At 68.2% G+C, this 57,671-nt stretch carries 49 protein-coding genes, 4 tRNA genes and 1 pseudogene (2 of these 54 cut by a window edge); 26 read left to right on the forward strand and 28 right to left on the reverse strand.

Going from position 1 to position 57,671, the window contains the following annotated elements; all coding sequences use genetic code 11:
• The 3 genes from KB201_RS05290 to KB201_RS05300 all read right to left on the reverse strand — a co-directional run.
• Nucleotides 1-862, reverse strand: partial view of an SGNH/GDSL hydrolase family protein gene (locus KB201_RS05290; protein ID WP_249145107.1) — the 5' portion only. It extends 2 nt beyond the left edge of the window; the window shows 862 of its 864 coding nt (coding positions 1-862); the start codon lies at nt 860-862; the stop codon is cut by the window's left edge — 1 of its three bases falls inside, at nt 1.
• Nucleotides 863-912: 50 nt separating this feature from the next.
• Nucleotides 913-2,547, reverse strand: a complete 1,635-nt coding sequence (locus KB201_RS05295) for a VWA domain-containing protein (RefSeq protein ID WP_211538550.1) — start codon at nt 2,545-2,547, stop codon at nt 913-915.
• Nucleotides 2,548-2,923: 376 nt separating this feature from the next.
• Nucleotides 2,924-2,999, reverse strand: a tRNA-Lys gene (locus tag KB201_RS05300).
• A gap of 182 nt (nt 3,000-3,181) precedes the next feature.
• On the opposite strand from KB201_RS05300, the gene KB201_RS05305 reads away from it, so the two are divergent.
• From KB201_RS05305 to KB201_RS05320, 4 genes are all read left to right on the forward strand, one after another.
• Nucleotides 3,182-3,254, forward strand: a tRNA-Glu gene (locus tag KB201_RS05305).
• A 47-nt stretch (nt 3,255-3,301) separates the two neighbouring features.
• Nucleotides 3,302-3,378: transfer RNA gene (locus KB201_RS05310), tRNA-Asp, on the forward strand.
• A 33-nt stretch (nt 3,379-3,411) separates the two neighbouring features.
• Nucleotides 3,412-3,488 (forward strand) — tRNA-Phe (locus KB201_RS05315).
• 179 nt (nt 3,489-3,667) lie between these two features.
• Nucleotides 3,668-3,910 carry a hypothetical protein gene (locus KB201_RS05320; protein WP_065630940.1) on the forward strand — a complete coding sequence of 81 codons (243 nt, stop codon included), beginning with the start codon at nt 3,668-3,670 and terminating at the stop codon, nt 3,908-3,910.
• A gap of 481 nt (nt 3,911-4,391) precedes the next feature.
• On the opposite strand, the gene KB201_RS05325 is transcribed toward KB201_RS05320, so the two are convergent.
• The gene (locus KB201_RS05325) at nt 4,392-5,873 is read right to left on the reverse strand and encodes a PE-PPE domain-containing protein (RefSeq protein ID WP_065631732.1); all 1,482 of its coding nucleotides are present in this window, start codon (nt 5,871-5,873) and stop codon (nt 4,392-4,394) included.
• Nucleotides 5,874-6,033: 160 nt separating this feature from the next.
• On the reverse strand, nt 6,034-7,725 hold the full coding sequence (locus KB201_RS05330) for a DUF222 domain-containing protein (RefSeq protein WP_307848040.1): 1,692 nt from the start codon (nt 7,723-7,725) through the stop codon (nt 6,034-6,036).
• A 567-nt stretch (nt 7,726-8,292) separates the two neighbouring features.
• On the opposite strand from KB201_RS05330, the gene KB201_RS05335 reads away from it, so the two are divergent.
• Both KB201_RS05335 and KB201_RS05340 read left to right on the forward strand, forming a co-directional pair.
• Nucleotides 8,293-9,339, forward strand: a complete 1,047-nt coding sequence (locus tag KB201_RS05335; RefSeq protein WP_211538575.1) for a hypothetical protein — start codon at nt 8,293-8,295, stop codon at nt 9,337-9,339.
• Nucleotides 9,336-9,938 carry a CoA pyrophosphatase gene (locus tag KB201_RS05340; RefSeq protein ID WP_065631735.1) on the forward strand — a complete coding sequence of 201 codons (603 nt, stop codon included), beginning with the start codon at nt 9,336-9,338 and terminating at the stop codon, nt 9,936-9,938. Before KB201_RS05335 ends, KB201_RS05340 begins: the two co-directional genes overlap by 4 nt.
• 4 nt (nt 9,939-9,942) lie before the next feature.
• On the opposite strand, the gene KB201_RS24780 is transcribed toward KB201_RS05340, so the two are convergent.
• The gene (locus KB201_RS24780) at nt 9,943-13,338 is read right to left on the reverse strand and encodes a BTAD domain-containing putative transcriptional regulator (RefSeq protein ID WP_249145110.1); all 3,396 of its coding nucleotides are present in this window, start codon (nt 13,336-13,338) and stop codon (nt 9,943-9,945) included.
• A 74-nt stretch (nt 13,339-13,412) separates the two neighbouring features.
• On the opposite strand from KB201_RS24780, the gene KB201_RS05350 reads away from it, so the two are divergent.
• From KB201_RS05350 to KB201_RS05375, 6 genes are all read left to right on the forward strand, one after another.
• Complete coding sequence (locus KB201_RS05350) at nt 13,413-14,108, forward strand: hypothetical protein (protein ID WP_165630437.1); 696 nt, start codon at nt 13,413-13,415, stop codon at nt 14,106-14,108.
• A 125-nt stretch (nt 14,109-14,233) separates the two neighbouring features.
• A complete protein-coding gene (locus KB201_RS05355; RefSeq protein WP_065631738.1) occupies nt 14,234-14,785 on the forward strand; it encodes a YceI family protein in 552 nt (183 codons plus the stop codon).
• Between the two features lie 277 nt (nt 14,786-15,062).
• Nucleotides 15,063-16,778, forward strand: a complete 1,716-nt coding sequence (locus tag KB201_RS05360; protein WP_211538552.1) for an adenylate/guanylate cyclase domain-containing protein — start codon at nt 15,063-15,065, stop codon at nt 16,776-16,778.
• Nucleotides 16,779-16,898: 120 nt separating this feature from the next.
• Nucleotides 16,899-17,789, forward strand: a complete 891-nt coding sequence (locus KB201_RS05365) for an oxidoreductase (RefSeq protein WP_211538553.1) — start codon at nt 16,899-16,901, stop codon at nt 17,787-17,789.
• Between the two features lie 93 nt (nt 17,790-17,882).
• The gene (locus KB201_RS05370) at nt 17,883-18,218 is read left to right on the forward strand and encodes a hypothetical protein (protein ID WP_211538554.1); all 336 of its coding nucleotides are present in this window, start codon (nt 17,883-17,885) and stop codon (nt 18,216-18,218) included.
• A complete protein-coding gene (locus KB201_RS05375) occupies nt 18,179-18,538 on the forward strand; it encodes a hypothetical protein (RefSeq protein ID WP_307848041.1) in 360 nt (119 codons plus the stop codon). Before KB201_RS05370 ends, KB201_RS05375 begins: the two co-directional genes overlap by 40 nt.
• Before the next feature lie 5 nt (nt 18,539-18,543).
• On the opposite strand, the gene KB201_RS05380 is transcribed toward KB201_RS05375, so the two are convergent.
• Entirely contained in the window at nt 18,544-19,062 is a 519-nt protein-coding gene (locus tag KB201_RS05380) for a hypothetical protein (RefSeq protein ID WP_211538555.1), read from the reverse strand.
• A 390-nt stretch (nt 19,063-19,452) separates the two neighbouring features.
• On the opposite strand from KB201_RS05380, the gene KB201_RS05385 reads away from it, so the two are divergent.
• Together KB201_RS05385 and KB201_RS05390 are read left to right on the forward strand one after the other, a co-directional pair.
• Nucleotides 19,453-19,737 (forward strand): GIY-YIG nuclease family protein, encoded by a 285-nt coding sequence (locus tag KB201_RS05385; protein WP_065631742.1) that lies wholly within the window; start codon nt 19,453-19,455, stop codon nt 19,735-19,737.
• Nucleotides 19,738-19,778: 41 nt separating this feature from the next.
• Nucleotides 19,779-20,408 carry an alpha-ketoglutarate-dependent dioxygenase AlkB gene (locus KB201_RS05390; RefSeq protein WP_078113522.1) on the forward strand — a complete coding sequence of 210 codons (630 nt, stop codon included), beginning with the start codon at nt 19,779-19,781 and terminating at the stop codon, nt 20,406-20,408.
• A gap of 293 nt (nt 20,409-20,701) precedes the next feature.
• On the opposite strand, the gene KB201_RS05395 is transcribed toward KB201_RS05390, so the two are convergent.
• From KB201_RS05395 to KB201_RS05405, 3 genes are read right to left on the reverse strand one after another with little or no spacing between them, the layout of a single operon-like run.
• Nucleotides 20,702-22,420 (reverse strand): GMC family oxidoreductase N-terminal domain-containing protein, encoded by a 1,719-nt coding sequence (locus tag KB201_RS05395; RefSeq protein WP_078113523.1) that lies wholly within the window; start codon nt 22,418-22,420, stop codon nt 20,702-20,704.
• A complete protein-coding gene (locus tag KB201_RS05400) occupies nt 22,417-24,003 on the reverse strand; it encodes an NAD(P)/FAD-dependent oxidoreductase (RefSeq protein ID WP_078113524.1) in 1,587 nt (528 codons plus the stop codon). The genes KB201_RS05395 and KB201_RS05400 overlap by 4 nt, the downstream gene beginning before the upstream one ends.
• A complete protein-coding gene (locus KB201_RS05405; protein ID WP_078113554.1) occupies nt 23,996-24,577 on the reverse strand; it encodes a TetR/AcrR family transcriptional regulator in 582 nt (193 codons plus the stop codon). Before KB201_RS05405 ends, KB201_RS05400 begins: the two co-directional genes overlap by 8 nt.
• A gap of 74 nt (nt 24,578-24,651) precedes the next feature.
• On the opposite strand from KB201_RS05405, the gene KB201_RS05410 reads away from it, so the two are divergent.
• A complete protein-coding gene (locus KB201_RS05410; RefSeq protein ID WP_211538556.1) occupies nt 24,652-25,635 on the forward strand; it encodes an LLM class F420-dependent oxidoreductase in 984 nt (327 codons plus the stop codon).
• 434 nt (nt 25,636-26,069) lie between these two features.
• Here KB201_RS05410 and KB201_RS05415 read toward each other — a convergent pair whose 3' ends face one another.
• A complete protein-coding gene (locus KB201_RS05415) occupies nt 26,070-27,236 on the reverse strand; it encodes a pyridoxal phosphate-dependent aminotransferase (RefSeq protein WP_078113526.1) in 1,167 nt (388 codons plus the stop codon).
• Nucleotides 27,237-27,333: 97 nt separating this feature from the next.
• Between KB201_RS05415 and KB201_RS05420 the strand changes: the two genes are divergently transcribed.
• The 3 genes from KB201_RS05420 to KB201_RS05430 are packed head-to-tail and all read left to right on the forward strand — an operon-like array spanning nt 27,334 to nt 29,722.
• Entirely contained in the window at nt 27,334-29,010 is a 1,677-nt protein-coding gene (locus KB201_RS05420) for a serine/threonine-protein kinase (protein WP_211538557.1), read from the forward strand.
• Between the two features lie 38 nt (nt 29,011-29,048).
• Nucleotides 29,049-29,321, forward strand: coding sequence for a type II toxin-antitoxin system Phd/YefM family antitoxin (locus tag KB201_RS05425; protein ID WP_065631750.1), 273 nt, complete (start codon nt 29,049-29,051; stop codon nt 29,319-29,321).
• On the forward strand, nt 29,318-29,722 hold the full coding sequence (locus KB201_RS05430; RefSeq protein WP_211538558.1) for a type II toxin-antitoxin system VapC family toxin: 405 nt from the start codon (nt 29,318-29,320) through the stop codon (nt 29,720-29,722). The genes KB201_RS05425 and KB201_RS05430 overlap by 4 nt, the downstream gene beginning before the upstream one ends.
• A gap of 1 nt (nt 29,723) precedes the next feature.
• Here KB201_RS05430 and KB201_RS05435 read toward each other — a convergent pair whose 3' ends face one another.
• From KB201_RS05435 to allB, 4 genes are all read right to left on the reverse strand, one after another.
• The gene (locus tag KB201_RS05435; RefSeq protein ID WP_321179980.1) at nt 29,724-31,391 is read right to left on the reverse strand and encodes a DNA repair helicase XPB; all 1,668 of its coding nucleotides are present in this window, start codon (nt 31,389-31,391) and stop codon (nt 29,724-29,726) included.
• Nucleotides 31,392-31,466: 75 nt separating this feature from the next.
• Nucleotides 31,467-32,396, reverse strand: coding sequence for an oxygenase MpaB family protein (locus KB201_RS05440; protein WP_078113529.1), 930 nt, complete (start codon nt 32,394-32,396; stop codon nt 31,467-31,469).
• 55 nt (nt 32,397-32,451) lie between these two features.
• Nucleotides 32,452-34,800 carry a helicase-associated domain-containing protein gene (locus KB201_RS05445; protein WP_078113530.1) on the reverse strand — a complete coding sequence of 783 codons (2,349 nt, stop codon included), beginning with the start codon at nt 34,798-34,800 and terminating at the stop codon, nt 32,452-32,454.
• 22 nt (nt 34,801-34,822) lie between these two features.
• Nucleotides 34,823-36,196, reverse strand: coding sequence for an allantoinase AllB (allB, locus tag KB201_RS05450; RefSeq protein WP_078113531.1), 1,374 nt, complete (start codon nt 36,194-36,196; stop codon nt 34,823-34,825).
• A gap of 246 nt (nt 36,197-36,442) precedes the next feature.
• Between allB and KB201_RS05455 the strand changes: the two genes are divergently transcribed.
• A complete protein-coding gene (locus KB201_RS05455) occupies nt 36,443-37,954 on the forward strand; it encodes an NCS1 family nucleobase:cation symporter-1 (RefSeq protein ID WP_068970590.1) in 1,512 nt (503 codons plus the stop codon).
• Nucleotides 37,955-37,972: 18 nt separating this feature from the next.
• The gene (locus KB201_RS05460) at nt 37,973-38,695 is read left to right on the forward strand and encodes an aspartate/glutamate racemase family protein (protein WP_068970589.1); all 723 of its coding nucleotides are present in this window, start codon (nt 37,973-37,975) and stop codon (nt 38,693-38,695) included.
• Here KB201_RS05460 and KB201_RS05465 read toward each other — a convergent pair.
• Entirely contained in the window at nt 38,692-39,300 is a 609-nt protein-coding gene (locus tag KB201_RS05465; protein ID WP_078113532.1) for a TIGR03086 family metal-binding protein, read from the reverse strand. The two genes, KB201_RS05460 and KB201_RS05465, sit on opposite strands and share 4 nt — an antisense overlap.
• Nucleotides 39,301-39,392: 92 nt before the next feature.
• Here KB201_RS05465 and KB201_RS05470 point away from each other — a divergent pair, with 92 nt between their 5' ends.
• Nucleotides 39,393-40,157 carry an alpha/beta fold hydrolase gene (locus tag KB201_RS05470; protein WP_078113555.1) on the forward strand — a complete coding sequence of 255 codons (765 nt, stop codon included), beginning with the start codon at nt 39,393-39,395 and terminating at the stop codon, nt 40,155-40,157.
• Between the two features lie 10 nt (nt 40,158-40,167).
• On the opposite strand, the gene KB201_RS05475 is transcribed toward KB201_RS05470, so the two are convergent.
• Together KB201_RS05475 and KB201_RS05480 are read right to left on the reverse strand one after the other, a co-directional pair.
• Nucleotides 40,168-40,578 carry an STAS domain-containing protein gene (locus KB201_RS05475; protein WP_078113533.1) on the reverse strand — a complete coding sequence of 137 codons (411 nt, stop codon included), beginning with the start codon at nt 40,576-40,578 and terminating at the stop codon, nt 40,168-40,170.
• Between the two features lie 87 nt (nt 40,579-40,665).
• Entirely contained in the window at nt 40,666-41,121 is a 456-nt protein-coding gene (locus KB201_RS05480) for a hypothetical protein (RefSeq protein WP_249145112.1), read from the reverse strand.
• Between the two features lie 93 nt (nt 41,122-41,214).
• Between KB201_RS05480 and KB201_RS05485 the strand changes: the two genes are divergently transcribed.
• The 4 genes and pseudogenes from KB201_RS05485 to KB201_RS05500 all read left to right on the forward strand — a co-directional run bounded on the left by KB201_RS05485 (nt 41,215) and on the right by KB201_RS05500 (nt 43,871).
• Nucleotides 41,215-41,607, forward strand: a complete 393-nt coding sequence (locus KB201_RS05485) for a helix-turn-helix domain-containing protein (protein ID WP_078113534.1) — start codon at nt 41,215-41,217, stop codon at nt 41,605-41,607.
• Nucleotides 41,608-41,745: 138 nt separating this feature from the next.
• On the forward strand, nt 41,746-42,063 hold the full coding sequence (locus tag KB201_RS05490; RefSeq protein ID WP_159370262.1) for an AraC family transcriptional regulator ligand-binding domain-containing protein: 318 nt from the start codon (nt 41,746-41,748) through the stop codon (nt 42,061-42,063).
• Nucleotides 42,064-42,086: 23 nt separating this feature from the next.
• Nucleotides 42,087-42,314 (forward strand): helix-turn-helix domain-containing protein, encoded by a 228-nt coding sequence (locus KB201_RS05495; RefSeq protein ID WP_159370263.1) that lies wholly within the window; start codon nt 42,087-42,089, stop codon nt 42,312-42,314.
• A gap of 151 nt (nt 42,315-42,465) precedes the next feature.
• Nucleotides 42,466-43,871, forward strand: a pseudogene (locus KB201_RS05500) (DUF222 domain-containing protein).
• Here the strand turns inward: KB201_RS05500 and KB201_RS05505 are convergent.
• From KB201_RS05505 to KB201_RS05540, 8 genes are all read right to left on the reverse strand, one after another.
• Nucleotides 43,872-44,858, reverse strand: coding sequence for an alpha/beta hydrolase (locus KB201_RS05505; protein ID WP_139363049.1), 987 nt, complete (start codon nt 44,856-44,858; stop codon nt 43,872-43,874).
• A 3-nt stretch (nt 44,859-44,861) separates the two neighbouring features.
• Nucleotides 44,862-45,512 (reverse strand): LGFP repeat-containing protein, encoded by a 651-nt coding sequence (locus KB201_RS05510; RefSeq protein ID WP_078113535.1) that lies wholly within the window; start codon nt 45,510-45,512, stop codon nt 44,862-44,864.
• A gap of 74 nt (nt 45,513-45,586) precedes the next feature.
• Nucleotides 45,587-46,525 (reverse strand): TAXI family TRAP transporter solute-binding subunit, encoded by a 939-nt coding sequence (locus KB201_RS05515; RefSeq protein WP_078113536.1) that lies wholly within the window; start codon nt 46,523-46,525, stop codon nt 45,587-45,589.
• A gap of 9 nt (nt 46,526-46,534) precedes the next feature.
• Nucleotides 46,535-47,926 (reverse strand): MFS transporter, encoded by a 1,392-nt coding sequence (locus tag KB201_RS05520; protein WP_058251640.1) that lies wholly within the window; start codon nt 47,924-47,926, stop codon nt 46,535-46,537.
• Between the two features lie 136 nt (nt 47,927-48,062).
• Nucleotides 48,063-49,478 carry a HAMP domain-containing sensor histidine kinase gene (locus KB201_RS05525; protein WP_078113537.1) on the reverse strand — a complete coding sequence of 472 codons (1,416 nt, stop codon included), beginning with the start codon at nt 49,476-49,478 and terminating at the stop codon, nt 48,063-48,065.
• Nucleotides 49,479-49,481: 3 nt separating this feature from the next.
• The gene (locus KB201_RS05530; protein WP_078113538.1) at nt 49,482-50,144 is read right to left on the reverse strand and encodes a response regulator transcription factor; all 663 of its coding nucleotides are present in this window, start codon (nt 50,142-50,144) and stop codon (nt 49,482-49,484) included.
• Between the two features lie 37 nt (nt 50,145-50,181).
• A complete protein-coding gene (locus KB201_RS05535; RefSeq protein WP_058251637.1) occupies nt 50,182-50,997 on the reverse strand; it encodes a bifunctional allantoicase/(S)-ureidoglycine aminohydrolase in 816 nt (271 codons plus the stop codon).
• Nucleotides 50,994-52,268, reverse strand: a complete 1,275-nt coding sequence (locus KB201_RS05540; protein ID WP_058251636.1) for an aldolase/citrate lyase family protein — start codon at nt 52,266-52,268, stop codon at nt 50,994-50,996. The genes KB201_RS05535 and KB201_RS05540 overlap by 4 nt, the downstream gene beginning before the upstream one ends.
• A 153-nt stretch (nt 52,269-52,421) precedes the next feature.
• Here KB201_RS05540 and KB201_RS05545 point away from each other — a divergent pair, with 153 nt between their 5' ends.
• Entirely contained in the window at nt 52,422-53,183 is a 762-nt protein-coding gene (locus KB201_RS05545; RefSeq protein WP_058251688.1) for an IclR family transcriptional regulator, read from the forward strand.
• 11 nt (nt 53,184-53,194) lie between these two features.
• Here KB201_RS05545 and KB201_RS05550 read toward each other — a convergent pair whose 3' ends face one another.
• Together KB201_RS05550 and KB201_RS05555 are read right to left on the reverse strand one after the other, a co-directional pair.
• Nucleotides 53,195-55,567: a protein kinase gene (locus KB201_RS05550; protein WP_058251635.1), complete on the reverse strand. Its 2,373-nt coding sequence runs from the start codon at nt 55,565-55,567 to the stop codon at nt 53,195-53,197.
• A gap of 126 nt (nt 55,568-55,693) precedes the next feature.
• Nucleotides 55,694-57,671: the 3' portion of a protein kinase gene (locus tag KB201_RS05555; protein ID WP_058251634.1), read on the reverse strand. It continues 137 nt past the right edge of the window; 1,978 of the gene's 2,115 nt are visible here — the last part of the coding sequence; its start codon lies beyond the right edge, outside the window; its stop codon occupies nt 55,694-55,696.

Consider the following 57,671-nt stretch of genomic DNA (forward strand, 5'->3'; position numbering starts at 1 on the left):
AGAGCGCCGCGACGACCAGGTCCGCGATGGCCTTGCTGCCGAGCGGGGTGGGGTGGCGGACCTGGGTTGCCGACCGTAAGATGTTTCCCTCGAACCATCGAGCTGAACCTGCGCATGCGTCATGTCCGGCGGCAGGTCCGGCGACGTCGACGAAGGTGACCGACTGCGCGTGGGCGGACTTCTCGAGTACTGCGTTGAAGCGCTCGAAGAACCGGAGGACGAACGCGGCGTCTGCGGTGCTGATGTTGGCTTGGTCGGGGCAACCGGTCTGCCCGTAGTAGCCACCGTGACCGACGAGTACGACCCGCGCGTGGGGAGCGCGTCGTCGGATCTGGGTCAGCGTGGCGTCGATCTTGGGCGCGAGCGACGCCAGGCCCGAGTCGATTCGTCTGCTCACCGACGTGTTGTCGCGGCAGCGCGCATCGTGGCCGAATGTCGTTGTGAAGCAGGACGACACCAGCGACCACCACTGCAGGTCGATGCCGCCGATCGACAGGGTGACCAGACGTGTCGAGCGAGATAGCGCGCGAGTTTGGACGGGCCGCGGGCCGTAGAGCGTCAGCTGCGGCGTCGTCGTGACATTGGCAGTGGTGGCGTTGACGCAGGCGACCGACCTCACGGCGAGTCCGAGTCGCGAGGCCACGTGTACCGGGTAACCGTCCGGTGTGCGCCCGCAACCGTCTGGGCGCAGGCTGGAACCGTTGGTGGGCGCGGCAGCGCGCGAGTCGCCCAACGCGACGTATGCGGGAGCACTCGGTGACGCCGTCGCCGGCACCGCCAGCGCGGTGCCGAGCAGACAGACGAGGGCTGCGAGAGTCGCGATGCGGACGCGGGACATCAGGGAGCTGTGGCCGTCGATCATGTTGGTGCTTCCGGTTCTTTTGTGGGGCTGGTCTGGGGTGGGGCAGTACGTCAGGCCCGGCACAAGGCCTTCAGGTTCTGCTGCGAGGTGAAAGCGGAAATAGTCACCGATCCGTCGCCGGCGAGCTTCGCCAGGTATGTGCCCTCGTACTGAACGGCTTCGTCCGGGTACCTCGTGGCCAGGTCGCCAAGTGCGGCAACAGCTTCCAGGCCGCCGGCAGGACCACGGGAGTTGATCAGATTCCTGGTTCGGTACAAGTCCGAGACTTGCTGCCACGCGTCGCAGACATCCTGCTTCGTCGGGGTGGCGTTCCCATCCGACGCGCTTCTGGGCTCCTCGACCGTGACCTGCGCGCCGTCGGGCCGCTTGCACCGGATGACCGGCTCGCCCGCCTCGGTTTCCGCGGCACCGAGGATGTTGCATCCCCATACGTCGATCTGAGCCCCGCGATCACCGCGTTGGGTACGAGGATCGTCGACGTAACGTTCGACGAGCCGGAGCGCGGTCTGACAATCAACACCCCTGGCGACGACCCGAAGCTTCGGGAAATCGGCTGTGGGCCCGCAGTTGTCGGCCTCGTCCTGCGAAGCCGGTTTCGGCAGGCACATGCACAGGGTGAGAGTCTTGACTGTACCGCTGGCAACATCGCCGTCGTAGGAAACCTTGAGCGCGATACCGCGGGGTTCATCTGCGGCGAAATGTGCTGTGGACGTGGCCTTGTCGTCACGAACCGGCTCGCCGAACAGTTCGACGACGCGACTCATCGGAGTGCCGACCGTCACCCCGTCGACTGTCGTGACCGCCGATCCGAGCGGGCGGATCTCGACCAGGACGCCGTCGGCGAATACCCACTCGCAGTCCCGCCAGCGCACGACTACGCGGTCGCCGTCCACGGTTCCCGTGGACAGCTCCGGGAAGCCAGGTGTCGTCGCTCGGATCTCGTCGGCCCGAGACCCCAGGTTGACCCCGGCCAGGCCGGTGTTGGTCAGCTTCGCCGACGCCGAGTCGGCGTCACGGGCGGCGGTGATCCGTGCGGCGAGCTGCTGCGAGTTGTCTGCCGTGATGTACACACCGCCGCCCTCGCGGGCGATGCACTCCAGCTGGGTGTTTGTCGCACGAAAGCCGATGGTGCTGATCGTGACGTCGGGGTAGCGAGCGCGCAGCTGCTGGGCCGTGTCGCAGGGATCGGGCGGGCAGTTTGCCTCTCCATCGGAGACCAGAACGACGGACCCTCCGCTGCCCGCCAGCAGCTCGACACCTTGGGTGAGAGCCTTCGATAGCGGGGTCCATCCCTGGGCCTCGACACCGGCGATGGCTTCGGTTGCTGCCCCCTTGTCGATGGGTGCCAGATCCATGATCGTCGTGACGTCCTGGCAGCCGGCCGCCTGGCGCGTCGTTTTCGCGCTGAGCGTGTTCCCGTAGGCGACGAGTCCGAACGGTGTGCCGTCGGGGAGGCCCGTCGCAAAATCCGTCACGGCGGCGCGTGCAGCGTCGATGCGGGGGCCGGGAGCGTCGGCAGTCAGCATCGACTCTGATCCGTCGAGCACGACCACGACAGGGGAGGTGTCGGCGGACGCGGTCGTGCTCTCCGACGGGGAGCTCGGGCTGCCGTCGCCCGACGTGCTACATGCGGCCACAAGGAGACAGAGGATGGCCAGAGAGCCCAACCGGGCGGATAGCGTCACCTGAGAATCGTAGTCAGGCACCGTCGTCCCACGAGCCCCGTGAAGACAGAGTTCGTCCGATCAGGTGACACCGAGTCTCGCTGTGCTTCAGGCGAGTTCGGACATTTCCCGGCGAAGGGCCAGACTGAATCCGCGCCGACTCGGGCGCGAAGGCAGGCGGTCGTGCCTCCGGTTCAGAACGGCCGCGCGGGCAGAACTACTGGTCTGTCATCGGGTCGGTATTCGGTCTATCTGAACTGCGGCGCGTTTCAGATGAGCAAGCAAGCAGAACCTGTCCGTCTTGGGGAGCTCGTCTGGCACGCCGATAGGCACTTTGATGGAACCGCGAGGCGGTGCCTGGCTTAACTCGGCACTGGACCTCTTCGGATCGTCATGATGGTGCCCCCACCAGGGCTCGAACCTGGGACCTGCGGATTAAAAGTCCGTAGCTCTACCAACTGAGCTATAGGGGCAGGGCCCCGGCGAGCCGGGGCGTCGATGAGTTTACAACGTGTGCAAACGGTGCGAACGTGACCCTCGGTGTGCGTGTCGTCGAGCTGGTCGCGATGCTTCGTTTATGGGGCTGACCAGTCGATTTGTGGTTTGCGCGAGACCTGTCATAAGCTATGCGAGCTCCCAACGGAGAACACGACCGGCCCCCTTCGTCTAGCGGCCTAGGACGCCGCCCTTTCAAGGCGGTAGCGCGGGTTCGAATCCCGTAGGGGGTACGCCTGCGCGGCACTCGGCAACGAGGACCGCGCAGATAATTTAACAAGGCCCTGTGGCGCAGTTGGTTAGCGCGCCGCCCTGTCACGGCGGAGGTCGCGGGTTCGAGTCCCGTCAGGGTCGCCAAAGGTTTCGGTTCATCGTCAACCGGTACCTTCCGGCCAGGTAGCTCAGTTGGTACGAGCGTCCGCCTGAAAAGCGGAAGGTCGTCGGTTCGATCCCGACTCTGGCCACCACAACGATCCCCAGCAGTCTGAGACTGCTGGGGATTCTTTGTTCGAGCGAACGCTGGACGTGTGAGACGCGAAGGTTCGAGCCGTGATTGTGGTCCGAATCGCAACGGCCACAACGGATTCACCCGATCGTACGACGCACGCGAGGTGCGAAATCTCCGTGACGCGGGCATGATGGTCCGGTGAACGCGATACCGGGGGGTACGCCGCGTCTACCCTCACATGCCCAATTCCCGGAACAACCCAGCCACGGCTCGGCGCGGCATACTGCCGACGCCGAGAGTTCCAGCCCACCGACCTACCGGTACGAGTACAAAGACCCGTACGCACCCATGTCGACCGCCAAACAAGTGGTGCTCGGGTGCGCGATCTCGTTGGTGCTCATCGCCTTTGCGGTGGCGGCGTTCCTCATCGGGCAAGGGTGAGGTTCTCGATGTAGGTCGCCAGGTGGTTTCGACTCGGCGCCTCGCTCCGCTCGGTGCCGGCTCAACCAGCGGGGGGGTGGGCGGCTCGCCCAGCGGCTCGGTGCCGGCTCAACCAGCGGGGGGGGTGGGCGGCTCGCCCAGCGGCTCGGTGCCGGCTCAACCAGCGGGGGGTGGGCGGCTCGCCCAGCGGCTCGGTGCCGGCTCAACCAGCGGGGGGTGGGCGGCTCGTTGCCGGCTCAACCAGCTGGGAGTGGGCGGCTCGCCCAGCGGCTCGTTGCCGGCTCAACCAGCTGGGGTGGCGGCTCGTTGCCGGTTCAACCAGCGGCCGGCTGCTAGTTCGACCAGCGCGGGGTCGAGGGGGTGATTGCTCGGCCCCGCGCTGGACTTGTCGGCGGCTCCGCCGAGAGGCGAGGAGCCGGCGCGACCGCCAAGTGGCTCGGTAGGGACGTTGGATACGTTGTCGTCGGTCGGCTTTCAGCTGTCAGGCTGCCGCACCGGACTCGGCGTCGCTCGAATCAGACGAGGTGTCACTATCGGTGTCTGACACGTCTGAGGTGTACTCGGCCGGAGTCGATGTGTCGGCATCGGAGCTTGTGTCAGACGGCTCCGAGTCCTCCGACTCGGGCTCTGCGGAGTGCCGTCCGCTGCCGGTGAGGCGGTGCCGCCCGCCCTCAGACGGGGTCGATTCCGGAGTTGTGTCCGAGTCTGCGTTCTCGTTCTCGGGTGCGCGATGGCGTCCTCCGGACGGGGTCACCTCGGCGGGGGCGTCAGAGCTCTCGATCTCGGCTGGCGCGGGCGACTCGGTCAGCGGTTCGCCCAGGTCCGCCGGTTCCGCGAGACGCGCGGTGACCGCGTCCTCGTCGTCGGTCGACGAAGACTCCACCGGCACCGCGGCGTTCGACTCGGTCGGCGTCACCAGCGGGTAGAAAGCGTTGTTGACCGCGTCCCACCGCTCGAGATCGGCAGCGCTCGGTTCGATGCCCACCGCGTCGTTGAGGATCATCGCGACCAACGTGAGCGGGTGGTGTTTCGGCTGATAGACGACGTACGTCGTATTGCCGTCGCGGCTTTTCATCGTCGTCGGCGCTGTGGTGTAGTCGATGAGATTGCCGTAGTTCTCTTCGCCCAGGCCCGAATGGATCGCGATGAAGCCGGCCGCGTTGACGAGCAGGGAACTCACCGGCCTGAGCGTTCGCCACTGGAAGTTGGCAACCGGATCGCCGACCACGATGACGGAAACCACGGGGAGATCGTCGCCGGTGGCGCCGGGATCGCGGGCTCCGTTGCTCTCGGCGCCGAACAGTTCGAACACTGAACCGACGACGTTGTTGTCGGCCCACGCCTTCAGGCCCCACGGGCTCCGCGGATCGGAGATGAGCAGGATCGTCGAGTTGTCGACGTCGATCCCGTTCGGCTGACCGACCGCGATCTCCGCAGCATTGCCCAGGGCTTCGGCGCCTTGCGAGTAGCCGGTGTAGACGACGTACGGCTGCCCCTCGGTCTGCTGTGCGAACGCCCGCATGACTTTGAGGTTGTTGTCGACGGCGACATCCCGAGAGGCGTCGTAACTCGGGGCGAAGAGCGGCAGAACTGCGCCGGACCGGCCCGAGACAATGGGGCCTAGTGCTTCGGGGTACTCGATGACCAAGACCTGACGACCGGCACGGAGTCCCCTGATGCGCGGGAACAGGGTGCCGTCGTCGGTTCCGGGGGTCACTACCACGATTGTGTCCCCGTTGACATGAGGGAACGTCGTCGACAGCCAGTCCGGACCGAGCCCGTCGTCGGGTTCCGCGGGTCGGAACACGCCGTCGTCGTTCAGTCCCTCGATGGTGGCCAGGGTCTCGGCCGAAATCACCGGCGCGGCCGACGCGGTTGTGGGCAGTGCAGTCGGTACGACCATGCCGAGGCACAGCGCGCAACCCACCGTGGACGCGCGCAGCGTCCGTCGAAATCCGTTCATGTCTTCCCGCCCTTGCCCCCGCCGCCGACCTGATCACCGGCCATTGGCATGTTTGATTCGGTCTCCACGATCGTGAAACCACGTCAAATGTTCGCAGCCGCAAGGAAGAAGGACAAGTTACCGGCTAGTTTTCACCCGATCAGGGGAACGCTCGTGTTTGTCAGAACGGGGGTGGGTCCAACCGGTCGAGTTCTTCGCGGGCTCGCTTGTTTCGGGCGCGTTCTTGTCGCCGGCGGGCCAGTTTGGCGTCCAGTCGGCTGTGCGTGCGCTCCGGGTTGACGGCGGTGATCACCCGTGGGGTGGGTGGGGCTTGGGCGGCTTGTTCGAACCGGATACGCCGCAGGTTGGGGAAGGTGTCTTCCAGGGTTTCGGCGTCGCCGGGCAGGGTGACCCCTTCGGGGGTCTCGTATTCGGTGACCAGGCGTCCGTCGTCGTCGCGGTATTGCACATCGACCCAGTCCCCGTGGGTTTTGAACAGGTGACCGGGACGGCATTTCGCGTTGAGGTTCTCACTCGACGTCGCCCCACCCCGGGAAGGGTCGATGTGGTCGTACTCGGCGACATGGTCGAGATCGCACGCGAATGCCGAACGCGTGCAGCCGGGTTCGGTGCAGTAGCCGTCCCGGACTCGCACGAAGTCGGCGCACGACGTGGTGGGCCGGTACCCGTTGCCGGGGTGCGTCGCCGGGTAGACCACCGCGACACTCGCGGTGGTCTCGACGGGTCGATCGGGTTCGGCTGCGTCCGTTTTATTTCCGCCGCGGGTGCCGGTCGTGGCGGCGTCTGCTCGGGTGTCCTCGGCTGGTGCCGGGCGCTGGGCGGTCCGCCGCTGGTCGGCGTCGTTGTTGCTGGGGGCCACGTAGGTGGGTTGGGTGCGGGCGGGGGTGACCGGGCTGAGGGTGGCGTCGGGGCGGGCGGCGAGGTCACGGACGTGTTCGTCGCTGATGATGCCGTGTTCGTCGAGGAACCCGACCCCGGGTGCCCCGGCCAGGGTGGTGGCATCGGTGACGACATGGATCACGACTTCGGCGCGGACCGCGTCGAGGACGTTTTGTGGGTCCGGGATGTCGGCGGTGCAGGGCTGTTCATCGTCGCACTGGCAGTCGAAGCTGGTGCGGGTCAACAGCGCGAACATCGCATCGGATCGTCGTATCCCCTGGGTGCGGCCATCCCGCTTGCAGACCGAGTCGGCGAGGATGGCGACGGCTTTGGCCGAGATCCGCACGTTCTCCGCCGACATCACCGCGGTGAGTTCGGCGGTGCCGTCGGGCAGTTCGTGGGTCCATACCCCACGTTGATCCATGGCGTCTTTGCGGCGTTGCCGTACCGCGTCGGGGTCGTGGCGGAAGACCAGGCGGTCGACCATGTCGCGCAGGCGCGCTCGGTCCCACACACCTGTGCGGCGGCGCACGGTGTCGGCGATCTCGGCATCCAACGCGGGGGTGATGGGGTCATCGGTGGGGATCAGTTCGGTGCGGGAGATGACCAACCGGATCTGCCACTGCGCCAGGACCCCGTCACGCAGGGTGTCGGCAACCTCGGGGAGCCGGTCGCGTAGCGCGATCGCCTCATCGATCAGGGTTTCGGCGTGGCGGCGGGACACCCCGGCTTGGCGGGCGATGCGGGCCGCGCAGTCGGCATGGCCGTCCATCACGAACCCGGACGCGCTGGTGGTGATCAGGCGGTCGGTCATCGCCGCGATCGTCTGATAGCGGTGCCAGGCGAGGTAGGACTCGCCGCGACGGGTGGCGTCGAGGCCGGCCATCAACATGACCATGTCGGTCTCTGCTGCGTGGGCAGGATCGACCCCGGCGACGAACTCGCCCGGTAGATCGGTCCAAGCCTTCACCACGCCCCCCGACGCCTGTCCGACCCACCCCTTTCCGGGGTGTGTTCTGTTACCAACCAATCTAAACCCGACCACCGACAAAGACCGGAGGGTCGACTCGCTGGGCGGTCTGGTAGTCAGAAGTATTGGTGTGCAGACCGATTCGTGGGATTTGGCCTGGAGCGGCCCGGTTCGTCTGGTCGCCAAGTGGTTTCGACACGGCGACTCGCCTAGCGGCTCGTTGCCGGCTCAACCAGCGGGGGTGGGCGACTCGCCTAGCGGCTCGTTGCCGGCTCGACCGGCGGAGGGGGGCGCCGGCTCGACCAGCGGAGGGCAGGGGTGGTCGCCAGGTGGCTTCGACACGGCTACTCGCCTAGCGGCTCGTTGCCGGCTCAACCAGCGGAGGGGGCGCCGGCTCAACCAGCGGGGGTGGGCGACTCGCCTAGCGGCTCGTTGCCGGCTCAACCAGCGGAGGGGGCGCCGGCTCAACCAGCGGAGGGGTGCCGGCTCGACCAGCGGCAACGGCCCAATCGTGCCGCTTCCGTTCGTCGGACCGGCCATACTCATTTGATGAGAACTCGCACGACCAGGGTGGTCGTCCGCAGCGTGTACGGTACCGCCGCCGTCGAGTGGTTCTTGATCCTCGCGATCGCGACGATCATCGTCACGCGCCTGTATCTGCACCTCACCGGGTATCCGCAGGTCGGAAGCGGAACACTGCACATCGCGCACGCGCTGTGGGGTGGCGCGCTGATGATGCTGGCGCTCATCACCGGATGGCTGTTCCTCGGGGCGACGGCGCGGATCATCGCGATCGTGCTGGGCGGTATAGGTTTCGGGTTGTTTCTCGACGAGGTCGGCAAGTTCGTCACCCGCTCCAACGACTACTTCTACGGGCCGTCGGCGGAGATCATGTACGTGCTCGTCGTGATGATCCTGTTGATCAGCCGCGTCGTTCGGGATGTCAAGCGGCCCACCGGCGCCGAGGCGCTCGCCAATGCGGCGGTCATCGCGGCCGACGGTGTCGCGCACGGGCTTCCGGAACGTCGTCGACGGCAGGCCGAAGAGTTTCTCGTGGTGGCCGAGGGCAAGGGGCTCGACGCCGAGACGATCGGTCACATCCGAGCGCTCCTCGAATCGAGCGAGGGTACGCCGGACCGGTTGATGCGACTCCGCGACCGGGCGGTCGCCCTGATCCCGGACTTCTTCCGCAGTCCCCGATGGATTCCGGTCGTCGGGTGGGGGTTGGTCATCGCGTCCGCACTCACCGTCATCGTCGGCGTGCTGAGCTTCTACTTCTCCGGAGACCGCAGCGAAGAACTCGACATCTACATCGAACTCACCGGCAGCACGCCCGCCACCTGGATTCTGTTGATCAGCGGGATCGCGACACTCGCCCTGGCGCTTCCGGCGATGGTCGCGCGCCGGCGCGGTGTGGAGCCGGCCGGGCCGCTACGAGGGCTGCGTATCGCCGCCCTGGTGTTCATGCTGTCGAACGCTCTCGTCGACTTCGCGCTCGAGGGCTTCGGTGCCCTGTACAACCTCGCCCTGGGCTTGTTCGCCCTCAGCATCGTGAGTTTCCACCTCGCGCAGGCGTCCGTCGCGTCGGACGGCAGTCGTGATCAACTGAGGGTGTGACTCATCTCGATCGGACTGTGGCTGCCGCGCGTGTCGAGGGCTTCGACCGGCGGACCGCGGACGTCCCGGGCGCACGGGCCGCCTCGGTCGTCCTTGCGGTAGCGGAGAAGGACGGCCGTCAGGGGATCTGGCTGTGCAAGCGTCCCACGACGATGCGACGCCACGCCGCCCAGTTCGCACTCCCCGGTGGCCGGCTCGACCCCGGTGAGGACCATGTCACGGCCGGCCTACGCGAACTCGACGAAGAACTCGGCATCCAGCTGCCGCCGAGCTCGGTGCTCGGGGCGCTCGACGACTATCCGACGCGCTCGGGTTTCGTGATCACCCCGATCGTCTGCTGGGCCGAGGAATACCAGGAGCCGACGCCCAATCCCGACGAGGTGGCGCTGCTGTTCTTCGTCACCTTTGAGGAACTTCTCGTCGAACCGCGGTTCCTCACGATCCCGCAGTCGGATCTCCCGGTCATCCAGTTGCCCATCGTCGGCTCCCTCGTCCACGCCCCGACCGCCGCGGTGATCTACCAGTTCGCCGAGGTGGTCCTGCGGAACCGGCAGACACGGGTCGACGGCTTCGAGCAGCCGGTCTTCGCCTGGAAATAGCCGCTCAGCCGGTGACGAGTCGCTGCTCGGCCCGACGCACGTAGGGCCGGGCTCCCGTGTCGCGGGCCACCCGGACGGCATCCTGCAGGTCGGCGGTTCCATCCAGCCCGACGACCTCGCGCGCGGTTCCGCGGTACAGCGTCGCGGGTCCCAGACACACGAGTCCGGGCCATTGCACCACCAGGCCCGACGACCAGTCGGCGGTGAACGGCTCGATGCGGCGGCAGATCTCACCAGCGGCGTCGCGGTGACGGGAATCGCGTGAGACCGCGTAGAGCGTCTCGATGAGCAGTGGAACGCGCGCCACCACGCGCGAACCGGCCCACTGGTCGGCGTCCGCGGTCAGCTCCGTCGCGAGTTCGAGGGCACGGTCGAGGTCGCCGCTCTCGGCGGCGCCCAGTGCGATCACCAGGGTGAAATCCTCGTCCACCTCTTCCGCGAGCGCATCGAACGGCGGTAACGCCGAGGCGAGCTCGCCGCGGTGCCACGCGGCGATCGACGCGCTGGTCGCCATCGACGACTCGGCGAGAAGTCGTGCACGGTCGGACAGCCCGCCGACCGTCGCAGCGAACCTCGCGGTCAGTGCCGTGCTGGTGTCGTAGTCGCCACGTAACAGCGCGATCATCACCTGCCACCACAACTGCATCGTCTCCACATCGGTACCGCCGATACGTTCGGCGAGCCGGGTGAACTCGGTGGACAGGCGTCGCGCCAGACGCAGATCAGCCGCCTCCACCGCGCAGACACGTTGCAGATGCAGCGCGGTGGCGCGTTTGTGGAGGTCGCCGGCCGACAGTTCGTACAGCTCCCGGGCGATCTTGCGTCGATCCGCCAGACGGTCGGGAACCCACCGGACGAGGAACTCGGCGAGGTCGATCTCGAAATCCACGGCACCGCTGTCGTGGACGACACGTGCGGCACCGAGATGGTCGTCGGCGCCCGGCAAGCCGAGGACGGTCAACCGGGCTGCCTCCGATGCGTGAAGGCGCGCAACCACTTCGGGGTCCAAGGCCTCGCCGTGCGTCAGTGCCTCGCGGGCGAGAGCGGCATGGTCGGTCTGGACGACGCCGTAACCGGACCAGTATCCCGCGACCCCGTTCGGTGCCGACAGCAGTGCGGTCTCGGCGAGCGCGGGCCAATCCCGCGTCAGCCGACTCACCGTCGCCGCCGATTCGAAAGAGTCCGCAGCCGAATCGAACTCCCCGATGCGCAGCGCGGCGGTGCCGGCGATCCGGCGCAATTCGACGGTCGAGTCGGGGTCGAGTCCGGGCAGACCGAGCCCACGTCGTGCCAGGTCGAGCGCACGATGATCGGCCGTTGCCGAGAGTGCGCGGTGAGCCGCCCCGATGCATGTGCGAGCGGCGACGGCGGTCGAGTCCTCGTCGACGGCGCACTCGACGCGGTGCACGGCCAGTGACTCGAGATCGTCGGGACGCACCGCTTCGAACGCAGCGGCGAGCCGCGCGTGCGCCTCGATCCGTTGCTCGCGCGAGAGGTGGTCGGCGAGACCCTTCGTGACGCTCGCAAGCTCGCTCCTCAGGGGGCTGGTGGTGACGCTCGCAAGCTCGCTCCTCAGGGGGCTGGTGGTGACGCTCGCAAGCTCGCTCCTCAGGGGGCTGGTGGTGACGCTCGCAAGCTCGCTCCTCAGGGGGCTGGTGGTGACGCTCGCAAGCTCGCTCCTCAGGGGGCTGGTGGTGACGCTCGCAAGCTCGCTCCTCAGGGGGCTGGTGGTGACGCTCGCAAGCTCGCTCCTCAGGGGGCTGATGAGCCCGCTGCGGACTGCCTCGTCGGCCACGCCCTGACCGAGGGTGCGGGCCACCTCGGTGAACACATCGTCGGGGAGATCGCCGCCTGCGATCGTCACGGCCGTGACCAGCGCACGAGCGGCAGGGGAGAGATCGTCGAACCGCGTCGAGTACATCGATCGGGCGGGATGGTCCCGGTCCGGCGGCGCCCCGGTTCTGGCGATGGTGCACAGTTGTTGCGCCACAGCAGGATTGCCGAATGACTGCGCGACCAGCGCGTCAGCGTCGACCCGGCCCGTGTCACCGAGCTGCTCGAGACGCCGAACGATCAGCGCGCGCATGTCGTCGGAGCCGAGTTCGGTCAGACGCACCTCGGCGACCGGCCCGTGCCGGTTCAGTGTCGACCGGAGGATCTCGACGGGCTCGGCGTCGGGGTCGCGGCAGGTGACCAGGACCGTCATCGGTGCCTGTCCGATACCTGCAAGCACGCGTCCCAGCACAAGAGCCGAGTCGGCGTCGAGCCACTGGGCGTCGTCGACGAGTAACACCGACCGCCCGTGCTCGGCGACGTCGGACCAGATGCGGGCGGTGAGGTCGGCGACGATTCGCGCCGTCGGGACGGAGACCGGGGACTCGCCGAAGAGTTCTTCGAGGCCGCCGAACGTCGGTCCGGGCGGGCCGGGTCGGCCGATGAAGCGGCGGGCCACGGCACTGTGCCGTGCGATGAGGTGCTCGACCAGCGCGGTCTTCCCGATGCCCGACGGGCCGATGAGGACCACACCCGCGGGACGGTCCGCGCCGGTTTGCCAGACCTGTTCGAGCACTGCGTGTTCGGCGACTCGGCCGATGAGTTCGCGTACCGGCTGCGGCGTGGCGGAGGTGGCGGAGAGCGGCGAGACCGCGGGAGACGGGTCGAGCAGGTCGTCTTCCAGCGCGATCGTGTCGGGATGCGGATCGAGACCCAGGTCGTCACGGAGGGCCTGCCGGAGTCGGCGCAGTACGCCGAGGGCGTCGACCGTGCGTCCGTCGTCGTGCAGCGCACGAGCGAGGGTCCGCGCGGCGCCCTCGCGGTAGGGGTCCCGTTGACAGAGCGGCGTCAGCAACGCGACCGAGCGACGGTACTCGCCGACCGTGCGCAGCGCGTCGGCTGCGGTCTCGGTGAACTCGGCACGTATCTCCGCGAGCCGGACGAGTTCGGGTGCGATGTCGGCGATGTCGGCGATCTCCGGAAGCGGTTCGCCCCGCCATAGTTCGAGCGCTCGGCACAACACCTCTGCGCCGGCCCGGGGGTCGGACCGGACGAGCTGCAATCCCTCCTGGCCGAACTGGTCCAGCAGATCGAGGTCGGTGACTGCGCCGTCGCAGTGCAGTAGGTATCCCGCGGGGACGGTGTCGATGCGGACGACGCCGGTCGGGGCCAGCGAGCGTCGAAGCCGGGACACGTATCCGTGCAGTGTGCTCGCCGCCGACGCCGGTGGACGACCACGCCACAGGAGCTCGGTCACCCGCTCAGGCGAGCACGCGGTCCGTTCCGCGGCGAGGATGGCAAGCAGCTCGGCGTGCTTGCGGGCTGTCATCGGGATCGGCGACCCGTCGGCAGCCGTGACCGACAGTGGACCCAGGACCCGGATCGCCAGATGTGGTTCAGAAGCCAACTCACGCGCCGTTCGTCGGGTCGCACCAGTCGCGCACAAGGCTAACACCAGCGCGGGTTGTCAGCGTTGCCGTCATGACAACCACTGCACACACCCAGAACCAGAACCACGACGCGTCGGATGGCGACACACCCGGCCCGTTTCGCAGCCCGAGCTGGCCGGTCCTACGCCGTGTCAGCGGCGGCGCCCTGACCCTCGGCGGAGTCGCCTGTATCGCCGGCGGGACGTTGCATCCCATCGTCGACGGCGAGGCCCACTCCGTGGAGGCGCTTCAAGCGGCGGGCTCACCGTGGGCGCAGATCCTGCTCGCCGTCGGCACGACGCTGCTACTGCTCGGCCTGCCCGGGATGTACGCGTGGCTGGCACCCCGGATCGGGATCGCCGGGCTGATCGGCCTCGTCGCCTACGCGGTCGGCAATCTCGTCACCGCGACCGGGCACCTCATCGTCGAGCTGTTCGTCGCGTACCCGTTCGCGAATGACCCGGACAAGGCCGCGCTCATCGCCGCCGACGACTCGATGCTGGGCACCACCGCTTTCGCGCTGCTCAACACGGTCGGCGGGCTCGTGATGCTGGTCGGTATGGGGATGTTCGGCGGCAGCCTCATCCGCAACCGGGCGGTCCCGCTCTGGATCGGCATCCTCACCGTCGTCGGCATGGTCGGTTTCATGCTGCCGATTCCCGCGGTCGCCGGGATCTCGGGATTCATCTACGAGGCGCCGCGTGGAATCGCCATCGCCGCGATCGGAGCACTGATGGTTCGCCGGTGATGTAGATCACAACACCGGTGGGGATGAAATCGGACCGCGGTCCGGTTAGTGTCTGGTGATGGGTCGCGAAGGCCCACCAGCCATCGATCGAGACCCGAAACGAAAATTCCTGGAAGGACCACGACATGACCTCCGCCACCACCGTCAAGGCACCCATCCCCGCCGGCACCTGGACCATCGACACCGTGCACTCCGCGGTGAACTTCTCCGTGAAGCACCTCATGGTCAGCAAGGTCCGCGGCAGCTTCGACACCTTCTCCGGCACCATCACCGTCGACGAGAACGGCACCCCCGCCGTCCAGGCCGAGATCGACGTCACCTCGATCAACACCCGCAACGAGCAGCGCGACGGCCACATCAAGTCCGCTGACTTCTTCGACGCCGAGAAGTACCCGAAGGCCACCTTCGTCTCCACCGGCGTCCGCCAGAACGGCGACGACTACCTCCTCGACGGCGACTTCACCCTCAAGGGCGTCACCAAGCCCGTCACGCTCGAGCTCGAGTTCGAGGGCACCAACCCCGGCATGGGCCAGGGCGCCGTCGCCGGCTTCGAGGCGAAGGTCGTCATCAACCGCAAGGACTTCGGCATCGACATCGAGATGCCGCTCGAGGGCGGTGGCGTCGTCGTCGGCGACAAGATCACCATCACGCTCGAGATCGAGGCCCTGCAGGCCTGATCCGCACGATCCCCGGTCGGACTCACCGCAACCCCCGAGTCCGGTCGGCCGATGGACCGGCACCGCGCTGACCCCGCGGCGGTGCCGGTCCATTCGTTTTCCCGCCAATTGAGCCGGCACCGAGCGTAGCCGCCGGGCCGAGCAAGCGACGAAGGAGCGCGTCGAGGTCGAGGCGCCGACTCGAAGCCACTCAGCTCGCGACAAGGGTCGTTGGACACCTCTGCGACAGCTGCTCCTTCGGTAGGCTTCGGGGAACGCCGTCAGGCAGGAGAAGCCGATGGGACGACCACGCCGGACCCGTCGTGGTGTGCCGTGGACACGTCTGCGTCGACGCACCGCGGGTTTCTTGTGGGGCACCTCGACGGTTCCGAGCCCCCGGGGATGGGCCCGGATCGGCCCGCCCATGCGCAGCAAGATCGCCCTGCACGCCACCGTCACCGCGATGACCGCCGTGATCGCCAGCAATACCGTGATCGGCGTCGAGACCTTCTTGCTCGTCCAACTCGCCTTCAACGGCGGCCAACTCACCTTCGACGAGACGCTGGGCGCGCCGAATTTTCCCGTGGTCGTGGGTGCGATCATCGTCGGCATCCTGACGAATCTGCTGCTGGGGATGCTGGCGGTCCGGCCCCAGCTGCGCTGGTTCATCAGCTGTCAACCCGCCGACCATGCCCGTCGACGCGCCGTACAGCGGATACCGATCGTGCAGCTCGGAGTCACGGTCGTCTCCTGGAGCGCCGCGGCGCTGTTCTACGTGTTCATCGCCGAAGAGCTCACGACCGCGACCGTCGCCGGCGTCGCGGTCGCCTTCGCGCTGGCCGGTATGTCGAGTGCCTGTCTCACCTATCTGTTCGCCGAACGCGCGGCCCGCCCTCTGGCCGTCGTCGTCCTCGAGGACTTCCCCACGAACCACGTCATGAACGGTGTGCGCGTGCGGATGCTGGCCGTGTGGGCGGTGAGCTCGGCGGTACCGATGGTCGGTTTGTTGACGGTCAACGCGGGGCGCTGGACCGGTCTGCTGCCCGATGTCCACGGCGCGGTCGACTGGACGACCGTGACCCTCTGCCTGGTGGGCCTCGCATCCGGAGCCCGTGTCATCGCGCTTGTGGGACAGGCGATCACCGATCCGCTGACGGAGATGCGCCGGGCGGTGCACCGCGTGGACCACGGCGACTACAAGGCTCGCGTGCCCGTGTACGACTCCTCGGAACTCGGTGTGCTGCAACACGGTTTCAACAGAATGGTCGAGGGTCTCGCCGAACGGGACCGCATGCGTGAGATATTCGCGCGACACGTCGGCGACACCGTGGCCGAGCTCGCGATCTCCGACGGTGTCGGCATGCACGGCACCAACACTCGCGTCGGTGTCCTGTTCGTCGACATCGTCGGATCGACGGGGCTGGCGCAGCAGCGTAGTCCGGACGACACGGCCGCCCTGCTCAATGCCTTCTTCAGCATCGTCGCCGACGTCGTCGATCAACATTCGGGCTTCGTCAACAAATTCGAGGGCGACGCCGCGCTCGCCGTCTTCGGCGCGCCCGTCGAGATCGACGACCCCGCGGGCGCCGCGCTCGGCGCCGCCCGCGACCTCGCCGACCGGCTCGCCAGCAGCCTCGACATCCGTTGGGGGATCGGCGTTTCCTACGGGGAGGCGTTCGCTGGCAACATCGGCGCCGAACGACGCTACGAGTACACCGTCATAGGCGACCCGGTCAACGAGTGCGCACGGCTGTCCGACATGGCCAAGACCGGACGCATCCCGGCTCTTGCCAGCGGCGCGGCGATCGACGCCGCCGGCGAGGAAGCGCAGGAGTGGAAGCTGCTCGGCACGCGGATCATGCGTGGCCGTTCCGAGCCCACCGCCTTCCATGCGCCGATCGAACTCGTCGAGCGGTTGGGGACGTCGACCAACCTCATCGCGGAATTGCTACGGCCCGCACGTCGCATCGTCGGCGCCAACCCGTTGCGGCTGACCACGTTCTTCGGCGGGTGAAGCCTTCGCTGCGCTCGGCGGAAGAGATGAATCGTTGACGCCGTCCCTATGCGTCAATAGCGTGGGCCGCACGGTCCCGGTCAGGTTGCCGGGCATGACGACGCATCCCAGGGGGTCGCGATGAGTGGTTGGACGACAGCGGACGTGACGGACCAGACGGGCCGGACGTTCGTGGTGACCGGTGCCAACAGCGGACTCGGGTATCAGACCGCGAAGGTGCTCGTCCGCGCCGGTGCCGAGGTGGTGCTGGCGTGCCGCAACACTGCCAAGGCCGATGCTGTGGCGTCGGAGCTGGGGCCGAAGGCGACCGTCGCCAAACTGGACCTCGCCGACCTCGAATCCGTGCGCGCCTTCGCCGCCGGGGTGACCGGCGCCGACGTGCTGATCAACAACGCGGGACTGATGGCGGTCCCGTTCCGACGCACCACCGACGGTTTCGAGATGCAGATCGGCACCAATCATCTCGGCCATTTCGCCCTCACGGCGCTGCTGCTGCCGAAGATCACCGAACGGGTGGTCACCGTGTCGTCGACGATGCACCAGATCGGCGACATCCAGCTCGACGACCTGAACTGGGAACAACGCCGCTACCGGCGCTGGCGGGCGTACGGCGACTCCAAGATGGCCAACCTCATGTTCGGTAAGGAGCTCGCCGCACGGTTGGCGGCGGCCGGGTCGTCGAAGAAGTCGTTGATCGCCCATCCGGGTTACGCCTCAACGGAATTGCAGGGCAGAAGCGAGAACTTCTCCGACTTCTTCGCGAAACTGGGCAACAAGCTGCCGATCGCCCAGCCGGCGGCCGACGGGGCGCTGCCCCAGCTCTACGCGGCGACCCTGCCGGATGCGAAATCCGGGACGTTCTACGGGCCGACGCAGTTCTTCGGGATGCGCGGCGCCCCCGGACGTAGCGGGTACAAGAAGGCCGCCGACGACGTCGAGTTCCGGACCGCGCTCTGGGAGGAATCGGAGCGGCTCACGGGGGAGAAGTTCGATGTCGGGGCCGCCGGCTGAGGGCGGAGTCACCGCCTCGTCCGTTCCCATGATCGGACGAATGATGTTCGAGATAGGGAACTTCGGACGCTTGCGTGCCTTAGATTTCTCGGCATGATTCTCTCGAAACGCTCCTTGCGCATCGTCCTGGCCGGAGCGGCATGCATTGCCGGCGCGACCTTCTCCACCGTCGCGGCCCCGTCAGCCTCGGCTGAACCCACCGGTTGCGTCGCCGGGGCGGCCGTCGTCGCCGCCGCGTCCTACTGCAGTGGTGGTACGGGGGAGCACCGGGTGCAGGCTGCATGTCTGGACTCGACCATGGTCGCGACACTCACCAACGCAAACGGCCCCTGGCGCGCACCGGGGCAGCTGTCGGTCGTGACCATCGGCGCTCAGACGAACGTCGGGAAGTGCATACTCCCGGCTATTGCGATCACGGGCGTGCGGTGATCCTGGCGCGCACCCTGGTTGCCGGCGCCCTGTGCGTCGGCGGCGCCGCGCTGGCGACGGTGGCCGCGGCGCCGGCCTCGGCCGAACCCACCGGTTGCGTGGCGGGGTCGGCGATCGTCGTCTCGGCGTCGTACTGCAGTGGTGGTACCGGTGAGCACCGGGTGGAGGCGGGCTGCATCGTTCCGGCGCTCTACGCCACGACCTTCGAAGCGTATGGGCCCTGGAAGACCCCGGGGCAACTGTCGGTCGTGACCACCGGGGCGCCCACGAGAGCGGGGGAGTGCATTCTCCCCATTCAGGTCTTCGTCAGGGTGCGCTGAGGCGATTACTGCACGCTGAACGCGATGCTGTTCGACGCGCCCGAGATGGTGTCGGTGACGCGGATCGTGAAATCGCCTGCGCCCTTGAAGAAGTAGGACTTCACCGCGGTGCAGTCCTGGGTCTTGAACAGCGAGGCCTGCTTGGGGACCATGGGTCCGGACAGGCGGACCTCCATACGGCACTCGTTGCCGTCGACGATCGGCCCGGCGTCGATGATCGAGTTCCAGCGCACACCCAGGCGCGAGTTCTTCGGATAGGTGTTGGGCACCACGGCCGCAGTGTTGTTCGGTGTGTACACCCAGACGTTGATCGACTTGATGCCGTTCGGTGCGCCGGGGCGGCCGAGCTTGCCGTAGTGCGTGACCTTGTCGCCGCCGGACGAGCCGAGCGCGGCGCTGCCGGAGTCGAGGCTGCCGCTCGCGCTCCCGAAGAGTGTGTCGAGCGGGTTGGCGGTCGCCGGTGCGACGGGCAATGCCAATGCGGCGGTGGCGAGCAGGGCGGCGGCGATACGGGTGCGCTTCATCGACTTCTCTCGGTCCTCACGTTTATAACGAAATGATTAAAGCACGAGGATCGGCGTGTGCGTAGACAACTGCCCCCGCTGGTTGAGCCGGCCGCGAGCGGATCTGCTGGACAGAGCAAGCGACGAAGGAGCGCGTCGAGGTCGAGGCGCCGTGTCGAAGCCACCCCCGCTGGTTGAGCCGGCCCCGAGCGGAGCGAGGCGCCGTGTCGAAGCCACTTGGTGACCGCCCCTGCTGGTTGAGCCGGCCCCGAGCGGAGCGAGGCGCCGTGTCGAAGCCACTTGGTGACCGATCCGCGAAACCTGCCAACGACCCTGTGGACAGACTCGCCACGATCCGCTGGCTGTGGAGGCATCGACCGATTTGTCGCAGCAATCCTCGACAGTCACACCATGAGTGGCTTTCTCTACATCCTCGAATGCTCCGACGGCACGCTGTACGTCGGGAGTACTCGGAACGTCGAGCATCGAGTCGACCAGCACCAGACCGGAAACGGCTCGCGCTACACGCGTCCTCGTCGTCCCGTCCGGCTCGTATTCCAGCAGGAGTTTCCCAACATAGGCGAGGCTTACGCGGCCGAGCGCCGTGTCCACGGCTGGTCTCGCGCGAAACGGTCCGCCCTCGTCGCAGGACGGTTCGACCTGCTTCCGGAACTGTCGCGCACGAATCCTGGGTAAAGCACTCGAACGCACGTGCGACCTGGGTGTAGCCTGAAGTCATGTCTCTCGGCACCCAGGGCTCTTTGTTCTCCGAGCAGGCTGCAGAGCCGACGCTCGGCGACCTGTCGACATCGATCTCGCGCCGTCCGCTGGCCGAGGGTGCGTGGGTCGACCTGTGTCCCGGTTGGATCAGTGGTGCCGACGAGCTCTTCGACCGCCTCCGCGAATGCGTCCCCTGGCGGGCCGAGCGTCGTCGAATGTACGAGCGGGTGGTCGAGGTTCCGCGGCTCGTCTCGATCTACCAGGCCGATGACCGATTCCCCGACCCGATCATCACCGGCGCACGCGCCGCACTGACCGAGCACTACCGCGACGAACTACCCGAGGGTTTCGCGACCGCCGGGATCAGCCTGTACCGCGACGGCAACGACTCGGTTGCGTGGCACGGCGACCGCATCGGTCGGGCGTCCACACACGACACCATGGTCGCCATCATCTCGCTCGGTTCACCTCGGCCACTCATGCTCAGACCCCGCGGTGGCGGTCGGTCTCTGAAGTTCACCCTGTCGTCGGGCGACCTGCTCGTCATGGGTGGCAGTTGTCAGCGCACCTGGGAGCACGCCGTGCCCAAGGTGCGCGGCGTCGGTGCCCGTATCAGCATTCAACTGAGGCCGCCCGGAGTGTGGTGATCTGGCCGATCAACGCCGACCGGGCGCGGCGCGGACGCCGCGTGCGTTGAGGTCACTTCGCATGATCGGTCGCCAAGTGGCTTCGACTCGGCTCCTCGCTTCGCTCGGTGCCGGCTCAACCAGCGGGGGTTGGCCGAGCGTCGCGGGGAGGTCGCGTGCGTTGAGGTCACTTCGCATGATCGGTCGCCAAGTGGCTTCGACTCGGCGCCTCGCTTCGCTCGGGGCCGGCTCAACCAGCGGGGGCAGTCACCCAGTGGCTTCGCTCGGGGCCGGCTCAACCAGCGGGGGTCGGGTCAGCCGGCGCGTGTGGCGTCGGAGACCGGCGTGATCGGGAGGCGCAGCGCGCCGGGCGCGTGGGCGGGGACCGTCGGGAGGTGGGGCTCCACCGGCTCGACCGGCCGGTACGACGCACCGAGCTCGGGACGCGGGTCGGCCTCGCCGGCATTGGGCCACATCGCCAGGGCGCGTTCGGCCTGCGCGGTGATGGTCAGCGACGGGTTGACGCCGAGGTTGGCCGAGACGGTCGCGCCGTCGACAATGTGCAGCCCCGGGTGGTTGAACACCCGGTGGTACGGGTCCACCACGCCGTCGGCCGCCGAGCGTCCGATCGAGCAGCCGCCCAGGAAGTGGGCCGTCATCGGGATGTTCAGCAGGTCGACGATGGAACCGCCGGCGTCGCCGTCGATCTCGCGTGCGACGGCGCGCACCGCCTCGTGTCCCTCCGGGATCCACGTCGGCGGGGGATCGCCCTCGCCCTGCCGGCTGCGCAGCATCGGGCCGAAACGACCTCGGCGCGAGAACAACTCGAGCGAGTTGTCGGCGGTCTGCATGACGAGTGCGATGATGGTGCGCTCCGACCAGCGTCGTACCGAGAGTCCGCGCAGCGTGATCACCGGGTGACGGACCATCTCGATCAGCGCCTGCAGCAGTCGCGGCAGCGGACCGCCACCGTCGACGAGAATGGCCTGCAACATGCCGATGAGGTTGCTGCCCTTGCCATATCGCACGGGTTCGATGTGCGTGTGGTCGTTGGGGTGGAACGACGACGTGATCGCGACACCCTCGGTGTAGTCGATGTCGAGGTCGCGTGCGGTGGCGGCCAGGACCGCCTCGGAGTTGGTGCGGACCACCTTGCCCAGGCGCGACGACAGCCCGGGCAGGTGGCCGCCCTGCTGCATGTCCAGCAGCAGCTTGTTGGTGCCGTACGTCCCGGCGGCGAACACCACGTGATCGGCGGTGAAGGTGCGGCGCCCGCGGCGCGACCAGCGTCGGCCCGACCGGTGCGACTCCACGACGTACCCGCCGCCCGAACGCGGCCGGACGGTGTCCACGGTCGTCATCGGAATGATCTCGGCACCGGCCTGTTCGGCCAGGTAGAGGTAGTTCTTGACGAGCGTGTTCTTCGCTCCCACCGGACATCCCGTCATGCAGGCGCCGCAGTCGGTGCACCCGGTGCGTGCCGGGCCGGCGCCGCCGAAGAACGGGTCGTCGACCGTCTTGCCCGCCTCGCCGAAGAACACGCCGACCGGGGTGTGGACGAAGGTGTCGCCGACTCCCATCTCCTCGGCGACCTTGCGGATCACGCGGTCGGCGGGCGTCACCTTCGGATACGTGGTCACGCCGAGCACGCGTGAGGCCTGGTCGTAGTACGGGTCGAGCTCGGATGCCCAGTCGGTGATCGATCCCCAATGCGGGTCGTCGAAGAACGCCGGCAGCGGACGGTACAGGGTGTTCGCGTAGTTCAGCGATCCACCGCCGACGCCCGCACCGGCCATCACGAGCACGTCGCGCAGCAGGTGCATGCGCTGCACCCCGAACAGTCCGAGCGCGGGTGCCCAGACGTAGTCCTTGAGGCGCCAGCTCGTCTTGGGCAGCTCGCCGTCGGAGAAACGCCGACCGGACTCGATGACCGCGACGCGGTAGCACTTCTCGGTGAGTCGCAGGGCCGCAACCGATCCGCCGAAACCGGAGCCGATGACGATGGCGTCGTAATGGTCAGGGGTGGAACTCACGGTGCGACGGTCCTCTCGGTGTCGGATTCGGTGGCGTCGGATGCGGCGTCTGATCCGGTGGTGACTGCCTGGTCGACGGGTGCGGCGGGGATCGCGGCGTCGAAGCGGTGGTCGGTGGGTTCGAAGGACGACATCATCCGGCGGAAGTCGCTCGTGAACTTCGGCCACATCACCGAGTTGCGACCGGTGGAGTCGAGGTACCAGCTCGAGCAGCCACCCGAATTCCAGACGGTGCGTTCGAGTTCGGGATCGAGTTCGGAGTTGTAGCGGTCCTGTGCATCCTCGGTGACCTCGAAGGTCGACCGGCCGCTACGCGAGAGTTCGGCGAGTGCCTTGCTCATGTAGTACGCCTGCGGCTCCAGCATCAGCACGATCGAGCTGTGACCGAGATTGGTGTTGGGGCCGTACAGGAAGAACAGATTGGGGAAGCCGTGGACCTCGACCCCGCGGTAGGCGCGCGGTGAACCCTTCCACGCGTGGGCCAGCGTGCGGCCGTCGCGCCCGGTGATCGCCGACGCGATGGGCGGCTCGGTGGGGGTGAACCCGGTCGCGAAGACGACCGTGTCGACCTCGTGCTCGCGACCCTGGTCGTCGACGGCACCGCGTGCGGTGAGGCGGGTGATCGCTCCAGTGACGGTCGCGTTGTCACGCTGGAGGGCGGGGAACCACTTGTTGGTCAACAACATCCGCTTGCAGCCGATGGTGTAGTCGGGGGTGAGCCGACGGCGTAGCGCACGGTCGCGGACCTGGACACGCAGCTGGGCCAGCGCGATGGTCTTCGCGATCGGCAGCAGCTTGGGATTGCGGGCCATCATGAGGACGTAGGCCTCGCGATAGGTCCACACCATCCGCCGGACCAGTCGGTGGATACCGGGAACCCGACGATAGAGCGCGCGTTCGAGGGTGCCGATGTTGCGGTCCAGACGCGGGACGACCCAGGCGGGGGTGCGCTGGAAGACCGTGAGATGCCCGACCTCGTCCACGATCTCGGGCACGATCTGGATCGCCGACGCGCCGGTGCCGACGATCGCGACGCGTCGACCGCGCAGGTCGTGGGAATGGTCCCAGTCGGCGGAGTGGAACATCGTGCCGGTGAACTCGTCGGCGCCGGGGACGGTCGGCAGGCCGGGTTCGGACAGGGCGCCGGGCGCGGCGACCAGGTAGCGGCACCGGATCTCACCGTCGGTCGTGTCGACGACCCACTCCTGCATGCCACCGTCCCAGCGCGCCGACGTCAGCGCGCAGTTGTATCGGATCTGATCGGCGAAATCGACTGCGACCGAGCGTAGATACCGATGGATCTCGTCGCGACGCCCGTAGGTGTGCGACCACTCCGGGTTCGGCGCGAACGACAACGAGTACAAGGACGTCGGGACGTCGCAGGCCGCGCCCGGGTAGTCGTTCTCGCGCCAGACACCACCCGCGCCGTCGCCGCGCTCGATCGCCAGGGTCTGCAGCTGCGGATGGTCCTTTCGCAGACGATGCAGGGCGGCGAGGCCGCCGAATCCGACACCGACGACGAGGACGTCGACGCGCCGGGGCAGCGTGTTCTGCTGCGCGAGGGTCGGACTGGGTTCAGTCATGAGACAGGAGTTCCTTCCATACGGGCAGGAGTCGGTCGAGCAGCGCGCGGTCGGCGTCGGGCGAGCGCAGGATGCGCGACACCGCGAGTCCGCGTGCGAGTTCGATGGAGAGTTCGAGTTCCGCGGCGGTGTATCGGTCGCCGAACAACTCGGCACAACCGACGGCGAGGGCGTCGGAGACCTGTTGTTCGAGCGGGATGATCGCGGTTCGTAGCCCGACGTCGCAGCGGGCGGCGACCCACAACTCGAGAGCGGCGTCGAACAGCGGGCCGCTGAACGCCTCGACGAGGATCTCGAGTCCCTCGTCGCCCGTGCGGGGCCGCGACAGGATCTCTGCCAGTCGCCGTTCGACGAGGTGCCCGACCGCGGCGACCACCAGTGATTCCCGGGTGGGGAAGTGATGCAGGAGCGCCCCGCGGGAGATGCCGGCGCGGCGGTTCACCTCTTGCGTGGTGGTGGCTGCGTAGCCGACGTCGACGAGGGCGTCGACGGTCGCGTCGAGGATGAGCGCACGGGTGGTCGCGGTGCGTTCGGCCTGCGTACGACGACGCGGGGCGTGGGTGGGCTCGGTCACATCCACGACGATAGCACAAACAGTCCGGACTGCTTGTAAGTTTCCAAGAGATCGCGGCGCGTAAGTTGGACCGCATGCGATTCGGACTCTTCGTTCCCCAGGGCTGGCGTCTCGATCTCGTGGGTGTGGAACCCGCGGACCAGTGGGGGGTGATGTCGTCGGTCGCCGACCGCGCCGAGTCGGGCGGCTGGGACTCGATCTGGGTGTACGACCACTTCCACACCGTCCCGCTGCCCACCGACGAGGCCACGCATGAGGCGTGGACTCTCGTGGCCGCCCTGGCCGCCACCACGAGTCGGGTCGAGATCGGCCAGATGTGCACCGCGATGGGTTATCGCAACCCGATGTACCTCGCGAAGGTCGCCGCCACCGCGGACCTGATCTCCGGCGGTCGCGTGCAGATGGGCATCGGTGGCGGCTGGTACGAACACGAATGGCGTGCATACGGTTACGGATTCCCGTCGGCGGGTGAGCGGCTGGCGCGGCTCGACGAGGGCGTGCAGATCATGAAGCAGGCCTGGGAGACCGGACGGGCGACGCTCGACGGCAAGCACTACACCGTCGACAACGCCATCTGCGCCCCGCAGCCCACGGCCGGACGGCTGCCACTATGGATCGCCGGCGGCGGGGAGAAGAAGACGCTGCGTATCGCGGCCAAGTACGCCGACTACACCAACTTCGACGGCACGCCGGACGGGTTCGCGCACAAATCGTCCGTCCTGCAACAACATTGCGCCGATCTCGGACGCGACTTCGCGTCGATCACCCGCTCGGCCAATTACAACGTGATGCTCGGCGAGACCGAGGCCGACGTGGAGCGCAAGCTCACCGACCTCGAAGCCCGGCTGAGCAAGATCGTCGGGCCCGACGCTGCCTCCGGCAGTTTGGGCGCGTTCCGGGGGATGCCCGCGGTTGGGACGCCTGAACAGGTCGCCGAGAACCTTCGCGGGCTCGCCGACGCCGGGATGTCCTACGGGATCTGCTACTTCCCGAACATCGCCGTCGACCGCGAGGACCTCGAGATGTTCGAGCAGCGGGTGATCCCGGCGCTGCGCTGAGCCGCATTGCCCCGCCCGCTGGCCGAGCCTCCTTCCGCTGGCCGAGCTTGTCGAGGTCACCAAGTGGCTTCGACTCGGCGCCTCGCTGCGCTCGGTGCCGGCTCAACCAGCGGGGGTGGTCGCCAAGTGGCTTCGACTCGGCGCCTCGACCTCGACGCGCTCCTTCGTCGCTTGCTCGGCCCGGCGGCTGCGCTCGGTGCCGGCTCAACCAGCGGGGGTGGTCGCCAGGTGGCTTCGACTCGGCGCCTCGCTGCGCTCGGTGCCGGCTCAACCAGCGGGGGTGGTCGCCAGGTGGTTTCGACTCGGCGCCTCGACCTCGACGCGCTCCTTCGTCGCTTGCTCGGCCCGGCGGCTGCGCTCGGGGCCGGCTCAACCAGCGGGGGCGGGGCCGGTTGAACCAGCGGGGGGTGCCCGCTCGACCAGCGGAGGGGGAGTCACAACCGGCGCAACCGCTCGGCGGCCTCGGCGATCACCTCGTCGCGTTTGGCGAAGGCGAACCGGAGCATGTGGTGCCAGGGTTCGCGGTCGTCGGTGAACACACTGACCGGTACCGCGGCCACGCCGATGCGTTCGGGCAGCGATCGGCAGAACTCGATGCCGTCGTCGACGCCGAGGGGACGAGGGTCGGCGCAGACGAAATAGGTTGCCTCGCTGCGATGTACGGCGAAACCGGCGTCGGACAGCGCGGTCGAGATCAGGTCGCGTTTGGCCTGCAGCCCCCGCGCCGACTCGCGGACCCACTCCAACTCGTGCTCCAGCGCGTGCGCCACCGCGGGTTGGAACGGCCCGGAGCCGACATAGGACATGTACTGCTTCGCCGTCCGCGCCGCGGCGACGAGTTCGGGCGGACCGCTCACCCAGCCGACCTTCCAGCCGGTGCAGTTGAAGGTCTTGCCGGAGCTGGAGATCCGCAGGGTGCGTGCCCGCATACCCGGCAGCGCCGCGAGCGGGGTGTGCGTCCGTCCGTCGAAGACGAGGTATTCGTAGACCTCGTCGGTGACGGCGATGACGTCGTGCGCGACGCACAGCCGTGCGATCTCGGCGAGGTCGTCGGTCGACAGCACGGTCCCCGTCGGATTGTGTGGGCTGTTCACCAGCACCATCGACGTCTTCGGTCCGAAGGCCGTGGCGAGACGGTCGCGATCCAAGCGGAAGCCGTCGCCGTCGGGGACCAGCGGCACGACGCGCCGCACACCCCCGGCCATCGCGACAGCGGCGGCGTAGGCGTCGTAGTAGGGCTCGATCATGATGACCTCGTCACCCGGCTCCACCAGACCGACGACGGCACCGGCGATCGCCTCGGTCGCGCCGACCGTGATCAACACCTCGCGGTCGGGGTCATAGTCCAGGCCATACCGGTCACGCTGCTGCCGCGCGACCGCGTGCCGCAACTCCGGCACACCGATACCCGGCGGGTACTGATTGCGACCGTCGCTGATGGCCTCGCGCGCGGCATCGAGCATCGATGCCGGCCCGTCGGTGTCGGGAAAGCCCTGTCCGAGGTTCACGGCGTCGTGCTCGACGGCCAGCGCCGACATCTCGGCGAAGATCGTCGTGGTGAACGGACGCAGGCGGTCGACTGTCCGGTTCGCGGAGGACATGTTCCAACAGTGGCACAGGTCCTCTCTTCAACGGTCGCGGTGGGCGCTGCGGGGGTGACAGACTGACCCCAGTCGCCGACACGGATGAGGAGGAGCGATGCCGCGCAATCCCGGCGAGCACTTCGCCGGCTACACCATCATCCGACTCGTCGGCCGGGGTGGCATGGGCGAGATCTACCTTGCGAGGCACCCGCACTTGCCACGGAACGAGGCGCTGAAGGTACTGCCCGCCGATCTCAGTCGCGACCCGATGTACCGGCAGCGGTTCGTCAAAGAGGCCGAGCACGCCTCGAGCGTCGTCCACCCGTCGATCGTGACGATCTTCAATTCCGGTGAGTACGACGGCCACCTGTGGATCGCGATGGAGTACATCGACGGCATCGATGCGCTGAAGCTGCTTCGGCAGAATCCGCGGGGGCTCGACACCGCGACGGTGATCGCGATCGTGCGCGCGGTGGGCGCCGCGCTCGACCGGGCCCACGCGACGGGGCTGCTCCATCGCGACGTCAAGCCGGCCAACATCCTGCTGCAGGGCGCGGGTGGACCCGAGCCGCGAGTGTTGCTCGCGGACTTCGGGATCGCCAAGTCGGAACAGGACGTCAGCCACCTCACCTCGACCAACGTCTTCCTCGGCACCGTCGCGTACGCCTCACCCGAACAGTTGCTCGGCGATCCGGTCGACGGCCGCGCCGACCAGTACGCGCTCGCGGCCACCGTCTTCGAACTGCTCACCGGGCGGCCGCCGTTCCAAGGTGCCGGCACCGCGTCGATCATCGCCGGCCACCTGCAGGCGATGCCGCCGCGACCGTCGACCCTGCGCCCGGGTATCTCGGGCGACGTCGACGCGGTGTTCGGTCGCGCCCTCGCGAAAGAGCCGGACCGCCGGTACGGGTCGTGCCGCGACTTCGCCGTCGACCTCGAACGCGCGCTCACCGTTCCTCAGCTGTCCAAGGAGCCGACGGTGCGCGCACCGTCGCCCGTGCCGCCGGTTCCGGTGGCCCCGCCCGTTCCGGTGAACCCCGTGTCCTATCCGCAAGGGCCGCAGCAGTATTCGCCTTACCAGTCGCAACCGGGGACCTACCTCGGCGGGTTCCCCTCGCAGGGTGGCTACGCGCCACCACCACCGAAGAAGCGGTCCGGGCTGCTGATCGCACTGGGGTCACTCGCGGCCGTCCTCGTTCTCGCGATCGCGGCCGGGGTCGTCTACGTCCTGACGCAGGTGTCGAGCGCCCCCACCGCGAGCGACACCTCGACGTCGCGGTCCACCACAGCCGCTGGGCCGCAGACCCCGACCTCCGGCGCCGGCACGTCTGCTCCCCGCACCACCGACTCCTCGACGTCGGCGGTCAACGGACCGGGGGACGTGCAGGTCGGCGAGTGCATCGGCATCGCGACCGACGCCGCGTCGTCAACGAGCGTGAACGCGTCGAAAGTCGATTGCGACTCGGCCGGTCTCAACTTCTACACCGCGTCGAAGATCGCCGCGTCGTCGTCGTGTGCAAGCCCGCAGAACTCGACGCTCACCTTCCCGGGCAGCTCCGACAAGGTCTGTCTCACACCGAATTTCTACGAGGACCTGTGTTACCTGGTGCCGCTGTCGGGCGGCTCCCTCGCCGACTACCGGGAAGCCCCCTGCACGAGCGCCGCAACGGCGCAGACCGTCCTCGCCCGTGTCACGACGCGGTCGGATGCGTCGGTGACTTGCTCGGGCGAGGAGACGAAGTGGGTCTTCTACGAGCCGGAGTCGATCGGGTACTGCCTCGTCGAGACCTGAGCCGTCTCAAGTAGCACACGAAGTGCTACCATGCGGGAATGAGGACGATCGGCATTCGCGAGCTTCGGCAGCACGCCTCGCAGTATCTGGCGCAAGTCGAGGCCGGGGAAGAGTTGGCCATCACCAACCGCGGCCGCACGGTTGCGCGGTTGGTCCCGGTGTCTGCGGGGGAAAGAAGTAGAGACGCGCTCATCGAGGCCGGGATACTCGTGCCGGCCCGCAGTGCGGGCGGCATAACCGGGCTGCACCCCGAGACGTTGCCGACGCGCGCGCTCACCGAAGTCCTCGACCAGGTTCGCGAGGATCGTTGATCTATCTCGACACCTCAGCGATGGTGAAACTCGTGGTGCGCGAGGCCGAGACCGCACCGCTGATCGAGTGGCTCGCGATGCATCCAGGGGTCCCGACCGTGACGAGCGCGCTGGGACGAGTCGAATTGATGCGCACCGCGTTGCGTGATGGCAGCCCGGGCGTGGCGGAGCGGGCGCGCGATCTTCTCGACGCCCTCGATCTGATCCCACTCGGTGACGCTGTCATCGACGTCGCCGACTCGATCGGGCCCTCGTCGCTGCGTTCGCTCGACGCCCTGCACTTGGCCTCGGCAACCGTGATCCGCGCCGAGATGACCGCGTTCGTCGCCTACGACCAACGACTCACGGCGGCTGCGTCTGCGCTTGGTCATCCGGTGGTCGCTCCAGGCGCCGAGTTGTGATTCAGCCGGCTGAACCCTCACCGATCGTCGGCCCGAGGAGATCGTCGGCGTCGGTGATGCGGTATGCGTATCCCTGCTCGGCGAGGAACCGCTGACGGTGTGCCGCGTAGTCGGCGTCGAGGGTGTCGCGCGACACCACCGAGTAGAAATGTGCCTGTCCGCCATCGCGTTTCGGGCGCAGCAACCGGCCGAGCCGCTGGGCCTCCTCCTGGCGTGACCCGAACGTCCCCGACACCTGCACCGCGACCGACGCCTCAGGCAGGTCGATGGAGAAGTTCGCCACCTTAGACACGACGAGGGTCTGCAACTCGCCGGAGCGGAACCGGTCGAACAGGACCTCGCGTTCCTTGTTCTTCGTCGATCCCTGGATCACCGGGGCGTCGAGTTCGCGGCCCAGTTCCTCTAGCTGATCGATGTACGCGCCGATGATCAGGGTCTGCTGACCCCGGTGCTTGTCGAGGATGGCCTTGACCACGTTGACCTTGGTGTGGGCCGTCGAGCAGAGCTTGTACTTCTCCTCGGGCTCGGCCACCGCATACTGCAGGCGTTCCTCGTCGGTGAGGGTCACCCTGACCTCGACGCAGTCGGCCGGCGCGATCCAGCCCTGTGCCTCGATGTCCTTCCACGGGGCGTCGTAGCGCTTGGGTCCAATGAGGCTGAAGACGTCGCCCTCGCGGCCGTCCTCGCGGACCAGGGTTGCGGTGAGGCCGAGTCGACGACGTGATTGCAGGTCGGCGGTCATCCGGAAGACGGGTGCGGGGAGGAGGTGGACCTCGTCGTAGATGATCAGGCCCCAGTCGCGGGAGTCGAACAGGTCGAGATTCTTGTACTCGCCCTTCGATTTCCGCGTCATCACCTGATAGGTCGCGATGGTGACGGGACGGATCTCCTTGCGCTCGCCGGAGTACTCGCCGATCTCCTCCTCGGTGAGCGTCGTGCGCGCGATGAGTTCACGTTTCCACTGGCGACCGGCGACCGTGTTGGTCACCAGGATCAGCGTCGTCGCGCCGGCCTTGGCCATCGCCGCCGCGCCGACCATCGTCTTGCCGGCACCACAGGGGAGCACCACCACACCCGAGCCGCCGGCCCAGAACGAGTCGGCTGCCATCTCCTGGTAGTCACGCAGCTGCCAGTCGTCCTGGGCGAGGTCGATGGCGTGTGCCTCGCCGTCGACGTATCCGGCGAGGTCCTCGGCCGGCCAGCCGACCTTCAGCAGCACCTGCTTGAGGCGACCGCGCTCGGACGGGTGCACGATCACCGTGTCGTCGTCGATGCGCGCACCCAGCATCGGGGCGACCTTCTTGTTGCGCATCACCTCGATGAGGACCGCCTGGTCGAGGCTGACGAGGGTCAGCCCGTGCGCCGGATGCTTGACCAGTTGCAGGCGACCGAACCGGCCCATCGTGTCGACGACGTCCATCAGCAGCGGCTGGGGCACCGCGTACCGCGAGTACGTCACGAGTGCATCGACGACCTGTTCGGCGTCGTGACCTGCGGCGCGGGCGTTCCACAGCGCGAGCGGGGTGACCCGGTAGGTGTGGACGTGCTCGGGGGCGCGCTCGAGTTCGGCGAAGGGTGCGATCGCCGCGCGCGCCGCCGCGGCGTCGGGGTGATCCACCTCGAGCAGCAGCGTCTTGTCGGATTGCACGATCAGGGGTCCATCGGTCACCCGCTCCATTGTCCAGATCGCACCGACGATTGTCAGCGTCGGGCCTGCGCTGTGACGCGAGAGACCCCGGCGAAGTCAGAAGACGGGGATGCCGAGCTTGCGACGGACCCGCAGGTCGATGATGTTGAGCCGGAAGATCCCGCGCAGAACGGGTGCCACCAGTGGGTCGACGCGGCGGAAGCCGGCAAGCGCCCGCTGATAGCGGCGTTCGTCGCGTTCGGTCCACCGCCACCGCATCATCGTGCGGAACTCCGGCGGCAACCCGGCCTTGATCGCGTAGGCGAGCGACGGCCCGATCGTGGCGTGGAGCAGCGTGCCGAGCTTTCCGACCCGGTACTCCAGGAAAGACAGGTCGGCGAGGCTGCGGAGCTCGTCGCGCACCGGGTCGTCGATGCGCAGTGAGGACAATTCGGCGTTCCAGTAGACGAGCAGTTCGTCGTAGGTCGCCGGCCACTTGTCCCGGGGAACGTTGAGTGCGGTGCCCAGCGGGTGCGCCTCGTCGAGCACCATCTGCTTCTCCTCGGCGCTCAGCGGACCATAGAGCAGTTCGTACTGGTCGATGAAGTACTTGAGCAGACACACCGCGACCCACAGCTGCAGACGCGAGTCGTTCCCGCTGTAGCGAACGGGACTCGACTGGGTGGAGTACACCTCGTCGTGGATGCGGCCGACGGCCTCGTGGACGTAGGCCTTGTCGTCGTCGGAGCCCATCAGTGCGACGGCGAGGAACGTGCCGGTGGTGCGCCCCCGTTTGATGGGCCGCTTGATCGCATTGCCCGACGGCACGCGGCTCTCGTGGACGCCGTACCCGACCTTCGGATTGGCGAGCTGCATGATCACGTTGGTGCCGGCGAGAGAAGGCCCGATGGCGGTGACCAGATCGACCGGCCGCTTCACCCGGCGACGCTTCGGCGCGGGTTTCATCCGCGCGACGAGGTCGTGCTGGTAGGTGTCGGCGACGAGGCCGAGATGTTCGCGAGCGGGGAGTTTCGATGCCGCGGTCATACCCGAGGCTACCAAGGATGAGACGTCTTTCACAGGATGTCTCTACCCGCTGGACTCAGGCGTCGAGCAGCTCGACGCTGGTGAGGCGGTGCAGCGAGAACCGCTGCTCGTCATCGCTGCCCTCCTCGACGGCGACGAGTTGGCCGGCGCCGAGGATCTTCGGGGTCACCACATGCCGGCTCGCCGATCCCTGTGCGTCGACGTATCCGACGCGCAGCCTGCGGTTGGCGCGGAGTGCGAGCTGGATGAGCGCGGTGGCGGATTCGCCTCCGCCGCTCGCTCGCACCGGGGTCGTCGTGACGGCGCCGCGCACCGGGGTCGCCGCCGCCGCCCGGTCGGTCGAGCGGATTCGTGTCACCACCGACCGCAGCTGCGCCTCCGACGGCGCGTTCCGGCGGGGCTGGGCCTGCCGCCGTGCCCGCGACACCGTGACCCGGCTGCCGCGTTCGCGGAGGTCGACCAGGGCCCCCGACGAATCTTCGCCTGCCGGTGCGAATCCCGCCGCCCGCAGCTGATCGATGACGTCGCGGACCTCCGACGGCGACACCGCGACCGTGGGTGCCAGCGCGCGAAGCGCAAGCGGTTCGGCGGCCGCACTGCGCAGCACGGCGGCGAGCACCGTCGGGTCCTCGCAGCGGATGAACGCCGACGCGACGCCCACGCGCAACTGGCCGTGGCGTCGTGCGACGTCGTCGATGAGATACGTGAGTGACTGTGGCACCGGGGTTCTCGAGTGTTTCGTGAACATCGAGAGCAGTTCGTTGCTGCTGCGGCCCGCGTCGAGCGCTCGGCGCACGCTCTCGGGTGAGACCCGATAGACCGACGCCGCACCGCCCGATTCCAGATCGGCGACGAGCTCCACCTGTTCGGCGAGTTCGGGCGTCATCGGGCCGGGTACGGTCAGCGTCAGGTCGGCCTGGGTCAGGAAGTGGTCCACCGGTTCGGGCAGGGCCTTGCGCATCGCGGCGAGCACCGCGGCGTCGACGTCGGCGGGGTCGGAGTCCGGTGACTCCTCGATGGTGTACGCACGACCGACGGTGGTCAGGGCGTCGTGCGCGACCAGTCCCAATTCCCGTGCCTCACGCAGGGTCTCGGCGACGACGCGGCCGCTGAAGCGCCGGATCTGACGGGGGCGGTGCCAGTGCAGGTTCGCGAGGAGAGTGTCGGCGGGGACGCCCACCGCGGGGTCGGCGTGGGCGAGGGTGGACAGGATGAGCTGACGCTGCACCGGGGCGTACGCGTCGTGGAGGTCGGAGCCCAGCGTCGGCAGCGCGTTGCCGTCGCGATCGGGTTCGCCGACCTGCCAGGCGCGGCGCGGCATGTGCATCCAGGCGTCGGCCAGCGCGAGCCACTGGCGTTCGCGCGGCTGGTGCAGCCAGGTGTCGGCGGTGGAGGTGGGCGCGAAGGACTGTTCGCCGGAATCGTTGGGCGGCGGGGGATCCGGGAAGCCCGCGTCGATGAGGCGGAGATAGGCGGCGAGTTCGACGAGGAACGCCACCCGCTGTGTCTCGAGACCGGTCAGCTTCGCCAGACGACGGAGCTCGCGGACGCCGAGCGCGCCGGAGCGGAGCACCGCCGCCGGCGTCGCGCCGAGGACCGCGATCAGCTGGGTGAGGTGACGGATGAGTTCGAGTGCCTCGCCGCCGGCGGCCGCGTCGACCGCCTTGGCCCCGAAACGGGGCTTGGCGCCGGGTTCGTGTAACGGCGGTGGTGTGAGAACGTCTGTGTGCCAGGGTGGTTCGTCGCGGAGTATGGCACCGACCATCGGCGGGAGCTCCACGGTGTGAGTGTCGACGCGGGCCAGCAGGCCCGACGAGATGAGGCGCGCGACCGGGGAATCCGGGTCGGCGTCGGGTGCCGCATCGCGGCTGCGGCCCAGCGCCGGTCCGCGGGCGAGGGTCTGCAGCAGTTCGAGGGGCCGCTCGTCGAGACCGGCGATCAGCGCGGCGATCTCCTCGCCGGACCGGCCGACGAGAGGCCCGGTGAGGTGCCTGGCCTTCCACGGCATCGCGGATTCGACGTGCTCACCGGCGCACAGCGACGAGTCGTCGCCCCAGAGGATCGCGCGGTGCCGGAGCAGATCGATCCGGGCATGGATCTCGTCGGAGTCGGCGCGTCCGGACAGTGCTTTGACCACCGTCGCGACCGACGGGCGCCTCTTCTTGACCGGACTGCGGCTGTGGCGCGCGGTGACCTCCTCGAGCACCGCGACGGCGAGGACGTCGAGATCCTCGCCCGCCAGGGACAGCGACGCCGCCGACAAGGCCCGTTGCGCCAGTACCCGCGTCCCCGACGGCGTCGGTGAGGCGAGGTCGGGGCGCTCGAGGAGGAGCTCGGTCAGCGCGTCGTCGGAACGCGCCGCCAACTCATCGGCCAGGCCGGTGTGCTGGTCATCCGAACTCATTCGGCCCAGCTTACCGGGGCAGTCAGACGTCGCCGCGCCGGAGCATCCGGCCCCGGGCGGTCTCGAAGTCCACCTTCTGCCCGCGAACCCAGGTGCCCCTGACCACGCCGGCGAGCGCACGGCCGTCGTACGGGCTCACCGGATTCTTGTGGTGGAGGCGGTTGACGTCGACGATCTGCGCGGAGTCCGGCTCGAAGATCGCGAAGTCGGCGTCGCAACCGAGGGCGATGCGGCCCTTCGTCGGCAGACCGGCGAGGTCGGCGGGCTTCGACGCCATCCACTCGATGACCTGCGGCAGATCGATGCCGCGCTTCTTGGCCTCCGACCAGATGAGCGACAATCCCAGCTGCAACGACGCCACGCCACCCCAGGCGACCCCGAAGTCGCCGTTCTCGGGATCCTTCAGGTCGACGGTCGACGGGGAGTGGTCGGAGACGATGCAGTCGATGGTGCCGGCCAGCAATCCCTCCCACAGCAGTTCACGGTTGCCGGCCTCGCGGATGGGCGGGCAGCATTTGAAGGCCGTCGCGCCGTTGGGTACCTCTTCGGCCAGCAGGGTGAGGTAATGCGGGCAGGTCTCGACAGTGATCTTCACACCGTCGCGCTTCGCGCTGGCCAGCATCGGCAGCGCGTCCGACGATGACAGGTGGAGGACGTGGGCGCGGACGCCGGTCCAGCGCGCCCGCTCGATGACCTCCGCGATCGCCAGGTTCTCGGCGCCGCGCGGACGGGACGCGAGGAAGCGGGTGTACTCATCGCCCTCGGGGGAGGGGGCCTTGTCGATGGCGCGGGAGTCCTCGGCGTGGACGATCATCAGCGAGTCGAACTCGGCGAGTTTGGCCATGTCGGCTTCCATCTCGTCGGCCGTCAGGTGCGGGAACTCGTCCACTCCCGAATGCAGCAGGAAGCACTTGAAGCCGAACACACCCGCGTCGTGCAGGCCGCGCAGATCGTCCTCGTTGCCCGGGATGGCGCCGCCCCAGAATCCGACGTCGATGTGCGTCTTACCTTGTGCCGCAGCACGTTTCTCGGCCAACGCGTCGACGTTCACGGTCGGTGGGATCGAGTTGAGCGGCATGTCGATGAGCGTGGTGACACCACCCGCGGCCGCCGCCCGGGTGGCCGAGTCGAAACCCTCCCACTCGGTGCGCCCGGGCTCGTTGACGTGTACGTGGGTGTCCACGAGTCCGGGGAGCATGACCTGATCGTCGGCGAGCTCGATGACCTCGGCCCCGGTCAGTCCGCTGCCGAGGGGCTCGATCGCGACGATCCGACCGTCGCGGATACCGATCTCGCGGGCCACGATGCCGGCCGTGGTGAGAGTCTGTTCACCCCGCACGACCAGGTCGAACGGTGCGTCGGAAGTAGCGGCCGGGGCATCGGGTGCTGCGGTCATGGGGCGGGACTCCTTGCTGGTGCCGTGTCCGGTGTCGTTCCAGAGACTAACCCAGGTTATTCCTCATCATGGAATGAAGCTGTGTCATTTCGGAACTCAACTCGCGAGTAGGCCGGTGTCGTGCTATTGACAACGGCCTCGATCGTCAGGCTAACTGTCACGAACGCGGAAACTTCATTCCACATCACGGAACTCCGCGAGTGTAGGAGCGCGGTCATCGATGACCGTCCGACCGAAAGTGCAGACATGAGCACTGAGCAGCACACAGCCCCCGTCGACGGACCGGTTTCGGAGGTCACCGGCACCGTCCCGGCCGGGCTGAGTCCGAAGCTGTACAACGACGACCTGGCACCGACCAGCCGCGTCGGACGACGCTGGAACACCTACAACATCTTCACGTTGTGGGCCAACGACGTACACAGTCTCGGCAACTACGCCTTCGCCATCGGTCTGTTCGCGCTCGGGCTCGGCGGGTGGCAGATCCTGACCGCCCTGGTGCTGGGTGGGGTGTTCCTCTTCCTGCTGCTGAATCTCTCCGGCTTCATGGGGGAGAAGACGGGCGTGCCGTTCCCGGTCATGAGCCGCATCTCGTTCGGGTTCCGCGGCGCGCAGATCCCCGCCCTCATCCGCGGTGGGGTGGCGATCGCGTGGTTCGGCATCCAGACCTACCTCGCGTCGGTCGTCCTGCGAATCATGCTGGTGGCGCTGTTCCCCGGCGCCGCCGACCTGGACACCAACCGTTTCCTCGGGCTCTCCACCCTCGGCTGGATCTCGTTCGTCTCGCTGTGGGTGATCCAGGTGATCATCGTCAGTTACGGCATGGAGATGATCCGTCGCTACGAGGCCTTCGCCGGTCCGGTCATCCTGGTCACCATGGTCGCCCTGGCCGTCTGGATGCTGAGCAACGCCGACTGGACCATCGCGTGGTCGACGCCCGATTCGCTGACCGGCGTGGACATGTGGCTCCAGATCATCGGCGGCGCGAGCCTGTGGGTGGCGATCTACGGGACCTTCGTCCTCAACTTCTGCGACTTCACCCGCAACGCGGAATCGCGAAAAGCGATCGTGCGCGGGAACTTCTGGGGCATCCCGCTGAACATGCTGCTCTTCGGCGCCATCGTGATCACCCTCGCCGGAGCGCAGTTCCGCATCAACGGCACCGTCATCGAGTCGCCGTCGGACATCGTCCAGACCGTTCCCAACACGTTCCTGCTGGTGCTGGCCTGCCTCGCGCTGCTGATCCTCACTGTCGCCGTGAACCTCATGGCCAACTTCGTCGCGCCGATCTACGCGCTGTCCAACCTGTTCCCGCGCCACCTCGACTTCCGGCGCGCGGCGCTCGTCGCCGCGATCATCGGCTTGGTCATCCTGCCGTGGAACCTCTACAACTCGCCGGCGGTGATCAACTACTTCCTCGGCGGACTCGGTGCCCTTCTCGGCCCGCTGTTCGGTATCGTCATGGCCGATTACTGGCTCGTCCGCCGTTCGCGAATCGACGTGCCCGCGTTGTTCACCGAGGCACCGGGCGCCGCCTACCACTACCGGAACGGGGTCAACATGCGGGCGATCCTCGCGCTCGTCCCGACTGCGGCCATCGCCCTGGTGATGGCCTTCGTCCCGGCCTTCGAGGTGATCTCGGAGTTCTCCTGGTTCATCGGCGCCGGTCTCGGTGCGATCGTGTACCTGGCGGTCGCCGACCGTCGCGGTCCGTTCGCCGAGGTGTCGGGCGAGTCGATCTCCGTCGCCAGCACTCACTGACCCACAAAGGACATCACCGTGCGCATCCTGGTCGCCAACGTCAACACCACCGTGTCGATGACCGAGGCCATCGCCGACTCGGCCCGCTCGGTCGCCTCCCCGGGGACCGAGATCGTGGGGATCACACCGCGTTTCGGCGCCGACTCGTGCGAGGGGAACTTCGAGTCCTACCTCGCCGCGATCGCCGTGATGGACGCGATCCTCGCCTACCCCGAACCGTATGACGCGGTCATCCAGGCCGGTTACGGCGAACACGGCCGAGAGGGACTCCAGGAGCTCCTCGAGGTGCCGGTCGTCGACATCACCGAGGCCGCGGCGTCGACGGCGATGTATCTGGGACACCGCTTCTCGGTGGTGACGACCCTGGACCGGACGGTCCCGCTCATCGAGGACCGGCTCAAGCTCGCCGGCCTCGACCAGCGGTGCGCGTCGGTGCGGGCGTCGGGACTCGGTGTGCTGGAACTCGAGTCGGACCCGGAGCGGGCCGTGAAGGCGATCGTGGAACAGTCCACGCGTGCGGTCAGCGACGACCACGCCGAGGTGATCTGCCTCGGGTGCGGCGGGATGGCCGAACTCGAGGAGCAGGTTCGTGAGGCGACCGGAGTGCCGATCGTCGACGGTGTGCGGGCGGCGGTCACGATCGCCGAAGGTCTTGTCCGAATGGGGCTCTCGACGTCGAAGATACGGACCTACGCCCCGCCGCGGGAGAAGAAGATCACCGGCTGGCCGTTCAACCGCTAGTCCGCCTTCGCCGCCTGCGGCCACCGGGGATCCCGTCCGGTCAAGGCGGCGAGGCGGTCGACGAGGGGTGCGTCGTCGGGTACCTCGACCACCGGCCCGAACATGCCGTCGCGCTCTTCCTGCGGTTGGGGTGGGTAGTGGAGGTCGAAGACGACCTGGAGGATGTCGTCGGAGATGTCGAACGGGATGCCCATGGCACGTGCGATGTCCCATCCGTGCAGCACGAGTTCCGACAGCGCCACGAGTCCCATGATCTCGGCCGGCAGTTCGACACCGCCCGCCCGGGTCATGCCGTCCCAGGCGGCGGGGTCATCCCAGGAGTCGGCGAGGTCGTGGACGTGGCGACGCAGGTCGTCACGCCACTGCTTCGAGAGCTGACTCTGCGCCGGGTCCGGCGGCGTCGAGGTCAGCGGTCCGAAGTCCTTCCGCGCCGCGGCCGCGAAGGCCTGGGACAGGCCGTCGACGTGGGCGACCAGCGCGGCGAGATCCATGTCGCCGCAGGGGGTCGGACGGTCCAGGTCGGCGTCGGCGACTGTGGCGGTCAGAGCGAGCATGTGATCGGCGGCCGCCGATATCGATGGTGCTCGGGTGGTGTCGGTGGGCATGGGACTCCCTCTCGTCGTGTGCACTCGACAGGGCTGACCCGCTCGACGCCGGTTTCTCATCGGCCGCACCGATGCCCCCGTACGGTGGTCACGTGACCTCTCCGATCCGCGAGTACACGACCATCAGTCATCCGACGCCGAATACCCGTGTCTGGCATGAGATCCAGGGCGACGGGCAACCGCTCGTGCTGCTCCACGGCGCCTTCTCGGGTGCGTCGTCGTGGGGCGGGCAGGTGCCGGCCCTTGTGGACGCGGGGTGGAAGGTGTTCTGTCCGGAACGTCACGGTCACGGACACAGCCCGGACGTGACCGACGAGTTCCACTACGCGGACATGGCCGAGGAGACGATCGCGTACCTCGACGAGGTGGTCGGTGGTCCCGCCGAGATCGTCGGGTGGAGCGATGGCGCGGTGGTGGGCGTGCTGGTCGCGTTGCGGCGGCCCGACCTGGTCCGGCATCTGGTCCTGATCGGCCAGTACTACAACAGTTCGGGCCGGGCGGTCGGCGGCATCCTCGACGCGCTCGATTCCGCCGACGACGAGCTGATGGAGTTCTTCGCTGCCGACTACGCGTCGGAATCCCCGGACGGGGCAGAGCATTTCCAGGTCGTCTTCGACAAGACGATGGCGATGATCAACTCCGAACCCGAGATCGATCTCGGTGATCTGGCCGCGATCGCCGCACCGACGCTGGTCATGCAGGGTGACCGCGACGAGGTGACCCTCGAGCACAGCGGCGACGTCGTCGCCGCCATTCCGGGTGCCCGGCTGGCCGTGATCCCCGGGACGCACCTCATCCCGATCGAGGCGCCGCAGGCGGTGAACGCGGTTCTCGTCCAGTTTCTCGGCGCGGAGTGAGCCGGCGCCCTCAGTCCGGGACCATCGCCGAGAACGCGTCGGCCAGGGTGGCGTAGAGGTCGAGAGTGTCATCCAGGCCCGTCAGCCGCAGGGGCCGAGTGATGGCGGGATGCCCGCCGACGACGCCGAACCGGCCGCCGGCCGGGGTGACGGCCGCGTGTGCGGCGAGGAGCGCGGCGATGCCGGACGACGCGAGGAAGTCGGTGGCGGTGAGATCGACGATCAGCCCCCGGGGTCGCTCGCTCACTGCTTCAAGAACGGCCGCACCCAACTGCGGGACGGTGAGCAGGTCGATGCTGCCGTGCACGGTCAGGACGATGAGTTGATCGCGCTGCGTCGAGATCACTGCCAGCGCGCGACCTGCCCGGGACGCGTCCTGGTCATCGTCGACGACCACCGGTCCGAAGCTGTCTGCCCTCATGTAGCCCTGCCTCCCTGTTCGCTCGAAGTCACCCGTCCGTGAGATGGCAGCGCCTCGAGGTCCGCCTGGTGGCGTCGGCAGTTGGCTTCACCGGTGCCTTGGTGTGTCCTCGATATGACGTTCGGCGCCGTCGAAGACGCGGATGGCTGCGTGCCCCTCCCCGAGCGCCGCGACATACCCGGCGACAGCTACTGCGCTGATGAGGAGCAGATACCAGCCAGCAGCGTGATCGAAGGCCAGCAGGTAGAGCGCGGTCAGTGTCGCGGCGCAGATCGCCGCGGCCGGCAGTGCCGGAAGCCATCGTCTGTCTCGCAGGACGAGTATCGCCGCCTGACACTGCACGGCGATCTGCATCAGGGCCAGGAGCGCCCCGGCGCCGGCCATCCCGAGCAACCCCGACAGTGTTCCGGTGTCGGAGAGGGCCGCAGTCGCGACGGTCGCGAGAATCGCGACCGAGCCCAGGCCCGCGCCGACTGTCGGCGAGGTGAAGCGCGCGAAGTCCTGGTCTACAGAGTTCTCGGAGTTGTCGACGGAAAGGCACATGACTTCTGTCTAACGCCTGATGCACCTCGGCGGTAGTATGCACAATATTGTCCATATGGACGAGAATGTCCACGCCGACGGCAGGGTCTGACGATGGAGAACCAGGACGAGTCCGTTCTACGGGACCCGGTTCGACGTGCCTACGAGGTGTGTCCGGTCGAGGTGAGCGTCGCCGTGCTCGGCGGTTCCTGGAAGATGACCATCGTCAAGAACCTTCTCGAGGGGCCGATGCGATACGGCGCCCTCGGGCGGGCAGTCGGTCCGGTCACGCCACGAGTGCTCACCCGCCAGCTACGTGAACTCGAATGCGACGGCATCGTGCAGCGTACGGCCTATCCCGAAGTCCCTCCGAGAGTTGAGTATTCGCTCACCGAACAGGGACGGGCGTTGCGCCCCTTCGTCACCGCCCTCAACGAGTGGGGGAAGACCTACGCGACCGAGGTGATCGAACCCAAGGTCGCGCAGCGGGAGAGTGCGGCGAGCTGAGTCGAGGTCGGAGTTGGTCCGAGGAGGTGTCAACACAGCGGACCTCCCGGCGACTGCGGCAACCGCCGCGCCGGCGACCTCCGAGTCATTGAGCCCTTCGCTCCACGTCACCGTACGAAGCGTCGGGTCTCAGGAGGAATGACCGCTGGGACGAAAGCCGAATCCGGGCTACAACCGGCCGATCTGGAGGACGACGATCTCGAGGTCGAGGCGGTTCAAGAGTTGGCCGTTGCGCGCAACCTCGTCGAAACCTGCGGCGTTCGACCCGGTCTCGGCACCGAGATGGCGACGCGCCTCTCGCTCACCAACTTCGGTTTGCTCGGATTCGCAATGCTCAGCAGTGCGAATGCACGGGAGGCGCTTTGGGTCGCCCCGCAGGCGCTACAGATAGGCAACCGGTTCGTCGACATCAGCGTCGACATGAGTCAGTCGGTCGGACATATCGAGTTGCTTTGACGAGACACCCTGCCCGTCTGAACATGGGCCGCCGAACACTGCATCGACGCCTCGAACAGGAGGGGACAACCTTTCGGGTCCTGACCGAGGAGGTTCGTCATGAGGTCGCGGTCGACTTACTCGGCGTCCTCGGCGTCCTCGGCCTCACCGTTCAGGAGGCCGCCTCGCGTCTGGGCTACTCGATTGCCGCGGCCTCCAGCCGATCCTTCACCCGGTGGACGGGCAACCCTCCCAGTACTTATAGAAGGTGATCCCGAAGTGTTCCGCGGAACACTCTCGACCTCGGGTTGAGGCTCGAGGAATTGTCGGTGCCTGGCGATACCTTGTTCCTGTACTTCTCGCTCGGTTCAGGGGGTTGCGTTGGGGTTCAGTGCTTTTCGTTGCGGTGGAGATGCGTCGTCGATGTTCGATGGTGCGGATCCTGAGTCGCTGACGGATGAGGTGCTCGAGGCGCGGGTGCTGGGTATGCCGCTCGGATCACGGCTTTGACAGCGGACTTCCTTGAACTGGTGGCAGAACTGGATGGGCGGGAGTCGTGGCGGGGGCCGGGCATTCATTCGCTGGCGCACTGGTTGTCGTGGAAGGCGGGCATCGCACCGCGAACGGCGCATGAGCAGTTGAGGGTCGCCAAGGCGATACGGGAATTGCCGGTGATCCGCACGGCGTTTCGCGAGGGTCGGTTGTCGTATTCGAAGGTCCGCGCGTTGACACGGGTCGCTACGCCGGAGCGTGAGGCGGAGTTGGTGAACCTCGCATTGTCGTCGACGGCGTCTCAGTTGGATCGGGCGGTGCGGGCGATGGTCCAGATCGATCGTGACCGGGGTGTCGAGGAGGATGGACGGCCGCCGGTGGAGTCGACGGGCCGGTGGAAATGGAACACCGATGGGTCGCTGTCGGTGTCGTTGACGCTGAGTCCGTTGGATGGTGCGCGATTTCTCGCTGGGGCGGTGCGCGCAGAGTATGAACGCACCCGGACCGCCGACGATCCGGATCTACCAACCGCGGGGAGTGTTCCGCGGAACACTGAACCGGAGTCGGGTGACGGCGATTCGGGGCAGGGGTCGGAGGTGGTGCCGTCGCGGCGTCGGGATCTGTGGCGGCAGGTGCCGTCGAATGTGGCGCCGGCGGTGGTGGCGATGGCCGGCATGGTGCATGACGGGGTCGCGATGCCTGATCTCGCACCGGGTGCGGAGATCCTGATCCATGCCGGTGACGGGGTGGAGCATGCTCATCTGGATGACGGTCCGGCGTTGTCGGAGGTCGAGGTGGCCGAAGCTCGGTGCGGGGCGTCGACTCGGGATGTGGTGAGTCGCCGGGTTCCCGGGCAGCCCGGCAAGCTGGCGTTGTTGGGGGTGGGGCGTCGGAAGCGGGTGCCGAACAAAGCCCTGATCAGGGCGTTGTTCGTGCGGGATCGGTGTTGTCAGGTGCCGGGGTGTGGTCGGACGCGTCATCTGCATGCCCATCATGTGCAGTTGTGGTCGGCGGGTGGGCGGACGGATCCGGACAACCTGATCTTGTTGTGTGGGTCGTGTAATGGGGCGTTGCATCGGGGCGAGTTTGCGATTACAGCACGCGGGAAGCAGCGGTTCACGTTTCATCGCCCGGACGGCACTGAGATCGAGGTGGCGCCACCGACTTCGAGGCCGGGCGTGTGGCGACCCGATCAACGGATCGGGGTAGATGCGACGGTGCCGATCGGTGGGGGTCGGATGGATTTGGGTTACACCACCGAGGTGCTCTATGCGGTGTGGGAATGGAAGCAGCGCAACGAGACTCGCTCAGCACCAGTCGTCCGAGAGGCGGCGTAGCTATTCGTCGCGCAGCTCATCGATGTCGGTCCGCGTGATCTCGGTGAGCCGGTCGAGGATTCGGGTGTAGGACGGGGACTGGCGGTGGACGAGGGAGGTGTGGGTCTCGCCGTCGAACAGGTGCAGCTCGGCCGAGCCGCCGGCGGCGTCGAGGGCGGTCGCGTAGCGGCGGGAGTTGGTCGGGTCGACATCGTCGTCGGCCAGTCCGTGGAACAAGGTGACCGGTAGCGCCGGATCGAGATTGCGGATGGGGTCGACCGAGTCATAGCGCGCGGGGACCTGTCGTGGTGTGCCACCCAGGACAAGGGTGATCACCCGGTTGTTGCCGTGGCCGACGGCGTAGTGCATGTCGAGCGGGCCGGAGATGGACACCGCCCGGGATGGAACGAAGGCCGGACGCGAACCCACTTCGTCATCGGTGAGGCGATGGCGCGTGCCGCCCCACACGGCCAATTGCGCACCGGCGCTGTGACCGACCACCGGCTCGTCGTCGATTCGCAACTGCGGGTAGGTCTCGGCCATCGCGGGCACATGGTCGAGTGCTCGGGCCACGTCGTGGAAGGTCGTGGGCCACCCTCCGCCGGTGCCCAGACGTCGGTACTCCACGTTGTAGACGGCCAACCCGCGGTCGGCGAGATCCCTGGCCATCTCGTCGAATTGCTCTGCACCGGCCTGGCTTTCCCAACCGCCACCGTGGATGATCGTCACCAGCGGCAGCGAGTCGTCGTCGCGGGCGCCCGCGGGCAGGTACAGGTCGGCCCAGTTCTCGGCGGGGTCGGCATCGTCGGAATCGAGATACTCGACGCGGACGACGTCGAAGGATTCGGTCCCCGCGGGGACCGGGGGAGCCGTCGCGGGTCCGTGCGCATCCGATGGCGTACCGGAAGACGGTGACGGCGTTGACGACTGCTGGTCCGGCGGCGTCGAGCAACCACCGGCCACGAGCGCGATCACGCCCACGGCCACCGTGACGATCCGACGTCTCATCGGTTATCGCAGACCGGAGGGCACGATCTTGCCGTTGACCGTCACGGTCACCTCGCCGGTCTCGGTGTTCTCGGAGATCTCGCCGTGCTCGAAGGTGACCACCTCGAGGTCACCGTCGACCGTCACGTCGCTCGTGGGCACACCGAGCGGCCCGGCCGAGCCGTTGGTGCCGAGGAGCAACGGGGTGCCGTCCGGAGCGCGCTCGGTGTTCCAGGCGTCCCGGATCTTGCCGGAGGTGACGATGTACCCAGGCGTTGCGGGGTCGCTGTTCCTCGCGATGATCACGCCACCGCGGAACTGTTGGTAGACAACGCCACTCTCTCGTGTCCCCGCGTTGTGATCGCCGGTCAACGGCTTGCCCAGGGCGGCCCGCTGTGCCTCGGTCGCCGACGCGTACTTCGTTGCGATCGGGCCGGTGAGAGTCACCTCGACATCGTCCTCGCCCATGACCGTGGTCTCGGTGGGCTTCGCATTCTCCACGACAGGAACGGGGCCCGTCGTGTCGCCGGCGGCTGCGGTCGTCGTCGACACCCCGGTCGTTGCGGCTCCGGAGGGTGACTCGTCCGCGTCTGACGTGCCGCAACCGGCGGCGATCAGCGTGGTCACGAACAATCCGGCAACGAACTGGGCGCGGCGGGAAGCCACCAGTTTCATGTGATCCTCTCGACCCTCGACTCGTCGGCCTAGGTGTATCACGGACCACGTCCAGTCGCTACGTGCCCGCAGGTTCACCCATGTCGGCGCCTGTACTCACCCGCGGCACCCGGATGCAGGGGGATGGGTCCGGTGAGGATCAATGACTGCGCGTCGAGGAACTGGCTGCCGATCGCCTGGGCGGGCACGAGGTGTGCGGCCTGGTCGAGCAGCACGTCGACGATGGCCGCGGCGGTGACGTCCGGTACATCCCGTCGGGCGAGCAGGAGATTCGCGATCCCGACGGTGGTGACTGCTGGGTGCCGGCCGTAGATGTCGGCGGGGATGCGTACGGGCTCGTACGCGGGTCCGAACCGCTGTCGTAAGCCCGCGACCACGTCACCGAGGTCGAGCAGGACGATCGGCACGCGCGGGTCGGTGAACGCCGGGGTCGGCAGACCGCCCGCCCACATGACGGCGTCGACCTCTCCGGCGGCGAGGGCGGCGCCGGCGTCGGCCATCGTTTGCCGGACCGGGCGGATGTCGCGGCCGGCGTCGAGGCCGGCTGCGGCGAGTACCCGCTCGGAGAGCCCGGCGGCGCCGGACCCCGGTGCTCCGACACTCACCGACCGCCCGCGCAGGTCGGCGACCGTCGCGATCCCGGACCCGGTGCGGACCGCCACCTGGAAGTAGTTCTCGTACACGCAGCCGAGAGCGGTCAGCTGCGTCCCCGTTCGCTCGATGGCCGTGTCGCTGAGGCTGATCGCGAGTTCGGCGGAACCGTCCGCCAGGGCGTCGAGGTTCTCGGCCGAGCCGCCGGATTGCCGCGGGCGGATCTCCGGCGCGCCGGACCGGGCCGCCGCCGCGGCGAGAAGACCGGCGAATTCCCAGAAGAAGCCACCGGGCTCGCCCGCCGCGAGGCGGACCGGTGCGCCGCGTTCGGTTCCGCACGCGGTCAGGAGAAGCAGCGCGCCCAGGCCGGTGGCCCCGCGGAGCAGAGTCCGGCGGTCCACCGGCCCGCGCGCGAACGACATGATGACACCTTAGGCCCGCCGGGCAACGGCCTCTGCGTCGAGGAAGGCCCGCCCCTGCTCGCGATCGAGGGGGGTCTCCGCCTTGTTGCGCAGCACGAAGATGTAGACCATCAGCGACACCGCGATCACGACGGTGACGTAGGCGATGAACCACGGGACATGACCGCCGTTCTTCGCGGCCTGATAGATCAGCGGCGCGGTGCCGCCGAACGCCGAGTTCGCTAGCGCGTAGCCCAGACCCACTCCCAGCGCGCGGACGTGAGAGGGGAAGAGCTCCGCCTTCACGATCGCGTTGATGGAGGTGTAGCCGGTGAGGATGATGTAGCCGATGGCGAGCAGGGTCAACGACGTTGCCACCGAGGTGGTTTGGGGCAGGTAGGTGATCAGGACGTAGGTGTACAGGACACCGCCGACGCCGAAGAAGATGAGGACCGGTTTGCGTCCGACCTTGTCGCTGATCATTCCGCCGATCGGCTGCAACACCATCAGGAAGATCAAACCGATGAGGTTGATCCAGGTCCCGGTGCGACCGTGGTCCTCGTAGGCGGTCTTGACGATGGCCGGTGCGTTGACGCTGTAGGTGTAGAAGGCGATGGTGCCGCCGATGGTGACCAGGAAGCAGACCAGCAGAGGGCGCCAGTAGTTCAGGACGAGTTCGCGAATCGAGCCGGACTCGGAGTCGGCCCCGCTGCGGACGGCCTCCAACTGCTCCGGGGTGAGCGACTCGTCCATGCTGCGGCGCAGCCAGAAGACGACCACCGCGGCCACGCCGCCGATGAGAAACGCTATACGCCAACCGAAGTCGGAGATCTGGTCGGAGTCGAGGAAGCCCTGCATCACCAGCAGGGTGAGCTGCGCCAGCACATGTCCGCCGATGAGCGTGACGTACTGGAACGACGAGAAGAAGCCGCGACGCTCCCGGGTGGCCGCCTCGGACATGTAGGTGGCCGACGCGCCGTACTCGCCACCGGTCGCGAATCCCTGTACCAGTCGACAGAGCACCAGGACGACCGCCGCCCACACGCCGATCGACTCGCGACCCGGTGTCAGCGCGATGACCAATGAGCACGCCGCCATCAACGACACGCTGAACGTCAGCGCCGCCCGGCGGCCCCGGCGGTCCGCGTACCGGCCGAAGAACCAGGAGCCGACCGGCCGCATCAGGAAGGTGACGGCGAAGATGGCGTACACGTAGACGGTCGAGTTCTTGTCGGCCGAGTCGAAGAACTGGCTCTCGAAGTACGTCGCGAAGACGGTGTAGACGTAGACGTCGTACCACTCGACGAGGTTGCCGGAGGACCCGCGCAGGGTGTTGAGCACGGCACGACGCGTCGCCGCGGCCGACGACGTCGGCGGTGCGCTCCGGGCGTTCGCGGGCTGCCGGGTGGGCGAGTCGGTCATCAGGGTCCTCCAGGTCGTCGAACGTGCACCCGACCCGGTCCGGCGTCGGTGCCCCTAACACTGTGAACGCAGTCACAGGCGGAACGGAAGCCGATCGCCGTTTCCTAACAGTCCCTTAGGACAGGTCGTCCTCGGCCTAGTGGAACGGGACGTCGGAGGCCGGGATCCAGAGGTCCACCCGCAGTCCCGCGGGGCGTCCGGCGGTCACCCTCAGTTCGCCTCCGACTCCTTCGACAAGGGCCGCCGCGATGGCCAATCCGAGTCCGGAGCCGGGCCCGCTGTCGGCCGACGCGCGGAAGAACCGCTCCGTGATGCGTGGCAAGTCGTCGGCCGTCACGCCACGGCCGGTGTCGGCGACCCAGACCCGGATACGCGCTCCCTCGGATCGACAGCCCAGCTCTACGTGGGCACCTTCCCCGGCGTGGTTGACCGCGTTGCTCATCAGGACGTCCGTCGCCCGGATGAGGTCGTCCTCGTCGAGTGCGGCGATCATCGGCCGGGGCGGCGAAGCGATCGACGCCGACATCCCCGCGTCGGCGAGCGCGTCCGCCCAGAAATCGTGGCGCTCGACCAGCACGGCGGCGACGTCGCAGACCCCTGTGGTGGAACCGGCGGGCCGCGACTCGGCGGTGGCGAGGACGAGTAGGTCGTCGACGATGCGGTCGAGCCGGTCGATCTCCACGACGGTCTTCCGATGCGATTCCAGCGAGCGGCCGGTCAATCCGAGGCCGAGGGTGTCGAGGCGAAAGCGGACCGCCGCCAACGGATTACGAAGTGCGTGCGCGGTGTCGGCGACCAGGCGGCGCTGGGCGGCGGTGGCGTTCTCGACGTCGTCCGCCATCGCGTCGAAGATCCGGGCCAGCTCGCGGACCTCCGGTGGGCCGGTGTGGCGTTGACCGGGCGATCCGTCCGGGGTCGTGTCGTTCGCCGACGGGCCGCTGTCGATGATCGAGGCGCGCAGCGAGCGCACCCGTGCCGACAACGCCGTGAGTGGGCGAACCGTCCACCGCGACAACGCAACCGCGATCATCGACCCGATCACGAGCATCGCGAGGGCCCCGGCGGCGATCACGGCCCACGTTCTGACGACATCGCGTTTCGCCGCCGTCGTCGACGCCTCGATGACGACCGCGCCGTCGACCTGGGTGCCCGTGCCGATCGGCATGGCCACGAGTACCGAGTCGGGCGACCAGGGCGTCAGCCCCGACGCGATCCGCGTGCGTTGATTGCGCAATGCCTCGGAGACGGCCTCGGCGACCGCGGGTGACCGGGCTGCGAGGCCGGCCGAGGCGCGCGTCGTGCCGGCTCGATCGACCACCACCACGCCTTCGTCGTAGAGGTCGCGGTAGCGCTCGGCGGCCCGCTGGAGTTCCGTACCCCGCATCTCCGGGTCCCGATCGGCGAGGTCGGCGAAGTAGACCGCGGACGCGGTCCGGCTCTCGGTGAACCGTTGCAGCCGTTCACGACTCGCCGTCGTCGCGAGGGGGACCGCCAGACCCAGGACCACGATCGCCGAATAGACGACGAGCACGAGCAGCACGCGCCGCCACATCGTTCAGGAACCCCAGCGGTAGCCGTACCCGCGGATCGTCTCGATCACGCCGGGCCTGCCGAGCTTCGCCCGGAGCGCGGTCATGTGGACGTCGAGGCTGCGCGAGATGGCGACGTAGGCGTCGCCCCAGATCGCATCCATCAACTGTTCGCGGCTCACGGCCTCACCCCGGCGGGTGACGAGGTGCGCGAGGAGTTCGAACTCCTTGGGAGTGAGGGCGACGTCGGTGCCGGCCACGGTCACCAGTCGCGCGTCGAGATCGACGACGATGTCGCCGGTGGCGATCTGTCGCGCCGCGGGTGCCGGTGCGTCGGCGGTGCGCCGACGGGCGGCCACTTCCAGGCGCGCCATCAACTCGCCGAGGCGCGCAGGTTTCACCACATAGTCGTCGGCACCCCCGCGGAGTGCCCGCACCACCGACCGCTCGTCCTGCCGCGCGGTGAGCACCACGACCGGCATCTCACTCACCGCCCGCAACCGGCGCAGCACGGTCAGCCCGTCCTCGTCAGGCAATCCCAGGTCCAGCAGTGCGAGGTCGAATTCCCGGTGACCGAGGAGGAGATCGGCGCCGCGACGCATGCGACCGGGCTCGTGGCCGACCTCGTTCAGGGCGTCCACGAGCGCGTCGCCGACCCCGTCGTCGTCTTCCACTACCGCGATACGCATCGTGTCTCACGGTACGACAGGAACCGGAGGCGGCCTCTCAGAGCACGATCTGCCGGTTGACGTCCTTGTAGAGGAGGTACCGGAAGTTCGACGGTCCGCCGGCGTAGCAGGCCTGCGGGCAGAAGGCGCGCAGGGACATGTAGTCGCCCTCCTGGACCTCCACCCAGTCCTCGTTGAGCCGATAGACGGCCTTGCCCTCCAGGACGTACAGGCCGTGTTCCATCACGTGGGTCTCGGCGAAGGGGATAGACGCGCCGGGCTCGAAGGTCACGATGTTGACGTGCATGTCGTAGGCGAGGTCCTGGGGGTCGAGCATTCGCGTTGTGCGCCAGGCGCCGTCGGTGTCGGGCATCGGGGAGGGCTCGATGTCGCGCTCGTTGCCGAACTTCGGGGCCGGCTCGTGACCCGCGATGGGCTCGTAACGCTTACGAATCCAGTGGAAGGAGACGGGGACGTCGCCGCGGTTGTGTGCCGACCACGGTGTGCCCGCGGGCAGGTAGCCGAAGCCACCGTCGGACAGGACGTGCTCCTGGCCCGCGATGGTCACGGTCAGCGATCCGGCGGTGACGAAGACGAAACCCTCGACTTCTGACTGGGGTTCGGGCGCAGCCGATCCGCCGCCCGGGGCGACCTCGACGATGGTCTGGGCGAAGGTCTGCGCGCCGCCGGGTACCGGGCGGTTGAGTACCCAGGCGCGGGTGTCGGTCCACTCCGGGAAGACCGAGGTGACGATGTCGCGGAGCACGCCGCGCGGGATCACCGTGTACGCCTCGGTGACGACCGCGCGGTCGCTCAGCAGGTCGGTCTGCGGCGGGAGTCCACCGGCGGGGGTGTAGTACGGCGTCGCGTTCATCGGGTTGTCCTCTGTGAGTGGGGGAGTGCGAAGTCGCGCACCTTCTCGATGGGCAGATCGGTCGCGGTCTCGACCTCGTCGACGGTCAGAGCGCCGCACACCTCGCCGCGTCGGATGAAGCCGGCGAGTGCGCGGGCCGTCGCCGGTTCGTCGAGCACCGACGACTCGAGCTTGTGCGCGTAGTTGCGCAGACGCACTGCGGCGGAATCGAATCCGTCGCGATAGAAGGCGTATGTGGCCAGGAAGCGGGTGACGAGCTGCGCGGGGTGGAGGTCCCACCCCTGATAGAAGCCGCGTTCGAGGTGGCGCCGGACCAGTCGCGCGTGCAACGCCCAGCCGGCTTCGACGGCCTCGGCGTCTCCGACGGGGAGAATGTTCGTCGACCCGTCCGACAACCGCACACCGGTGCCGGCCGCGGCGAGTTGCATCACGGCCTTCGCGTGGTCGGCGACGGGATGTTCCATCGACTGATACGCCGCGGCGATGCCGAGGGACGCCGAATAGTCGTAGGTTCCGTAGTGCAGTGCGGTCACCCGGCCCTCGCCGGCCTGGATCATCGCCGCCACGGCCGCGGTGCCGTCGGCACCCATCACCGACTGCGGCGTCTCCACCTGGATCTCGAAACCGATACGGCCGTCGGCGAATCCGTGGACCCGCTCGAGTTCCCGGGCGACCGTGACCATCGCGAGCACCTGATCGGTCGAGGTGACCTTGGGCAGGGTGAGGGTCAACCCCGCCGGGAGTTCGCCGGTGTCCGCGAGACCGGAGACGAACAGGTCGAGGGTGCGCAGGCCGCGGGCGCGCACGTCGGTCTCGAAACACTTGAAGCGGATGCCGAGGAACGGCGGTGAGGCGTCGCCGGCCGCCCGGATCGCGGCGACGGCGGCGCTGACGTGCGCGTCCTCCTCGTCATCGGCGCGGACACCGTAACCGTCCTCGAAGTCGATGCGCAGATCCTCGATGGGCTCGGTGCGTAGCTTGTTCTCGACGAGATCTGCGAGGGCGGTGGCCGCCGAGTCGGTCCGGGCGACGGTCGAGCGGGCGATCGCGGCGAGACCGCCGTGGTCGGCAGCCGCCTCGAGAGCCGCGCGTCCCCACGCCTGGGGGAGATCCGCGGAGTACCGGTCGGCGGGGACATAGACCGTGTGGACCGGCTGCCGGCTCCCGTCGTCACCCGGATACCGATCGGACAGGACCGCGTCCGACGTTGCGAGGGCGGCCTCGATCTCGGCGAGGAAGGCCGCGCCGAGGCGACCGGGTTGCACGCTCACGGGCGCCCCTTCATGTCGAATCAATGGAAATCAAATTCCGCAGAGCGGAGTTTACTCCAGAACTGCCGGATGCGGCCACCCATGTGAGCTGACGGACCGGATTGTGGTTTCACATCATGGAACGTAGCGTGATGTCGGACTGTGGAGGTGGTGATGGCGGGGAACTCCGGCGGTGTGCAATCCGTCGAGCGCGCATTCGAACTGCTCGAGCTCATCGGCCGCGCCGGCGGCGAGTGCTCACTGAGCCATCTGTCGGCGGAGTCCCCGCTGCCGCCCCCGACCATCCACCGGCTGCTGCGGACACTCGTGGGAATCGGCTATGTCCGGCAGCTCCCGAACCGGTCGTACGCCCTGGGGCCCCGGCTCATCCGACTCGGCGAGGTGGCCAACCGGCAGCTCGGCGCGGTCGCCGCACCCGTCCTCGCCTCCCTGGTCGGCGAACTCAGCGAGACCGCCAGTCTCGCCGTCCTCGACGGCGACATGGTCATCTACGTGGCCCAGGTTCCGTCCCCGCACAGCATGCGCACCAACAACGAGGTCGGCCGTCGGGTCACGATGCACAACACCGCGGTCGGCAAGGCCGTGCTCGCCGAACTCGACGATGCACGCATCCTCAAACACGTCACGCAGGCCGGGCTCACCCCCGCCACCCAGTGGAGCGTCACGTCGCTGTCGGGTGTGTTCGCGGCCGTCGAGCAGGTACGGGCGAGCGGGGTCGCCACCGACGAACAGGAACACGAGGTCGGCGTCTGCGGGATGGCGGTCGCCGTCCCCGGTGCGCCCACGCCCATGGCGGTCGGGATCTCCGGGCCGGTCGCCCGATTCGACGACGGGCTCCGGGCCCGCGCGGTCGGGGCGCTCCGCACGGCCGCGGAGACCGTGTCCGAGGCGCTGATCGGATCGCGCGAGTCCTAGGGGCGAGGCGGCTAGATGGTCAGTTTCGTGGGCGTCGTGCGGTTGGCGCCGTCGCCGCTGGAACCATCGCCGACCTGACCGTCGTTGTTGAATCCCCAGCAGTACACCGACGCGGCCGCCATCGCGCACGACGTCCCGTTGCCGGTCGAGATCGAGGTGACGTCGGTCAGCGTCGAGACCTCGCGGGGGATCTTCACCGACCCGCCGGACGAGCCGAGCTGGCTGCGGTCGTCGTCTCCCCAGCAGAAGGCCCGGTCGTCGGAGACCGCGCAGGTGGTGCCCCAGTCGGTGGAGATGGCGGAGACGCCGCTCAGATTGCCGACCTGAACGGGGGCCTGGCGGGTCTCGGTGGTGCCGTCGCCGATCTGGCCGTAGGCGTTCGAACCCCAGCACCACGCGTCGCCACCGGCGACCGCACAGGTCGTCTGGAAGTACGTGCTGGTGTTCGTGTTCGGATCGTCGTCGTCGGATGCCTCGTGATAGCCGCCGACGGTGATGTCGGTGACATCGGTCAGCGAGCCGACCTTCACCGGTGCCGAGCGCGCCGTCGTGCTGCCGTCGCCGATCTGCCCGTTGTCATTGGCGCCCCAGCAGAACGCCGAGCCGTCCGACACCGCGCAGGTGGTGCCGTAGGCGGTGGTGATGTCGGTGACCACGCCGAGCCCGGGGATCTTCGTCGGTGCCGAGACCGGGTCGGTGCCACCGCCGGTGCCGAGCTGGCCGTATTCGTTGTTGCCCCAGCAGTAGGCGTCGGTGCCGGCGACCGCGCAGGTGGTGCCCCAGCCGGTGGAGATCGCCTTGACGTCGGAGATGGCGCCGACCTTGGTCGCGGAGTCCACCGTCGAACCGCTGGAACCGTTGCCGACTTCGCCGTAATGGTTGTTGCCCCAACAGAATGCGTCGCCGGCGGCGATGGCGCAGGCCGTCGAGACGTAGGCGTTCTCGCCGGTGAGGTAGCCGCCGGTGGTGACCGCGGTCGCGTTGGCGACCCCGGTCACCGCCACCGGTCGGGTGTGCGGCGTCGTGGAACCGTCGCCGAGCTGACCGGAGTCGTTGTCGCCCCAGCAGTGCACGCTGCCGTTGACCACGGCGCAGCTGCTGCCGAAGTTCGTGCTCACCACCGGCTGCGCGACGGTCGCCTTCTCCGGGTCGGCGACGGTGCTGCCCAGGACGGCGAGTCCCACGACGGCGGCGACCACCAGCAGCAGCACGGCGCCGAGGACGCCGGCGACGATGAGGCCGGTCCGCTTCTTCTTTTTCGGCGGGACCGGCGGCAGACCCGGGTAGCCGACCTGGGGATGCCCGGGCTGCGCGTGCGGGCCCGAGAGGTGAGGGGCCGAGGAGTACATCGGCTGGGGACCCGACGGCTTGTTCATCAGCGGCTGCGGGCCCGACGGCCCGGTCATGGTCGGCTGCGGCGGCGGGGTGTACTGGCCATGGGGTGGGCCGAACTGCTGCTGGGGTCCCGAGGGGTGACCCGTGGACGGGCCGCCGGTGCCACCGCCGACGAGGGTGGGCGGCGGAACCGAACCCGCGATCATCGTGTTTCCCTGTGCGGCAGGGGATTCGAGCGCCGACTTCAAGGCGGCCGCGAAACTGCGGCAGTCGGGATAGCGGGATGCGGGATTCTTCGACAGGGCGCGCTGGAACACCGGGTCGAGGTGCGCGAGGTCGCCGCGCAGCTGGCCGATGTGGGGGACCGGGCGCTGGATGTGGCCCAGCATCACCGACGGTTCGGACTGTCCGACGAAGGGCGGCTGCCCCGCGAGCATCGCGTAGGCCGTGCAGGCCAGCGAGTACTGGTCCGACCGGGCCGTGGCGTCGGCGCCCTCGAGTGTCTCCGGGGCCGAGAAGGCGACCGTCCCGATGAACGAATGGGTGCCGGTCAGGTTGGCCGAACCGGCGAGCTTGGCGATGCCGAAGTCGAGCACGAGGGCGCGTTCGACGGCGTTCGTCGCCGGGTCGCGCGTGACGAGGATGTTGGCGGGCTTGATGTCCCGGTGCACCACGTGGTGGCGGTGCGCGTAGTCGAGGGCGTCGGCCACCTGTCCGACGACCGTCGACACCTCCGCCGGCGTCAGACGTTCCTCGGTGAGATCCTTGCCCTCGACGTAACTCATCGAGAACCAGGGCGAACCGTCCTCGATGCCGTACTGGTGGATGGTGATGATGCTGCGATGGTCGAGCTTCGCGGTGGTGCGGGCCTCGTTGGTGAAGCGCTGGTTGAACCCGGGCTGGGCACTGACCGCCGTGGAGATGACCTTCAGGGCCTCTCGCCGCTCGAGTTGCAGGTTCTCGACGAGGTACACCTCGCCCATACCGCCCGCGCCGAGCTGGGAGACCACGCGATAACCGGCGATGTGGGTGCCGGGACTCAACGGCACGGCGTCACCTCTTTCTGGCTTGGCGGGAGAGCGGCTGCCAAATGGCTGCTCTCGCAGACGTATGCAGGGACGATACCGAACCGGGAAAGGTCCGGGGCACCCTTCAACCGGATGACGGAGCCGACGCTAGAACGTGACCTGAGTGGGGGTCAGACGGTCGTCGGTGCCCCCGACGCCGAGCTGTCCGGTGGCGTTGAAACCCCAGCACCACAGGTATGACGACGCGAGCGCGCACGTGGTTCGTTCGCCGGTGGACACCGCGCCGACATCGGACAATCCGTTCACCCGGGTGGGCGCCGGCCGGTCGGTCAGGGTGCCGTCGCCGACCGAGCCCCAGGCATTGGCGCCCCAGCAGTACGCGATCCCGGCCGCGAGTGCGCAGGTGGTGTTCGACGTGCCGGTGCTGATGGCCTCGACTCCGTCCAGGCCGGACACCGGCGTCGCCGTGCGTCGGCCGTAGGTGGTGCCGTCGCCGAGTTGGCCGAACGCGTTGTCGCCCCAGCAATATGCACTCGCCCCGGCGATCGCGCAGGCGGTCGCGGCGCCCGCGGAGACCGACGTCGCGCCGTCCAGGTCGGCGACCCGGGTCGGGCGGGCCCGGTTGGTGGTCGTGCCGTCGCCGACCTGTCCGTTGTCGTTGAGGCCCCAGCAGTAGGCGTCGCCGGCTGCGACGGCACACGTGAAGTTCACACCGACGCTGATGGCGGTCACGTCGTCGAGCCCGGCGACCCGGACCGGCCGGTACTGATTCGCGGTCGAACCGTCACCGAGCTGGTCGAAGTCGTTGGTGCCCCAGCAGTACGCCGAGCCCGCCGAGATCGCGCACGTGGCCCAGTTGGCGGTCGAGACGGCGGTGACATCGGCGAGACCGGCGACCCGGGTCGGCGTCAGCCGCGCGTCGGTCGTGCCGTCGCCGATCTGCCCGTAGTCGTTGTTTCCCCAGCAGTACGCGAGTCGCTCGGCGATCGCACAGCTGTTGGGTCCGCCGGTGCTGATCGCGGTGACGCCGCTGAGATCGGCGACCGGCGTGGGCGTCTGGCGGGTGTCGGTCGTGCCGTCGCCGAGTTGGCCGGCCGCGTTGTCGCCCCAGCAATAGGCGGTTCCGTGCCGGATCGAACACGTGGCCCCGAGTCCGGCGCTGAGCTGGGCGCCGGCATCGGCCGCCGCGATCGGCGACGACGGGGCGTCGGACGCGTCCCCGCCATCGCCGCCGCCGAGGGTGAGGACCCCGATCGCGACGACGACGGCCAGCACCGCGACCACGGCGACCGCGGCGAGGGCGAGCGGCCACCGTCGCCGGTGGGAGGGCGTCGGGGGCGCGGGGGATGGGGCGACCCACGGTGGGGTCGGTTTCGCCGGTGGAGGCGGGGTGATGACCTGGGTCGTAGCCACGGGCGCGGGTGGCCGGTTGTCGGAGTGGGTTCGCCCCAGCGCCGCGCGCAGATCCGCGGCGAACGCACCGCAGGTGGGGTAGCGGTCGAGGGGGCCGCGCGCGAGCGCACGGTCGAAGACGGGATCGAGGGCGGCGAGCTCGGGGCGGTAGGTGCTGATCGGCGCCGGGCGTGTCGTGAGCTTGGCGACGATGTGACGGGTCTGCGTGTCGGCATCGAACGGGGTTGCGCCGGAGAGCAATTCGTAGGCGGTACAGGCCAGCGCGTACTGATCCGATGCGGGGCCCGCGGGTTTGCCGTCGAGGATCTCCGGCGCGGCGTAGACGAGGGTGCCCACGAACGACGACGGCGCCGTCAGGGTGCTCGCGGTGGTGAGCTTCGCGATCCCGAAGTCGAGCACGACGACGCGGTCGAGGGCGTCGTTAATCGCGCGGCGAGTGACCATGATGTTGCCCGGTTTGATGTCGCGGTGGATCACGCCGTGCTCGTGTGCGTAGTCGAGGGCGTCGGCGACCCGGGAGGCGACGGCCACCACCTCGTCCGGGCGGAGCGAGGCGCGTCGGAGGTCACGGCCGTCGAGGTAGGCCATCGTGAACCAGGGGTCGCCGTCGGCGACGCCGTAGTGGTAGATCGTGACGATCGACGGATGGTCGAGGGCGGCCGCGGTCTGTGCCTCGCGACTGAACCGGCGCGCGAACTCCTCGTCGACGGTC

The sequence above is a fragment of the Gordonia sp. SCSIO 19800 genome (genome assembly GCF_018132775.1).
Classification (GTDB): domain Bacteria; phylum Actinomycetota; class Actinomycetes; order Mycobacteriales; family Mycobacteriaceae; genus Gordonia; species Gordonia hongkongensis.

Coding starts and splice junctions, on each gene's coding strand:
- KB201_RS05325 (WP_065631732.1), bottom strand. CDS start 5,873: ATGAACGGATTTCGACGGACGCTGCGCGCGTCCACGGTGGGTTGCGCG.
- KB201_RS05350 (WP_165630437.1), top strand. CDS start 13,413: ATGACAACCACTGCACACACCCAGAACCAGAACCACGACGCGTCGGAT.
- KB201_RS05355 (WP_065631738.1), top strand. CDS start 14,234: ATGACCTCCGCCACCACCGTCAAGGCACCCATCCCCGCCGGCACCTGG.
- KB201_RS05360 (WP_211538552.1), top strand. CDS start 15,063: ATGGGACGACCACGCCGGACCCGTCGTGGTGTGCCGTGGACACGTCTG.
- KB201_RS05365 (WP_211538553.1), top strand. CDS start 16,899: ATGAGTGGTTGGACGACAGCGGACGTGACGGACCAGACGGGCCGGACG.
- KB201_RS05370 (WP_211538554.1), top strand. CDS start 17,883: ATGATTCTCTCGAAACGCTCCTTGCGCATCGTCCTGGCCGGAGCGGCA.
- KB201_RS05380 (WP_211538555.1), bottom strand. CDS start 19,062: ATGAAGCGCACCCGTATCGCCGCCGCCCTGCTCGCCACCGCCGCATTG.
- KB201_RS05385 (WP_065631742.1), top strand. CDS start 19,453: ATGAGTGGCTTTCTCTACATCCTCGAATGCTCCGACGGCACGCTGTAC.
- KB201_RS05390 (WP_078113522.1), top strand. CDS start 19,779: ATGTCTCTCGGCACCCAGGGCTCTTTGTTCTCCGAGCAGGCTGCAGAG.
- KB201_RS05400 (WP_078113524.1), bottom strand. CDS start 24,003: ATGACTGAACCCAGTCCGACCCTCGCGCAGCAGAACACGCTGCCCCGG.
- KB201_RS05410 (WP_211538556.1), top strand. CDS start 24,652: ATGCGATTCGGACTCTTCGTTCCCCAGGGCTGGCGTCTCGATCTCGTG.
- KB201_RS05415 (WP_078113526.1), bottom strand. CDS start 27,236: ATGTCCTCCGCGAACCGGACAGTCGACCGCCTGCGTCCGTTCACCACG.
- KB201_RS05420 (WP_211538557.1), top strand. CDS start 27,334: ATGCCGCGCAATCCCGGCGAGCACTTCGCCGGCTACACCATCATCCGA.
- KB201_RS05425 (WP_065631750.1), top strand. CDS start 29,049: ATGAGGACGATCGGCATTCGCGAGCTTCGGCAGCACGCCTCGCAGTAT.
- KB201_RS05440 (WP_078113529.1), bottom strand. CDS start 32,396: ATGACCGCGGCATCGAAACTCCCCGCTCGCGAACATCTCGGCCTCGTC.
- KB201_RS05445 (WP_078113530.1), bottom strand. CDS start 34,800: ATGAGTTCGGATGACCAGCACACCGGCCTGGCCGATGAGTTGGCGGCG.
- allB (WP_078113531.1), bottom strand. CDS start 36,196: ATGACCGCAGCACCCGATGCCCCGGCCGCTACTTCCGACGCACCGTTC.
- KB201_RS05455 (WP_068970590.1), top strand. CDS start 36,443: ATGAGCACTGAGCAGCACACAGCCCCCGTCGACGGACCGGTTTCGGAG.
- KB201_RS05465 (WP_078113532.1), bottom strand. CDS start 39,300: ATGCCCACCGACACCACCCGAGCACCATCGATATCGGCGGCCGCCGAT.
- KB201_RS05475 (WP_078113533.1), bottom strand. CDS start 40,578: ATGAGGGCAGACAGCTTCGGACCGGTGGTCGTCGACGATGACCAGGAC.
- KB201_RS05480 (WP_249145112.1), bottom strand. CDS start 41,121: ATGTGCCTTTCCGTCGACAACTCCGAGAACTCTGTAGACCAGGACTTC.
- KB201_RS05485 (WP_078113534.1), top strand. CDS start 41,215: ATGGAGAACCAGGACGAGTCCGTTCTACGGGACCCGGTTCGACGTGCC.
- KB201_RS05490 (WP_159370262.1), top strand. CDS start 41,746: ATGACCGCTGGGACGAAAGCCGAATCCGGGCTACAACCGGCCGATCTG.
- KB201_RS05495 (WP_159370263.1), top strand. CDS start 42,087: ATGGGCCGCCGAACACTGCATCGACGCCTCGAACAGGAGGGGACAACC.
- KB201_RS05505 (WP_139363049.1), bottom strand. CDS start 44,858: ATGAGACGTCGGATCGTCACGGTGGCCGTGGGCGTGATCGCGCTCGTG.
- KB201_RS05510 (WP_078113535.1), bottom strand. CDS start 45,512: ATGAAACTGGTGGCTTCCCGCCGCGCCCAGTTCGTTGCCGGATTGTTC.
- KB201_RS05515 (WP_078113536.1), bottom strand. CDS start 46,525: ATGTCGTTCGCGCGCGGGCCGGTGGACCGCCGGACTCTGCTCCGCGGG.
- KB201_RS05520 (WP_058251640.1), bottom strand. CDS start 47,926: ATGACCGACTCGCCCACCCGGCAGCCCGCGAACGCCCGGAGCGCACCG.
- KB201_RS05525 (WP_078113537.1), bottom strand. CDS start 49,478: ATGTGGCGGCGCGTGCTGCTCGTGCTCGTCGTCTATTCGGCGATCGTG.
- KB201_RS05530 (WP_078113538.1), bottom strand. CDS start 50,144: ATGCGTATCGCGGTAGTGGAAGACGACGACGGGGTCGGCGACGCGCTC.
- KB201_RS05535 (WP_058251637.1), bottom strand. CDS start 50,997: ATGAACGCGACGCCGTACTACACCCCCGCCGGTGGACTCCCGCCGCAG.
- KB201_RS05545 (WP_058251688.1), top strand. CDS start 52,422: ATGGCGGGGAACTCCGGCGGTGTGCAATCCGTCGAGCGCGCATTCGAA.